49 protein-coding genes (2 of these 49 only partly in view) are annotated in these 56,702 nt (G+C 72.9%); 25 read left to right on the forward strand and 24 right to left on the reverse strand.

All coding sequences use genetic code 11. The features are described from left to right. The 4 genes from WME82_RS05935 to WME82_RS05950 form a co-directional block, all read left to right on the forward strand. On the forward strand, positions 1 to 1,876 hold the 3' portion of the coding sequence (locus WME82_RS05935; RefSeq protein WP_438042022.1) for a DUF4215 domain-containing protein. 218 nt of this gene lie to the left of the window's left edge; 1,876 of the gene's 2,094 nt are visible here — the last part of the coding sequence; its start codon lies beyond the left edge, outside the window; it ends in the stop codon at positions 1,874 to 1,876. Between the two features lie 174 nt (positions 1,877 to 2,050). Continuing rightward, positions 2,051 to 2,803: a ribonuclease HI gene (locus WME82_RS05940; protein ID WP_438042023.1), complete on the forward strand. Its 753-nt coding sequence runs from the start codon at positions 2,051 to 2,053 to the stop codon at positions 2,801 to 2,803. A 73-nt stretch (positions 2,804 to 2,876) separates the two neighbouring features. Then, the gene (locus WME82_RS05945; protein WP_438042024.1) at positions 2,877 to 3,893 is read left to right on the forward strand and encodes a peptidylprolyl isomerase; all 1,017 of its coding nucleotides are present in this window, start codon (positions 2,877 to 2,879) and stop codon (positions 3,891 to 3,893) included. Next, positions 3,845 to 4,351: a YkgJ family cysteine cluster protein gene (locus tag WME82_RS05950; RefSeq protein ID WP_438042025.1), complete on the forward strand. Its 507-nt coding sequence runs from the start codon at positions 3,845 to 3,847 to the stop codon at positions 4,349 to 4,351. Before WME82_RS05945 ends, WME82_RS05950 begins: the two co-directional genes overlap by 49 nt. A 20-nt stretch (positions 4,352 to 4,371) precedes the next feature. Here WME82_RS05950 and WME82_RS05955 read toward each other — a convergent pair whose 3' ends face one another. Both WME82_RS05955 and gpmI read right to left on the reverse strand, forming a co-directional pair. After that, positions 4,372 to 5,829 carry a serine/threonine protein kinase gene (locus WME82_RS05955; protein ID WP_438042026.1) on the reverse strand — a complete coding sequence of 486 codons (1,458 nt, stop codon included), beginning with the start codon at positions 5,827 to 5,829 and terminating at the stop codon, positions 4,372 to 4,374. Next, the gene (gpmI, locus tag WME82_RS05960) at positions 5,830 to 7,461 is read right to left on the reverse strand and encodes a 2,3-bisphosphoglycerate-independent phosphoglycerate mutase (RefSeq protein WP_438042027.1); all 1,632 of its coding nucleotides are present in this window, start codon (positions 7,459 to 7,461) and stop codon (positions 5,830 to 5,832) included. A 102-nt stretch (positions 7,462 to 7,563) separates the two neighbouring features. Between gpmI and WME82_RS05965 the strand changes: the two genes are divergently transcribed. From WME82_RS05965 to WME82_RS05980, 4 genes are all read left to right on the forward strand, one after another. After that, positions 7,564 to 8,130, forward strand: coding sequence for a Uma2 family endonuclease (locus WME82_RS05965; protein WP_437744540.1), 567 nt, complete (start codon positions 7,564 to 7,566; stop codon positions 8,128 to 8,130). A gap of 772 nt (positions 8,131 to 8,902) precedes the next feature. Next, positions 8,903 to 9,451: a hypothetical protein gene (locus WME82_RS05970; protein ID WP_437744542.1), complete on the forward strand. Its 549-nt coding sequence runs from the start codon at positions 8,903 to 8,905 to the stop codon at positions 9,449 to 9,451. Then, positions 9,448 to 10,410, forward strand: a complete 963-nt coding sequence (locus WME82_RS05975) for a hypothetical protein (RefSeq protein ID WP_438042028.1) — start codon at positions 9,448 to 9,450, stop codon at positions 10,408 to 10,410. The genes WME82_RS05970 and WME82_RS05975 overlap by 4 nt, the downstream gene beginning before the upstream one ends. Positions 10,411 to 10,469: 59 nt before the next feature. Next, complete coding sequence (locus tag WME82_RS05980; RefSeq protein WP_437744544.1) at positions 10,470 to 10,940, forward strand: NUDIX domain-containing protein; 471 nt, start codon at positions 10,470 to 10,472, stop codon at positions 10,938 to 10,940. A 52-nt stretch (positions 10,941 to 10,992) separates the two neighbouring features. On the opposite strand, the gene WME82_RS05985 is transcribed toward WME82_RS05980, so the two are convergent. Then, positions 10,993 to 11,466 (reverse strand): N-acetyltransferase family protein, encoded by a 474-nt coding sequence (locus WME82_RS05985; protein ID WP_437867586.1) that lies wholly within the window; start codon positions 11,464 to 11,466, stop codon positions 10,993 to 10,995. 288 nt (positions 11,467 to 11,754) lie between these two features. Here WME82_RS05985 and WME82_RS05990 point away from each other — a divergent pair, with 288 nt between their 5' ends. Next, positions 11,755 to 12,930, forward strand: a complete 1,176-nt coding sequence (locus WME82_RS05990) for a hypothetical protein (RefSeq protein ID WP_437744546.1) — start codon at positions 11,755 to 11,757, stop codon at positions 12,928 to 12,930. Between the two features lie 133 nt (positions 12,931 to 13,063). On the opposite strand, the gene mdh is transcribed toward WME82_RS05990, so the two are convergent. Further along, positions 13,064 to 14,005: a malate dehydrogenase gene (gene mdh / locus WME82_RS05995; protein ID WP_012233684.1), complete on the reverse strand. Its 942-nt coding sequence runs from the start codon at positions 14,003 to 14,005 to the stop codon at positions 13,064 to 13,066. 128 nt (positions 14,006 to 14,133) lie between these two features. Here mdh and WME82_RS06000 point away from each other — a divergent pair, with 128 nt between their 5' ends. Next, the gene (locus WME82_RS06000) at positions 14,134 to 15,096 is read left to right on the forward strand and encodes a phosphoribosylaminoimidazolesuccinocarboxamide synthase (RefSeq protein ID WP_437744547.1); all 963 of its coding nucleotides are present in this window, start codon (positions 14,134 to 14,136) and stop codon (positions 15,094 to 15,096) included. 87 nt (positions 15,097 to 15,183) lie between these two features. Next, positions 15,184 to 15,432: a phosphoribosylformylglycinamidine synthase subunit PurS gene (gene purS, locus WME82_RS06005; RefSeq protein WP_437532982.1), complete on the forward strand. Its 249-nt coding sequence runs from the start codon at positions 15,184 to 15,186 to the stop codon at positions 15,430 to 15,432. 29 nt (positions 15,433 to 15,461) lie between these two features. On the opposite strand, the gene WME82_RS06010 is transcribed toward purS, so the two are convergent. Next, positions 15,462 to 16,385, reverse strand: coding sequence for a hypothetical protein (locus tag WME82_RS06010; protein WP_438042029.1), 924 nt, complete (start codon positions 16,383 to 16,385; stop codon positions 15,462 to 15,464). A 140-nt stretch (positions 16,386 to 16,525) separates the two neighbouring features. After that, complete coding sequence (locus tag WME82_RS06015; RefSeq protein WP_437744549.1) at positions 16,526 to 17,440, reverse strand: hypothetical protein; 915 nt, start codon at positions 17,438 to 17,440, stop codon at positions 16,526 to 16,528. 307 nt (positions 17,441 to 17,747) lie between these two features. On the opposite strand from WME82_RS06015, the gene WME82_RS06020 reads away from it, so the two are divergent. The 3 genes from WME82_RS06020 to WME82_RS06030 all read left to right on the forward strand — a co-directional run bounded on the left by WME82_RS06020 (position 17,748) and on the right by WME82_RS06030 (position 22,807). Next, a complete protein-coding gene (locus WME82_RS06020) occupies positions 17,748 to 18,848 on the forward strand; it encodes a hypothetical protein (RefSeq protein WP_438042030.1) in 1,101 nt (366 codons plus the stop codon). Between the two features lie 139 nt (positions 18,849 to 18,987). Beyond that, positions 18,988 to 21,657, forward strand: a complete 2,670-nt coding sequence (locus WME82_RS06025; RefSeq protein WP_438042031.1) for a HEAT repeat domain-containing protein — start codon at positions 18,988 to 18,990, stop codon at positions 21,655 to 21,657. Between the two features lie 85 nt (positions 21,658 to 21,742). After that, positions 21,743 to 22,807: a HEAT repeat domain-containing protein gene (locus WME82_RS06030; protein ID WP_438042032.1), complete on the forward strand. Its 1,065-nt coding sequence runs from the start codon at positions 21,743 to 21,745 to the stop codon at positions 22,805 to 22,807. 42 nt (positions 22,808 to 22,849) lie between these two features. Here the strand turns inward: WME82_RS06030 and WME82_RS06035 are convergent, their stop codons facing one another. Together WME82_RS06035 and WME82_RS06040 are read right to left on the reverse strand one after the other, a co-directional pair. Beyond that, the gene (locus WME82_RS06035; protein ID WP_437867639.1) at positions 22,850 to 23,482 is read right to left on the reverse strand and encodes a hypothetical protein; all 633 of its coding nucleotides are present in this window, start codon (positions 23,480 to 23,482) and stop codon (positions 22,850 to 22,852) included. Next, on the reverse strand, positions 23,482 to 24,555 hold the full coding sequence (locus tag WME82_RS06040) for an AAA family ATPase (RefSeq protein ID WP_438042033.1): 1,074 nt from the start codon (positions 24,553 to 24,555) through the stop codon (positions 23,482 to 23,484). Before WME82_RS06040 ends, WME82_RS06035 begins: the two co-directional genes overlap by 1 nt. Before the next feature lie 43 nt (positions 24,556 to 24,598). On the opposite strand from WME82_RS06040, the gene WME82_RS06045 reads away from it, so the two are divergent. Next, positions 24,599 to 25,123, forward strand: a complete 525-nt coding sequence (locus WME82_RS06045) for a hypothetical protein (RefSeq protein ID WP_438042034.1) — start codon at positions 24,599 to 24,601, stop codon at positions 25,121 to 25,123. On the opposite strand, the gene boxB is transcribed toward WME82_RS06045, so the two are convergent. Next, the gene (gene boxB / locus WME82_RS06050) at positions 25,120 to 26,580 is read right to left on the reverse strand and encodes a benzoyl-CoA 2,3-epoxidase subunit BoxB (protein ID WP_438042035.1); all 1,461 of its coding nucleotides are present in this window, start codon (positions 26,578 to 26,580) and stop codon (positions 25,120 to 25,122) included. The genes WME82_RS06045 and boxB overlap by 4 nt on opposite strands. Next, positions 26,577 to 28,364 (reverse strand): 2,3-epoxybenzoyl-CoA dihydrolase, encoded by a 1,788-nt coding sequence (gene boxC, locus WME82_RS06055; protein ID WP_438042036.1) that lies wholly within the window; start codon positions 28,362 to 28,364, stop codon positions 26,577 to 26,579. Before boxC ends, boxB begins: the two co-directional genes overlap by 4 nt. Before the next feature lie 89 nt (positions 28,365 to 28,453). Here boxC and WME82_RS06060 point away from each other — a divergent pair, with 89 nt between their 5' ends. Together WME82_RS06060 and WME82_RS06065 are read left to right on the forward strand one after the other, a co-directional pair. Further along, positions 28,454 to 29,344: a helix-turn-helix transcriptional regulator gene (locus WME82_RS06060; protein WP_437744557.1), complete on the forward strand. Its 891-nt coding sequence runs from the start codon at positions 28,454 to 28,456 to the stop codon at positions 29,342 to 29,344. 33 nt (positions 29,345 to 29,377) lie between these two features. Further along, positions 29,378 to 31,075, forward strand: a complete 1,698-nt coding sequence (locus WME82_RS06065) for a glycogen synthase (RefSeq protein ID WP_438042037.1) — start codon at positions 29,378 to 29,380, stop codon at positions 31,073 to 31,075. A 91-nt stretch (positions 31,076 to 31,166) separates the two neighbouring features. Here WME82_RS06065 and WME82_RS06070 read toward each other — a convergent pair whose 3' ends face one another. Further along, positions 31,167 to 32,411, reverse strand: a complete 1,245-nt coding sequence (locus tag WME82_RS06070; protein WP_438042038.1) for a DUF3829 domain-containing protein — start codon at positions 32,409 to 32,411, stop codon at positions 31,167 to 31,169. 223 nt (positions 32,412 to 32,634) lie between these two features. On the opposite strand from WME82_RS06070, the gene WME82_RS06075 reads away from it, so the two are divergent. The 3 genes from WME82_RS06075 to recN all read left to right on the forward strand — a co-directional run bounded on the left by WME82_RS06075 (position 32,635) and on the right by recN (position 37,861). Further along, complete coding sequence (locus WME82_RS06075) at positions 32,635 to 33,447, forward strand: hypothetical protein (protein ID WP_438042039.1); 813 nt, start codon at positions 32,635 to 32,637, stop codon at positions 33,445 to 33,447. Between the two features lie 228 nt (positions 33,448 to 33,675). Next, positions 33,676 to 36,129: a hypothetical protein gene (locus WME82_RS06080; RefSeq protein WP_438042040.1), complete on the forward strand. Its 2,454-nt coding sequence runs from the start codon at positions 33,676 to 33,678 to the stop codon at positions 36,127 to 36,129. A gap of 34 nt (positions 36,130 to 36,163) precedes the next feature. Further along, positions 36,164 to 37,861 (forward strand): DNA repair protein RecN, encoded by a 1,698-nt coding sequence (gene recN / locus WME82_RS06085; protein WP_438042041.1) that lies wholly within the window; start codon positions 36,164 to 36,166, stop codon positions 37,859 to 37,861. Between the two features lie 177 nt (positions 37,862 to 38,038). On the opposite strand, the gene WME82_RS06090 is transcribed toward recN, so the two are convergent. The 3 genes from WME82_RS06090 to WME82_RS06100 all read right to left on the reverse strand — a co-directional run bounded on the left by WME82_RS06090 (position 38,039) and on the right by WME82_RS06100 (position 41,159). Next, entirely contained in the window at positions 38,039 to 39,571 is a 1,533-nt protein-coding gene (locus tag WME82_RS06090) for an FAD-dependent thymidylate synthase (protein WP_438042042.1), read from the reverse strand. Positions 39,572 to 39,750: 179 nt separating this feature from the next. Further along, on the reverse strand, positions 39,751 to 40,569 hold the full coding sequence (gene map / locus WME82_RS06095) for a type I methionyl aminopeptidase (protein WP_437744563.1): 819 nt from the start codon (positions 40,567 to 40,569) through the stop codon (positions 39,751 to 39,753). Continuing rightward, positions 40,566 to 41,159, reverse strand: coding sequence for a cobalamin ABC transporter substrate-binding protein (locus tag WME82_RS06100; protein ID WP_438042043.1), 594 nt, complete (start codon positions 41,157 to 41,159; stop codon positions 40,566 to 40,568). The genes map and WME82_RS06100 overlap by 4 nt, the downstream gene beginning before the upstream one ends. A 291-nt stretch (positions 41,160 to 41,450) precedes the next feature. Between WME82_RS06100 and WME82_RS06105 the strand changes: the two genes are divergently transcribed. Further along, on the forward strand, positions 41,451 to 42,305 hold the full coding sequence (locus WME82_RS06105) for a hypothetical protein (RefSeq protein ID WP_438042044.1): 855 nt from the start codon (positions 41,451 to 41,453) through the stop codon (positions 42,303 to 42,305). Between the two features lie 209 nt (positions 42,306 to 42,514). Here WME82_RS06105 and WME82_RS06110 read toward each other — a convergent pair whose 3' ends face one another. The 10 genes from WME82_RS06110 to WME82_RS06155 form a co-directional block, all read right to left on the reverse strand. Continuing rightward, entirely contained in the window at positions 42,515 to 42,778 is a 264-nt protein-coding gene (locus tag WME82_RS06110; protein ID WP_012233706.1) for a NifU family protein, read from the reverse strand. Positions 42,779 to 42,914: 136 nt separating this feature from the next. Continuing rightward, positions 42,915 to 43,751 (reverse strand): hypothetical protein, encoded by an 837-nt coding sequence (locus tag WME82_RS06115; RefSeq protein WP_438042045.1) that lies wholly within the window; start codon positions 43,749 to 43,751, stop codon positions 42,915 to 42,917. Between the two features lie 98 nt (positions 43,752 to 43,849). After that, positions 43,850 to 45,148, reverse strand: a complete 1,299-nt coding sequence (locus WME82_RS06120) for a hypothetical protein (protein ID WP_438042046.1) — start codon at positions 45,146 to 45,148, stop codon at positions 43,850 to 43,852. Then, a complete protein-coding gene (locus WME82_RS06125; protein WP_438042047.1) occupies positions 45,145 to 45,951 on the reverse strand; it encodes a hypothetical protein in 807 nt (268 codons plus the stop codon). Before WME82_RS06125 ends, WME82_RS06120 begins: the two co-directional genes overlap by 4 nt. Positions 45,952 to 46,040: 89 nt before the next feature. Beyond that, positions 46,041 to 46,523, reverse strand: coding sequence for a serine/threonine protein kinase (locus tag WME82_RS06130; RefSeq protein WP_437744569.1), 483 nt, complete (start codon positions 46,521 to 46,523; stop codon positions 46,041 to 46,043). Between the two features lie 14 nt (positions 46,524 to 46,537). Further along, on the reverse strand, positions 46,538 to 47,461 hold the full coding sequence (locus WME82_RS06135; protein ID WP_438042048.1) for a DUF4349 domain-containing protein: 924 nt from the start codon (positions 47,459 to 47,461) through the stop codon (positions 46,538 to 46,540). 84 nt (positions 47,462 to 47,545) lie between these two features. Then, positions 47,546 to 48,097, reverse strand: a complete 552-nt coding sequence (locus WME82_RS06140) for a CDP-alcohol phosphatidyltransferase family protein (RefSeq protein WP_437744571.1) — start codon at positions 48,095 to 48,097, stop codon at positions 47,546 to 47,548. A 157-nt stretch (positions 48,098 to 48,254) separates the two neighbouring features. Beyond that, entirely contained in the window at positions 48,255 to 48,689 is a 435-nt protein-coding gene (locus WME82_RS06145) for a universal stress protein (protein WP_437867782.1), read from the reverse strand. Positions 48,690 to 48,981: 292 nt separating this feature from the next. Further along, the gene (locus tag WME82_RS06150) at positions 48,982 to 49,431 is read right to left on the reverse strand and encodes a hypothetical protein (protein WP_438042049.1); all 450 of its coding nucleotides are present in this window, start codon (positions 49,429 to 49,431) and stop codon (positions 48,982 to 48,984) included. A gap of 7 nt (positions 49,432 to 49,438) precedes the next feature. Next, the gene (locus WME82_RS06155) at positions 49,439 to 49,795 is read right to left on the reverse strand and encodes a DUF4398 domain-containing protein (RefSeq protein ID WP_437867793.1); all 357 of its coding nucleotides are present in this window, start codon (positions 49,793 to 49,795) and stop codon (positions 49,439 to 49,441) included. Positions 49,796 to 50,794: 999 nt separating this feature from the next. On the opposite strand from WME82_RS06155, the gene WME82_RS06160 reads away from it, so the two are divergent. From WME82_RS06160 to WME82_RS06175, 4 genes are all read left to right on the forward strand, one after another. Continuing rightward, positions 50,795 to 51,676: a hypothetical protein gene (locus WME82_RS06160; protein WP_438042050.1), complete on the forward strand. Its 882-nt coding sequence runs from the start codon at positions 50,795 to 50,797 to the stop codon at positions 51,674 to 51,676. 208 nt (positions 51,677 to 51,884) lie between these two features. Then, entirely contained in the window at positions 51,885 to 53,678 is a 1,794-nt protein-coding gene (locus WME82_RS06165) for a serine/threonine protein kinase (protein WP_438042051.1), read from the forward strand. Positions 53,679 to 53,789: 111 nt separating this feature from the next. Then, entirely contained in the window at positions 53,790 to 54,782 is a 993-nt protein-coding gene (locus WME82_RS06170; RefSeq protein ID WP_437744578.1) for a DUF362 domain-containing protein, read from the forward strand. A gap of 5 nt (positions 54,783 to 54,787) precedes the next feature. After that, positions 54,788 to 56,702, forward strand: partial view of a 4Fe-4S binding protein gene (locus WME82_RS06175; protein WP_438042052.1) — the 5' portion only. The gene runs 17 nt beyond the window's last position; 1,915 of the gene's 1,932 nt are visible here — the first part of the coding sequence; its start codon is at positions 54,788 to 54,790; its stop codon lies beyond the right edge, outside the window.

Raw genomic sequence — 56,702 nt, forward strand, 5'->3', positions numbered from 1 at the left:
CGGGGTCGACGGCGCGTGTCAGCTGCGCACCTGCGAAGGCGGCCGGTGCGCCCTCGACGCCGCGCCGCGGGGAAAACCCGTGGGCGAGCAGGTGCTGGGCGACTGCAAGGCGCGCGTTTGCGATGGGCATGGCGCCGTGATCGAGCTCGACGACGACCAAGACGCCTTCTCCGACGGAGACCCGTGCTCGGCCGACGTGTGCGTCGCAGGGGCACCGAAGAACCTTCCGGCGCCGGCGACCACGGAGTGCGGCGGATCCGACGCGACCGGAGCGCGCTATTGTGATGGGAACGGCGCTTGTGTCGAGTGTCTCGTCGCAGGCGATTGCCTGAGCAACATCTGCGTCGAGAACAGCTGCGTCGCGCCCGATTGCGGCGATGGCGCGGTGAACGGCGCCGAGACCGGCGTCGACTGCGGCGGCTCGGATTGCGTGCGGTGCGCGGATCTCGAGGCCTGCCTCACCGGCGCGGACTGCCGGAGCGGGATCTGCGCGGACGGCAGGTGCCGCGCGTCGTCGTGCACCGACGGCGCGACGAACGGGGCGGAGACCGACGTCGACTGCGGCGGACCGGCGTGCTCGCCTTGCGCCACCGGCAAGGCGTGCGCCGCGGACGGCGACTGCCTGGGCGGCCGCTGTTCAGGGACGACGTGCCTCCCGTCGTGCACCGACATCGCCCGGAACGGGGCGGAGACCGATATCGACTGCGGCGGCCCCGCGTGCGTCGGGTGCGCCGCCGGAATGCGCTGCGCCGCCGGGCGCGATTGCCTGAGCCACGTGTGCAGCGCGGCAGGCACCTGCGCCGCGCCGGTCTGCGGCGACGGCGTGGTCAACGCCGCCGCCGAGGCGTGTGATGACGGCAATACGAGCACCACGGACGCGTGCCTCACCACGTGCGTCGCCGCCTCGTGCGGGGACGGGTTCGTCCGCGCCGGCGTCGAGGCGTGCGACGACGGAAACGCGAGCAACACCGACGCCTGCCCGACGAGCTGCGCGCGCGCGGTGTGCGGGGACGGGTTCGTCCATGCCGGCGTCGAGGCGTGTGACGACGGGAACCGGAACGCGGGCGACGGGTGCAGCCCAGGGTGCCTCCTCGACGGCTGCGGCGACGGCGCGATCCAGGCCGGCGAGGAGTGCGACGACGGCGACGCCGACAGCGCCGACGGCTGCCCGATCACCTGTCGCGCCGCGAGGTGCGGCGACGGCTTCGTGCGGGACGGCGTCGAGGGCTGCGACGACGCCAACACGTCGAGCGGCGACGGCTGCAGCGCGAGCTGCGTCGTGGAAGCGCGGTACACCTGCCGGGGCACGCCGAGCGTGTGCACGTACTCCAAGGAGCGCAACTGCGGCGACGCGGCGGACGATGACCTCGACGGCGAGGCGGACTGCGCCGACCCGGACTGCGCGCTCGGCTGCGACGATGCCGTCGGCGCGTGCTCGCCCGGGCAGGTGCTGTGGGTGCAGTCGTCCACGGACATCCCGAAGACCGTCACGGATCGCGCCGTCGCTGCCAGCGTCCTCCCTGTCGTCTCGAGGGGCGCGATCCGGCGCGTGACGCTCGAGCTCGACATCGCGCATTCGTTCGACGGAGATCTCGATATCTCGCTCACCTCTCCGGCTGGCGCGACGGTCGATGTGTCGAGCGACAACGGCGGCTCCGGCGACAACTACCGGAGGACCGTCTTCGACATGGGCTGCGCGACCGCGGTCACGGGAGCGATGGCGCCGTTCCGCGGCTGCTTCCGCCCGGAGTCGTCGTTCGCGGCCTTCCTCTCGGGGCCGGCGAACGGCGCGTGGACGCTCCGGGTCGGGGACGACGCCGGGTCCGACTCCGGTACGCTGACCGCGTGGTCCCTCGCGCTCTGCATCGACCCGTGATCGCAGGGCGGCGCGGCGCGCGCCGTCCGCCACGCTGTCCGCCGTGCGCGTCGCGAGGGCTGCAACCAGGGTAGGCGCGGGCAGTCGCGGCCGCGCCCGGCCGGCCCGATCGGCCGGGCTCGCCTGGCGTGGTCTCCCGTACCGGCGGCCTTCGATCCATGCCAGGGTGCGCTCGTGCCCTGGGTCCGCGCATCGCTTCGAGGTCAATCCGTCTATGCTCGCGCCGACGCCGCCGGCGCCCTGGTCGCGGAGGAGGGCGGCGGCGTCGAGATCCGCTACAAGCCGCACGACGGCCGCAGATACAAGGCGCGCGCCGACAACCTGACCGTGGTCGACCCGAAGGTGTTGCCCGACGACACCTGTGGGCCTGCGGAGGCGGTCGTGAAGGCGCGCGCCGGCGAGCAGCCCGAGGGGGGCGCGGCCGCCCCGGCGCCTGCCGGGCGCGCGCAGCGCAAGGCGCCGGCGCGGGGGGATGCCGGCGCGGCGCCCGTCCCGGAAGGGGCTGTCATCGTCTACGCGGACGGCGCGTGCTCGGGGAACCCGGGGCCCGCGGGGCTCGGCGTGGTGATCATCGACGGCGGCCGGCGGATCGAGCGCAGCGAGTTCCTCGGCACCGCGACCAACAACATCGCCGAGCTGACGGCCATCCTCCGCTCGCTCGAGGAGGTGGACGAGCCGGGGCGGCCCATCGTCATCCACACGGACAGCCAGTACTCGATCGGCGTGCTCCAGAAGGGGTGGAAGGCGAAGGCGAACGCCGAGCTCATCGCCTCGCTGCGAGGCGCGCTCGCCGCGCGGCCGCGCGCGCGCCTCGTGTATGTGCCGGGGCACGCCGGCGTGCTGCTCAACGAGCGCGCCGACGCGCTCGCGCGCGAGGCCGTCCGCGAGCGCGCCTCCCGTCGGACGGTGTACCCCGGCTCCGGCTGAGTCCGGGGCAACCCGGGCCGCGCGGGGCCGGAAACGCGTGGAACCGCCTGGGGCCCAGTGGTAGAGGCGCGCGATGCGTGTTCCGCTCCGCCTCGCCCTCGCCGGGCTCGTCGCCGCCGCCGCCTTCGCCTCGCCGCTCGCCCACGCGGTCGTGAGCGAGCGGATCGTCGCCGTCGTAGGCGATCGCGCCATCCTGCTCTCGGATCTGCGGCAGCGGGCTCGCCCCTTCCTGCTGCAGATCCAGGCCCGGGTCCCGCCGGGCGCGCAGCAGGCGGCGGCCGAGTCCCAGGTCTTCCGCGATCTCCTCCAGAAGATGGTGGACGAGGAGCTCGAGGGCCAGGCCGCCGAGAAGGCCAATATCCGCGTGACCTCCGAGGAGATCGAGAATGCCTTCCGGAACATCGCGGCCGCGGAGCAGATGACGGTCGAGGAGCTGTTCCGGACGGCGCGGGCGAGCTCGGGGCTCACCGAGCAGGAGTACCGCGACGAGATCCGCCGGCAGATCCTCGAGGGCAAGATGCTGCAGCTCCGGGTGAAGGGCCGCGTGCGCATCACCGAGCAGGACGTGCGGTCCGCCTTCGATCGGCTGGTGCGCGAGGAGCGCCGGCGGCGCGACTACCACCCGGCGTGGATCGTCCTGCGCGTCCTGCCCGGCTCGAGCGCCGAGGCGCTCGAGGAGCGCCGCGCGCTCGCCGCCGCGCTCGCGGAGCGCGCGCGCGGCGGGGAGGATTTCGCGGCGCTCGCGCGGCAGTTCTCGGACGACACCGCGACCCGCGAGGAGGGCGGCGACCTCGGCGTCCGCGCGCCGCAGGGGACGCAGGCCGCGGCGACCGGCCAGCGCGAGGTGATGGCCCCGGAGCTCGAGGCCGCGCTGATGGCGATCGAGCCGGGCGGCGTGACCGGGCCGATGCGCGCGGGCGACGCGTTCGTGGTCATGAAGCTCCTGAGCCGCCAGCCGTCCCGCTTCACGACGCTCGAGGCGGCTCGCCCGGAGGTCTTGCAGCGGCTGCAGGCGGAGATCATGACGAAGGCCAAGCAGAAGTGGCTCGACGACCTGAAGCGCGGGACGCACGTGGAGGTCCGGCTCTGACGCGCAAGGGCGAGCGGGGCGCGGCGCGCGCGGGCGGCGCGCGCGGCGAGGGGGATGCGGTCGTCCCCGAGTGCACCGCGTGCGGCACCTGCTGCTTCTCGGCCCTGCCGGAGTACGTCCGGGTCTTCGGCTGCGACCACGATCGCATGGACGATCGCGCGCGGGGGCTCACGCGCTTCATCGGCAACCGCTGCTACATGCGCATCGAGGACGGCCGCTGCGCCGCGCTCACGCTGGACGCGGAGCGCGGCCGTTTCCTGTGCTCGATCTACGAGGTGCGGCCCGACTGCTGCCGCGCGCTCGAGCGCGGCAGCGGCGCGTGCCTCGGCGAGCTGCACGAGAAGCGGGAGCGGCCGCTCCTCGCGCTCGAGGCGCTCCGCCGCCGCGCGGGCGGCGCGAGCGGCGAGGGAGACGCGGGGGGCGCAAACGGCGCGGGGGCGGGGGGCGGCGCCGTGTAGGTGGGCGGCCGGCGCCGCCGTCAGGGCGACGCGTCCCTGTCCTCCACCGGCGGCGCGCCTGCGTCGATCGCGCTGCGATCGATCCGCATGCTCACGTCGAGCGTGACCGTCTGCCCCTCGGAGACGGTGATCGTGCGCTTCTCCTCGGGCGCGTTCGGGTGCCGGAACGTGACGTAGTGCCGTCCGGCCTGGAGCGGGATCGCCCGCGCCATCGGCGTCACGTCGATGAGCTCCCCATCGATGACGACCTCCGCCCACGGCCTGGCGAGGACCTTCAGGTAGCCGCGCTCCTCCGAGCGCGCGCCGGGCTGCCTGACCTCGGCGCTGGGCGGCTCCGCGACGTCGTGCTGGCGGAGGCTGAGCTCGATGAGCGCGCCGCCCGCGACGACCAGCGCGAAGATGCCGACGAGCCGCCCCACGTCGGGCGCGAGCGACGGCGCGCTGCGCTGCTCGGCCGCGGGGCGCGCGGAGGGCGCCTGAGCGGGCGGCAGCTCGTCGCCGCCGAGCTTGGCCGCCGAGAGGGCCCTCGCGATGAGCGCGCGCGGCTGCGGATGGCCGCGCTCCGCGAGCTCCTCGGCCAGGGCGTCCGCGACGGCGCGGCCGCTCTCGTAGCGTTGCTCCGGCTCTTTCTCGAGGCACCGGAGCACCACGCGCTCCAGGCCGCGCGACACGTCGGGCACGAGCCCCCGCAGCGGCTGCGGCGGCGCGTTGCGGATCCGGTGGGCGACGGCCCTGCCCTCGGCCCACCGGTCCTCGTCGCGCCCGCGCGGCGCGCCGGGCGCGCCCGACGCGCGGTTCGACGTATGATTGGCATCCTCCGGCCCCGCCTTCGGCTCGTCGAACGGGCGCACGCCGGTGAGCATCTCGAACAGCACCACGCCGAGCGTGAAGACGTCCGCCTGAGGCCCGGGCTCTGCCCCGAGGATCTGCTCCGGCGCCATGTAGTCGGGCCGCGCGAACGTGTCGCTGCCCTCGAACGGCTCTGGCAGCGAGGGTTGCCGGCCGTCGGACGCCGCCGCGAACTCCAGGATCTTCACGCCGCCCGCGGGCGTGACGATGACGCGCTCGGGGCGCAGCTCGCGGTGCACGACGCCCCGCTCGTGCGCGTGCCCGAGGCCGCGCGCGATCTCCAGCGCGATGGCCGCCGCGGCACCCTCCTCGAGGCGGCCAGCGCGCGCGCACAGGGCCGCGAGCGTCGGCCCCGAGAGCGGCTCCAGCACGAGCCATATCCGGTCCTCGTCGCGCTGGAAGTCGTGGATGTCGATGATGTTGGGGTGCCGGATGCGCGCGAGGATCTTCGCCTCGCGCTCGAGGCCGGCCGCGAACGCGCTCGCGGCCGACACCGTGGGCTTGAGCGTCTTGATCAGCGCCGCCCGGCCGAGCCCGACGTGCTCGGCCCGGTACGTCACGGTGAGCGCCCGCGACGAGACGGCCTCGCGCAGGATGTACGGGCCGAGCTGCCTCTGGTCGGCGCCCACTTACCGCTGTCGGACGCGGAGCGTGCGCCCCGTCATCGCCGCGGGCTGCGGGAGGCCGAGGATCTCGAGCATCGTCGGCGCCACGTCGCAGATGCGGCCGCCGGACCGGAGCACGATGCCGGGGTCGTTCTTGTTCAGGTAGTAGAGCGGCACCGGGTTGAGCGTGTGGGCCGTGTGCGGGTTGCCGTGCTCGTCCTTCATCTGCTCGCAGTTGCCGTGGTCCGCGGTGATGATCAGCGCGCCGCCGGCCTCGCGCACGGCGTCCCCGATGGCGCCGAGCCCCTTGTCGACCGCCTCGTTGGCGTGGATGGCGGCCTCGAGGATGCCGGTGTGCCCGACCATGTCCGGGTTCGCGAAGTTCACCAGGATGAAGTCGTACTTGCCGCTCTTGATCGCGGCCACGACCTCGCTCGCGACGCCCGCCGCGCTCATCTCCGGCTTCTTGTCGTAGGTGGCGACGTCGCGCGGCGAGGGCACGAGCTTCCTGTCCTCGCCCGGGAACGTCTCCTCGCGGCCGCCGTTGAAGAAGTACGTGACGTGCGCGTACTTCTCGGTCTCCGCGCACCGGAGCTGCGTGAGCCCGGCGCGGGCGATCATCTCGGGGAACGACTCGGTCACCTCGTCCTTCGGGAACGCGACCGGCAGCTTCAGCGCCGCGTCGTACTCGGTCATGCCGCTGTAACAGTTCTCCTGGAAGGCGAAGACCGGCTTGCCCCGGTCCGAGAGGAGCTCCAGCACCTCGGCCGGCAGGTTCCGCCGCGTGAGCATCGCCGAGATCTCGCGCATGCGGTCGGGCCTGAAGTTGACGGAGAGGCCGACCTCCTCTCCCTGCCACTCCCAGCGGGGCTCCTTCGAGGCGAAGTCGGCCACGAAGTCGCCCTTGATGCCGTTATAGTCGCCGATGCGGACGGGCTCGACGAACTCGTCCGTCTTCCCGGCCGCGTACGACTGCTGGATCGCGTCGAACGCCGTGTCGGCCCGCGGCGCGTCGCCGCGCACGATCGCGGTGTAGGCCTTCATGACGCGGTCCCAGCGCTTGTCGCGGTCCATGGCGTAGTACCGGCCCGAGATGGTGCCGATGACGCCGATGCCCTGGAGCGCCTCCTCGATCTTCTCGACGTAGCCCCACGCGCTCTTCGGCGGCGTGTCGCGGCCGTCGAGGAACGCGTGCAGGACGAGGGGTACCTCGTGGAACTTCGCGAGCTTGATCAGCGCGAGGAAGTGGTCGAGCGACGAGTGGACGCCGCCGTCGGAGACGAGCCCGAAGAGGTGCACCCGGCACTTGCGGTCCTGCGCGATCCGGAACGTCCGGTCGATGATCTCGTTCGAGCCGAGCTTGTTCTCGGCGATCGCGACGTCGATGCGCGAGATGTCCATCAGCGCGATCCTCCCCGCGCCGAAGTTCAGGTGGCCGACCTCGCTGTTGCCCATCTGCCCCACCGGGAGCCCGACGTCCGGGCCGCTCGTTCCGATCAGCGTCCTCTCGGAGTCGCGCTTGATCGCGTCGAGGTTCGGCATCGCCGCGAGGGCGATCGCGTTCTGGTCCTTTTCTTCGCGCTCGCCGAATCCATCGAGGATGCAGAGGACGAGCGGACGGGGGCGTTGCGTGGGGGAGGGGGCTGCTTCGCTCATGGCGGCGGAATCTACAACGAACCCGCGGCGATCGGAGGGGGGCTGCTCACGGATTTTCGCCTGGCGAGCCGCCGCGCGCGGCGTGCATGCTAACATCCGACCATGTCCGATTGCGCCCGTCGCGCCACGTACCAGGATGTGCTTGACACGCCGCCGAATCAGGTGGCGGAGGTCCTGAACGGCGTCCTCCACGCGACGCCGCGGCCCTCCGTGTCCTCCCGCAACGTGACGTCGGTGCTCGCGGGCGAGCTTTACCTGCCATTTCGTCGGGGCATCAAGGGGCCTGGCCGGTGGGCGCTGCTGGTCGAGCCCGAGCTGCACCTCGGCACCGATCCGGACATCGTGATCCCTGACATCGCCGCGTGGCGCCGCGACCGGATGCCGCAGATCCCGATGCGGAACGCGGCGATCTTCCTCGCGCCCGACTGGGTGTGCGAGGTGATCTCGCCGTCCACCGAGGCGCTCGATCGCCGCGACAAGATGGAGATCTACGCGCGCGAGCTCGTGGCGCACTACTGGCTGATCGACCCGCGGCTCCGGCTCCTGGAGGTCTACCGCATCGACGGTGGGCGGTTCGCGCGCGTGGGCGCGTGGGAGGGTGACGTCACCGTGCGCGCGGCGCCGTTCGACGCCGTGGAGATCGAGCTCGGCGTTCTTTGGCAGGAATAGCGCAGGAATAGCGCAGGAATAGCGCAGGACCTGCCGTCGCCGGTCGGCGTCGAGCCGCGCGCCGGGCGAGGTGCGTGAGCTCCGCTTTATCGTGATTGTCACCCCGAGATCGGGGAAGCGACGACCGTCCGCCGGACGCAGCCGGGGCGTGCGGCTTGCATGGGTGTTGAGGACACTCGGCCATGTTCAGCGCTCGTCATGAGCAGCCGTCACACGGGGGGATGAACATGAAGCGCATCAACATCATCGGCCTGCTGGCCGCGCCGCTCGCATGCCTCGGGGCAGCGCAGCTCGCCTCGGCCGCACCCACGACGCCCGTCGAGGAGCTCGTCCTCATCGCGGAAACACGAGCTCCCGTCGCCGCGGATGCAGCCGACGCTCGTCCTGCACGCCAGCGGCCCTGGTACGGTCACTGGTACGCGTCCTGGTATGGTCATTGGTACAGGCCCTGGCATGGGTACTGGCACGGTCATTGGCATGGTCATGGTCATTGGCATGGTCATGGTCATTGGCATGGTCATGGTCATTGGCATGGTCACTGGCACGGTCATTGGCATGGTCTCTGGTACGGGCACTGGCGGTGACATGACCGGCGGCGGTCCGATGGGGGGCCTCGCCCCCTCGGCCGGCGGACGCCCGAGGGGGGGCAGGACGGATCGCTGAGGGCGCCGGCGCCGCGGCAGGAGAGCGGGACGGGCGGCCCTCTCCCCGTCTCGCTCTTGTCGGTCAGGTTCGCGGGCGCTCGCAGGCGGGCACACCCGGAGGGAGCTGCATGGAGGGAAAGCGGAACAGCCGGAGTCACGCCGCAGCCCTGGTCGCCGTCGTGGGCCATCTAGGCCTCGTCGTCATGGGGGCTCTCCAGATCCATCCCGAGGGAGACGGCTGGCTTGCGCGGGCGCTCGCGGTTTACGGCGCGCTCTCCGGGGCCGAGAGCGGCTATGCCTTCTTCGCGGACAGCATCACCCCGCTGCCCAGGGCCAGCTTTCACGTCTCGGATGCCGGCGGTGCGACCCTCACCGACGCCCTCGAGTCGGGCGCCAGCCGCGAGACGGAGATACGGATACTGAACCTCATCACGCCTTTCTTGAGCGTGGAGGACCCGACGATCCAGCGCTCGATCGCCGCCTCGTGGGCGGGCAAGGTGCTGGCGAGACACCCCGCGGCCGAGAGCATCCTCGTCCGACTGGAGACGTGCGATCTGCCGTCGATGCGGGAGTACCGGGAGGGGAAGCGGTCCAGCTGGAACCTGCAGTACGAGGCGAAGTTCATGATCCGCGCGAAGCTCCGGGCCTCTCGAGAGGCGAGCGGGGGTGCGCGGTGAAGGACCCTCCGATCGGCCTCCGCGGGGCGGCCGCAGGCGGCGAGCCCGCGCGCGTCCTCCGCGCGATCGAGCGCTTCGCGCTGGCGCCGGCCTCGGCGGCGCCGCTCGCGGCCCTCCGCATCGGGCTCGCGGCCGTGCTCTTGCTTCAAGCGGCGCTCGTCGCGCCCGCGCTCTTCGAGCTCTACGGCCGGTCCGGGATCCTCCAGGGGCCTCTGCGCGACGTGTTCGCGAGGACCGATCTGCCACGCATCGGCTGGGCGGTGGAGCTCCTTGCCCCGCTCGGGATCGGGGAGGATCCGGTCATCGTGGGCACGGGGGTGATCTACGTGGTTGCCCTCGCCGCGCTCCTGGCCGGTTGGTGCACCAGGGCCGCGGCCTCCCTGGCGTGGCTCACCCACCTGATGCTGGTGACGACGGCGAGCTCCACCGTCTATGGCGTGGACAGCTTCGCCAGCATCTTTCTCTTCTATCTCCTCTGGATGCCCTCGGAGGCCGCCTTCTCCATGGATCGCCGGCTCGGGCGCGTGCGGGGAGGGCCCACGCCGGCAGCCCGGCTCGGGTTGCGCGTGGCGCAGCTGCACCTCTCGTTCGCTTACCTCGTCAGCGGGCTGGGAAAAGCAGCGGGCGAGGCGTGGTGGGACGGCGAGGCGATCTGGCGTTCGGTCATGTTGCCGGAATACCGGCAGTTCGACCTCTCGTGGCTCGCCGGCGCCCCCTGGCTCGCGGCGGTCGCCGGGTGGACGGTGCTGCTCGTGGAGATCGGCTATGGCTTCCTGATCTGGCCGCGCCGCACGCGGCTGCCCTGGGTCGTCGCCACCGTGGCGCTGCACGCCGGGATCGCCTTGTTCATGGGGCTCCTCGTGTTCGGCGCCCTCATGGCGGTGCTCACCATCGCCGCGTTCGCGGTGCCGAGCGAGCCCCCCGGGCCTGCGGCTCCGGCTGGCGCGGCGCCAGGGTGATCCTCGCGTCCCCCCTTCTGGCGAACGGCGCCCCCGGATAAGCTGTCGCAGGTTCGATCATGTCGCGCACGGCCATCCCGACCTGGTGCTTCGCCGTGGTGCTGGTGAGGCACCGGAACCGGTTCCTCCTCGTGCACGAGCGCAAGCACGACCAGCTCTGGTATTTGCCGGCGGGCCGCGTCGAGCCCGGGGAGACGTTCGCGGACGCGGCGCGGCGCGAGGCGCTCGAGGAGACCGGCGTCCCGGTGGAGCTGGAGGGCATCCTGCGCATCGAGCACAGCCCGGGCCCCTGGCAGGCGCGCTTCCGGGTGATCTTCCTCGCGCGGCCTCGGGACGCCACGCCCCCGAAGAGCCAGCCGGACGAGCACTCGCTCGAGGCGCGCTGGGTCACGCTGGAGGAGCTCGCGGCCTTGCCGCTGCGCGGCCCCGACGTGGAGCTCTATTGCGGCGACGTGCTCGCCGGAGCGCAGGTCTTCCCGCTGTCGCTGCTCGGGGCCGAGGGGGAGCCGCTCCTCGTGAGCGGCCGCTGAGGCGGCTCCCCTCGTGCCGTGGCGGTCGTGCTGGCCGCGAGGCTGCTCGTGTCTACAGCTTCAGCTTCATCCCCTCGTGGCTCGCCACGAAGCCGAGCCGCTCGTAGAAGCGGTGCGCGCGCAGCCGCGCCTTGTTCGAGGTGAGCTGCACCCGGAAGCACCCGAGCCGCCGCGCCTCGTCGATGGCCCATCGCATCATCGCCTCGCCGATCCCGCGGCCCCGCAGGCTCGGGTCCACGATGACGTTCTCGATCTGCGCCACCCGTGCTCCGCGGTTCGCCACGTACTGGATGATGGTCAGGTGGAACGCGCCGGCGACGCGCCCCTCGACCTCCGCGACGAGCAGCGCGTTGTTCGGATCTTCCGCGATGGCGGCGAGCGCCTCGCGGTAGCGCGGATCGAGCGGCGGGCCGGGGTGGTCCGTCTTCGCGTTGCCCTCGTCCGGGATCGAGAAGAGATGGACGATCGCCGGCAGGTCTGCCTCGGCGGCGCGGCGGATGGCGGGTACGAGCTGCGGCTGGCTCATGCACGCATTCTGCCACAACACATGGCGGTCTCGCACGGAATCGCGGAATCACGGAATCACGGCAGGAGAGGGGCAGGGGAGCAGAGGAGCAGAGAAACAGACGAGCGGAAAAACAGATATACTGAGAAGCAGCGGCGCAGGGAGCGGGAAGCGTGAATGAAAAGAACCGCGGGAGTTCTTCCTTTTCAGGCCCGTGCGATTCGCCTTCATGCCCGAGTGTGATCTAGACACAGGCGATCAAGCCGTGCAGAGTCGACGCACCATCATGTCGACCCGGAGGACGTGTAGATGCGCGTAGTCAACACAGCCGACATCCTCGCGATCGAGTCTCTCAAGGCGGATGAGCGCACCCTGCTGGGGCTGTTCAAGGAGCTCCGGAAACATTCGGAGCTCTCGGCTTACCTGCCCGAAGTCTGCCACCTGTCCTTGCGATGGGTACGCCTCCTCGAAGGTCAGCCGCTCAGGCCTCGCGGGCTCCTCGGCAAAGGCATGATCGTCGTCACCGAAGGCTCGGGCGAGGTCATCGGGGACTCGCCCAGCAGCGTCCGGGCGGGAGACGTCGTGATGGTCCCTCCCGGCGGGCTGCAGGGGCTCGTGGGCGGCGCGCCGGACGGGCTCTCCGCGATATCCATCCATCTCGAGGAGCTCGACGAAAGCGAGCCTCGGTGGGACACGCCGTGTCTGTGCGCGGCGCTCGGGCGGGAGGACAGCGCGGACGAGGCGTCCCCGGATCGCGCCGTGTCCCCCGTGGATCTCCTCGTCGAGGAGAACGAGGTCCACGCGCGGGAGTTCGCGGGCAGCCCCTTGATGCAGCTCATCCGGTCCGAGCGCGCCCTCCGCGACGACGTGAAGCGGCGGATGCTCGGCGCGCTCCAGATCTGGTCGAACGCGTTCCAGAAGGTCCTGTGCGCCAGGGTCGTCTTCGAGTCGCACCCCGGGGCCATCGCGATCGCCGAGCGCCACCTGGCCGACGAGGTCGGGCACAACCGGAGGCTCTCCAGGATGCACGACCCGCGGAGCTCGCCGTCCTGGGACCGCGGCATCGCCGCGGCGTCGTCCTGGTTCATCGAGCGGATGGGCTCGGCGTCCACCGAGGAGCGGACGGTCCTCGTCCACTTCGTCATCGAGCGCTGCGCCGACATCCTCCTCACGGCGGCCCAGCAGGTCTTCCCCGACTCGGACTACTTCGCGACGCACGCCGAGGTGGACGCCGAGCACTTCAAGCTCGGGTACAGCCTTCTGAAGGGCTTCCCCGGCCTGGACCTCGGCCCGCTGCGGGGCGCGCTCACCGAGGGCTGGCAGATGATGAACCTGATCTGCCAGCGCATCAGCGACATCGCTGCAGGGGACGGCGACGCGGCCGCCGAGATGCCGGCGGGCGGCGCGAGCCCCGGCGAGCTCGCCCGCGATCCTCGGCGCGAGCTGACGGCCGTGCTGGATGGCCTCTACGGCGGTGTGATGTGAACCGCTGAAGCGCCGAGGGAGAGGGAGAGCCCTTCGCCCTCTCCTCTCCCTCCCGCTCCTGGCGCGCGTTTCGCTCCTGCCGCCCGTGCTCTTCGTGACGCGCGGCGCGCCAGCGCAGGCGGCGCGACCGGCGCTAGCTCGAGGCCTTCACCACGTCGGTGATGCCCTGCACGCTCTTCGCGCTCTTCGCGAGCATCTCCTTCTCTTCTGCGGTCAGCGGCAGCTCGACGATCTTCTCGATGCCCTTGCCGCCGAGGATGACCGGCACGCCCATGAAGATGTCCTTGTAGCCGTACTCGCCGTCCAGGTAGGCCGCGACGGGGAGCAGCCGCTTCTGGTCGAGCAGGTAGCTCTCGGCCATCGCGACGGCGCTCGAGGCGGGCGCGTAGTAGGCGCTCGTCCCCATGAGCTGGACGATCTCGCCGCCGCCCTTGCGGGTCCTCGCGATGAGCGCGTCGAGCTTCTCCTTGCTGATGAGCTCGGTCGCGCGCACGCCGTTGATCGTGCACGCCGACGGGATGGGCACCATGTCATCGCCGTGGCCGCCGAGGACCATCGCGCGCACGTCCTTCACGGACACATTCGCCTCGCGCGCCAGGAACAGCTGGAAGCGCGCGCTGTCGAGCACGCCCGCCATGCCGAGCACGCGCTCGCGCGGGAAGCCGGTGCGGCGCTTGAACTCGTAGACCATCGCGTCGATCGGGTTCGAGATGACGATCACCAGCGCGTTCGGGCAGTGCTCCTTCGCGCCGTCCGCCACGCTGCGGATGATCGGCAGGTTCGTCGCGACCAGGTCGTCACGGCTCTGGCCCGGCTTGCGCGGGATGCCGGCCGTGACGATGAGGACGTCGGCCCCTGCACAGTCCGCCCAGCTCGAGGTGCCCTTGATCGAGGCGTCGTAGCCCAGCACGGCGCCGTTCTGCTCGAGGTCGAGCGCCTTGCCCTTCGCGAAGTCCGTCTTCTGGGGGATGTCGAACAGAACGACGTCCCCGAGCTCCTTGCGCGCGATGAGGGCCGCGAGCTCCCCGCCGATGTTGCCGGCGCCGATAAGGGCGATCTTTCTTCGGTTTGCCATGGGCGGCCCTATTACCACCCCCCCGGCCGGAGACCAACGGGGCTCCAGGGCGGGCGCGGGGGAGGGAACTCGGCCGGCGTCTTCGAAACCTGTCGACTCGGCCCGCGAGCCCGGGTAAGCCGCGCCCCATGGTCACCGAGGACGATCTGCGCACCGCGCTCGGCAGGGTGCTCGAACGCACCTCGCTCGCGGGCCCCTTCGCCCGCTACGAGGGCAAGGTGCGGGACTGCTACACGACGCCGGACGGCCGCCGCCTGCTCGTCGTCACCGACCGCATCAGCGCCTTCGATCGCGTGCTCGGCACGCTGCCGCTGAAGGGCCAGGTGCTGAACCGGCTGTCCGCCTTCTGGTTCGAGCGCACGCGGAGCGTCGCGCCGAACCACATGATCTCCCAGCCCGACCCGAACGTCCTCGAGGCGATCGAGTGTGTGCCCCTGCCGGTCGAGATGGTGGTGCGCGCCTACGTGACGGGCGTGACCTCGACCAGCATCTGGACGCACTACGCGCGCGGCGAGCGCGTCTTCTGCGGCCACCGGCTCCCCGAGGGCCTCCGCAAGAACGAGCGCCTGCCGCGGCCCATCCTGACGCCGAGCACCAAGGCGCCGAAGGGCGGGCACGATCTCTCCGCCTCGCGCGAGGAGATCCTCGCCCTCGGCACGATCGCGCCGCGCGACTTCGACGCCGCCGCCGAGATGGCCCTCGCGCTCTTCGAGCACGGCGCCCGCGCGTGCGCGGAGCAGGGGCTCATCCTCGTCGACACCAAGTACGAGTTCGGCAAGGACCGGGACGGGAACATCGTCGTCATCGACGAGATCCACACCCCCGACTCGTCCCGCTTCTGGTTCGCCTCGTCCTACGGCGAGCGCTTCGCGGCCGGCGAGGACCCGGAGTCGTTCGACAAGGAGTACGTGCGCCGCTGGCTCGCCGCGCGCGGCTTCCAGGGCGACGGGCCGATCCCCTCGATCCCGGACGAGGTACGGATCGAGGCGTCCCGCCGCTACATCGAGGCGTTCGAGCGGATCACCGGGGCGGCGTTCGTCCCCGACCTCGAGGACCCGGCGGTGCGCATCCCGCGCAACCTGGGGGTGTGAGGCGGGCGCGGCCGCGCCCATGAATCGTCGCGGGGCGCAGGTGCGCACCGCCATCGCGTCGCGCGAAGAGCGCGTGGAGCAAAGCCAGTGAAAGCCGTCGTCAACGTCCGACTGAAGAAAGAGGTCCTCGATCCGCAGGGCGACGCCGTGAAGCGCGCCCTCACCTCGCTCGGGTTCCCCGGCGTGAAGGGCGTGCGCGTGGGCAAGCTCATCGAGATAGAGCTCGACCCCTCGCTCGGCAGCGCGCCCGACCTCGAGCAGCGGCTGAAGAAGATGGCGGACGAGATGCTCGCCAACACCGTCATCGAGGACTACGAGGTCACGATCGCGCCGTAGCCCTCGCCCCGGCCCGCGGGGCCGGCGGCTCAGGCCTCGGGCGCGACGAGCTTCTTCGCCCAGAGGATGGCGTCCTTGCGGGCGCGGCCGACGACGAGGTGCCGCGCCAGCACGGCCGAGCGGCGGAAGCCGTTCGCGAGGAGGGCGGCGCACAGCTCCTGGTCGTCCGCGGGGGCGAAGGTGAACGTGCTCACGGCCTTCTCCTCGACGAGGCGGTCGCAGAGCGCGCCGACGGCGGCCGTCGTGGCGAGCCGCTCCGCCTCGTGGCGCGGCGGGCACAGGATCTCCAGGAACGAGTTGCCGAAGCACGACTGCATCTCCCACGCGGCGTGCAGCGTGAAGCCGCCCCGCGCGGACAGCACGTAGCCCGTCCGCACCGCGTCGCGCCCGAACGGCTCGAAGCCCGTCAGCGCCCGCCCCGCCCGCTGCGCGGCCGCGACCGCGCGCCGCAGCTCGACGCCGCTCGCGGGCGCGATCTTGATCGCGGGCAGCGGCCGCCCCTCGGCCTCCCGGAGCAGCCGCCTCGCGCGGGCGATCGTGCGCTCCGCGAGCAGGACCGCCGGAGAGGCCGCGACGTCGTCTCCCTCGCCGCCCTCCTCGCCGTCTCCGCTCGCGCGCAGCCGCGACGTCATCTCGGACACGACCGCCCCGAGGATCCAGGCGTCGCTGCGCTTGTAAAAGCCGGGGATCGACCCCTCCCGCGTGAACCCGAGGCGGGTCCACGTCGGCACCTCGTCGCGCTCGACCAGCGTGAAGATCTTCTCGACCCCCTCGCGCTTGGCGGTCGACAGGACGAAGCTCCGCTTGGACGGCGTGGGTCCCGCTCGGAAGTCGACGATGCGGAGCGTCCGGTGCCGTCGATTGACCAGCAGACAGAGCGAGACGGAGTCGTTCCGGAACAGGAGCTCGTCGACACCGCTGCTCGCCGTCGAAGACAAGTTTGTCGCTGCCATACCCCCTCGCGCTCGGCGCAGACGTGACGCCTCGGATCAGATGTTCATTGCAGAATTGCAAATTGCAGATCTGCAATGCCCCCCTAGCAGTCGAGGCCCACAGCGTCAACGATGTCGGCGGGATCGCGGTGAGGACGGGCTCAGGGGGTCGCGGCGAGCCGGCTCGCGTCGGTCGCCTTGACCCCGAGGGCCACGAGCGCCTCCTGGAGCCGGGAGCGCTGGAGGGAGATGCGGGTCGGCATCCCTCCGGAGATCTTGAACGTCTCGAGGAAGTTCACCCCGCTGTCGAACCGGGCGGCGAAGGTGATGCTGTCGTTGTCGACGACGACGGAGATGGGCGCGCGCTCCTGCCCGATGAGGAGGAGCAGGGTCTTGTCGTAGGCCCCGCCCCGCTGGGAGGCGTCGACGAGGACGAGGCCCGGCTCGACGCGCTCGTAGCGGAGCGCGATCCGGCGGGTCTCGGCTTCCATGGTGGCGAGCTCGGCGCCGGCCTGGTCGATGGGAGTCCAGAGCGACGGGTCGGAGAGGCCTGACGCGAGGTGCCGGACGATGAGGCCGAAGAGGGCCTGATCGCGGGGGCGGGCGCGGAGCGCGCGGTCCATGCGGGTGGCGGCCGGGCCCGGGACGCCGATGCGGGTGTCGATGGCGCGGGCGTCGTCGTCGCAGCCGGGGTAGGGCTCGACGCCGCCGCGCATCCACTTCGCGCCGCTGGCGAGGCCGTCGAAGTCGACGTGGCAGACGAGGGTGTCGACGCGCCCGGCGCGGGCGACGAGCTCCGGCGTGATCATCTCGGGGCAGGCGCCGTGCTCGGCCTTGGTCGACAGGACGAAGCGCGGATCGCCGGCGAAGCGCGCGTGGTGGGCGCTGTCGTGGTGGTCGACCCAGGCGGCGAGCCGCGGCCCGAGGTCCTGGATGAAGGGCAGCGTGACCGTCTCGAAGCTCTTGCCCCCCGCCTCCGAGGCGAAGGCGATGTCGAGAACGGCGACGTTGCCGCGCAGATCGCGGGCGCGGGGGAGCTTGCGGGGGGAGGCGAAGGCGAGATCGAATCCGTGCATGGCGTGGCTTCCCGGGGAGGTAGGTACCGTCCAGCCGGGCGACCCGGCGCGTGCCGCGTCGGGCGCCCTGCTCCATACACCCGAAACGGTCGAAGCGCTGCGGTGGAGGACCTTTCTCGGGCGAGGCCTGAATGATCCGCTAGGATGATCCGACCAACGGCAGTGGCGGCTCGGCGTGCCGGGCGGCCCCGCAGCGAGTGCGCCGCCGCGCAGAGCAGGCCGGCGGTTCCAGGGAGACTCGACAGGTGGGGACCGCGCTCGGGCTCGCCGCGCGAGCGGGGCTGCTGGCCTGTGTCGGAGGAAGTGGATGAGAAGCGACGTTCTGGGACTCGGTCTTCTGGCTCTTGGGGGAGTGCTCTGCGCGGGGCTCCCGGGCACGCCGGCCGTCTCCGAGGCGAAGGCAGAGCCCGCCCAGGTGGTGGTGTCGGCCGCGCAGGTGACGGGGGCGGCCGCGCAGGCGACCGCGACGGTCGGCCAGGCGGTGTCGGGGCCGGCGTGCAAGCTGAAGGGGACGGCGCCGGTGCCCAAGGGCGCCCGGCTGCATGACGCGCCGAGCGGCGGCAGGACGGTCGCGAGCTTCACCGGCGCGCTGGTCCCGATGACGCTGAGCGCGATCCCGGCGGATCCGGCGGCGGGCCGCGCGCGGCTGAGCACGTCGGACAGCTCGCCTGCGCTGCGGATCGACGGCTACATCGCGCCCTCGGACGTCGCGGTGTTCACGACGCGCGACATCCCGGTCATCGCCGGGCACGTGTGGATCTCGAGCGCGCAGAAGGTGAAGCTCGTCGCGGCCACGGGCGACTCGCTGCGCGCGGAGCTCTCGATCTCCGGGTCTGAAAGGCAGACGGCGAAGGCCTCGGCCCCCTGCGACGCCTTCGCGCTGCAGCGCGGCGTCTCCACGAAGATGGAGATCCCCGGCAGCGCCCGCGGGTACCTGATGAAGACGTCGACGATCGAGCTCTTCGATCGCCCGGACGGCGACGTGATCTTCACGCTGAGGATGCTGGAGGGGACGGCCCAGCTCTTCTGGAGCACCGAGGCGAAGTCCGGCTTCGTTCACCTGATGTCGCGGGGCGACCTCACGATCGACGCCTGGGGCCGCCTCAAGGATCTCGAGCCGCTGAAGAAGGGCGAGATGATGGACCAGTACATCCCGCCGACGACCGCGGTGGCCGGCGCGCAGCTGGCGCTCGACAAGGCGCCGCCGATCGTGAAGGCGACGAGGGCGATCCCGGTCCGCGCGCGGCGCGACGAGAAGGAGAAGCCGATCGGCGAGATCGAGGCCGGCGCGGAGATCTACCTGCTCGAGACGGTGGCGGGCTGGACCAACGTGCTCCCGAAGGCGCTCGGGATGACGCCGCCGGACGAGGGCGGCTTCTGGATCCCCGCCGCGGAGACGCCGAAGTAGCGAGGGCGCGCGGGCCCGCCGTGCGCGGCGGGCCCGCCCGGACGACGCGCCGCAGCGCCGGTCCGGGTGGGAGCGGCGCTGTGCTCGAGGCGTCAACTCTCGAGGGGTCTCGCCGCGCCGGGCGATTAGGATGGCGCGCATGTCCAGATCGCCGTTTCGTTTCCGGCGGCCTCGCCTTGGCGCCGCGGCCGGGGTGATCGCAGCCTCCGCGGCCGTGGGTGGCAGCGCCGCCGCGCAGGCCGCGCCCGTGGTGCTCCCTCACGCGGCGGGCCAGCAGGCGCTCGCTGTCCGCATCGATCCGGGCGGGGTCACTGCCCGCGTCTGTCCCGCCGCGGCGGCGTGCGCGCCCGACGGCGGCAAGGTCCTCGCCGTGCCGTCCGAGGTGGCGCCGCTGCTCGGCGGCGCGCGCGTCGTGCCGGTCACCCTGGCGGACGGCAAGCGCCTCGCCAAGATCGAGGCGCCGGCCGGGGGAAAGCCGGCGGGCGCCGGCGCGCCGGAAGGCGCGAGCGGCAGCTGGGTGATGCTGCTCGCGGCGCCGCTCGCGGGGAAGGGGACGGAGCCGCTCGTGCTCTGGAGCGGCTGGACCGGCGTCGCGACCGGGGAGCACGGCGAGGGGCGGAGCGACGCCGTGGTCGTGGAGCCGCTCGGCGGCAGCGGCAGCCGTGTGCTCGTCGGGCAGCTGCGAGACGACGTGACCCTCTGCGGGCGGCCGGCGCTGGTCGGCGCGAGCGAGGTCGATCCCCGGACCATGACGCTCCTGAAGGGGGCCAGCTTCCAGAACCTCTCGGCGGAGGAGCGGCGCGGTGCAGGCAAGGTGGTCGCCGAGCGCCGTGAGGCCGACGCGGCGGCGGCTGCGTTCCGGCTGCTGCGCCCGACCGCCGCGTCGAGCGCGGTCGGCAAGCGCTTCGCGGAGATCGCCGACGGCGATCCGAAGACCGCGTGGTCCGAGGGCAAGGCGGGCGCGGGCCGGGGCGAGTTCGTGTCGTTCTCGTCGGCGGACGAGGTCGGGATCACGGGCCTGGGTCTGCGCATCAAGCCGCCCGACGGCGTCGAGGGCGGCGCCGCGCCGCGCACGCTCTTCGTGGCGACGCCCGACCGCCTCTTCCAGGTGAGCCTGCCCGAGGACGCGTGGCTCAAGGAGTCCGCCGGCTACGAGGTGAAGCTCCCCGAGGAGATCAAGGCCTCGTGCATCGCCGTCGTGCTCGACGACGCGTACGCGCCGGCGGGGGTCGGGGGTCGCGGCGCGCCCGCGGCGCCGGAGGCGCGGGTCACGATCGCCGAGATCACGGCGCGCACGGCGTTCGACGGGCAGGGCCCGGCGGCGCTCGTGGGCGCGCTCGCGGGCGGCGGCGAGCGATCCAGGGCGGCGGCGGCGCTGCTCGCGCGCGGCGGACCGGAGGCGGTCGAGGCGGCGATCGCCGGCTATGACAGGCTCGATCCCGCGGGCAGGCAGCTCGCACGGGGCGTGATCGACACGGCGCCCTGCGCGGTGCAGATCCCGTTCCTCACCGCGCGGCTGGTGTCCGGCGCGGCGTCGGCGGCGCAGCTCGCGCCCGGCGCGGCCTCCGCGGGGCGCGCGTCCGGGGTGGCATCGGCCGCGCCGGGGCGCGCCCCTCGCGCCGCGCCGCCCGAGCTCGATCCGGAGCTCCACCACGCGCGCGATCGCATCCGCCGCTGCGGACGCGCGGCCGCGCCGGCGCTCGCGGAGATCGTGAAGGCGGGCGCGGCCGCGGCCAGGGTGACGGCGGCCCGGGAGCTCGCGCTCGTCGCGCCGGCCGAGGCGATCCCGGCGCTGCTCGACGCCCTCGCCGGGGCGCGCGGCGCGGCGCGGAGGGAGCTCCGGGCCGCGCTCGCGCTGGCGGCGCGGAGCGAGCGGGCCGCTTCCGTGGTCGAGGAAGAGGTGCAGATCGAGCGGCTCCGCGCCCGGCCGGAGGACGCGCAGCTCGATCTGCTGCGCGCGCTCGGGCCGGCGCTCGGGCGGGTGAAGGGCGGCGGGGCGGCGTTCCAGGCGCTCGCTTCGGCGGGTAGCGCGCCCTTCGAGCGGCGTTACCTGCTGCAAGCGCCGGCCGCGGCGCTCGCGCGCGCGGGCGAGGCGCCAGCGGAGGCGTACCTCCGGGCGTCGCTCCGGAAGGACGCGGACGCGCACGTGCGCCTCCGCGCGGCCGAGGTCGCGGCGGACGTGCCGTCGCTCGCGCAGGACCTGCTCGCGGCGGCCTCCGATCCGGACGCGCGCGTGCGCGAGGCGGCGATCGTGGCGCTCGCGCGCGCCGCCTCTGCCGGCGCGAAGCTGCCCGCCGGCGCGGCCGAGGCGCTCGCGGCGCGGCTCACCTCGGACCCGTGGACGTTCATCCGGGGCGGCGCTGCGCTCGCGATCGGCGCGATGCCGGCGACGCCGGCGGGCGACCGGGCGCTCGTCGGGGCGCTCGCCGACAGCTCGCCCGAGGTGCGCCGGCACGCGCTCGACGGCCTCGGCGCGCACCGCGCGACAGCGCACATCGAGGCCGTGCGCGACCGGGCGGAGGACAAGGAGGAGGACCTCGAGGTGCGCGCGCGGGCGATCCTCGCGCTCGGGGCGATGTGCGACGCGAGCTCGGTCGACCTGTGGACGCGGCTCGCGCACCGGGCGAAGGCGCCGATCGGCGAGCACGATCAGCGGCTCGGCTCGGCGGCGCTCGCGGCGCTCGGGTCGGTGCACCCGGCGGATCTGCCCGCGCGCCTCAGGCCGCTCCTCGACAAGGACACGCCGCACGGCCTGCGCGAGGCGGCGAGGGCCGCGCTCTCCGCGGCGCCGCAGTGCCGCCGCCGCTGACTGAGAATTGAAGGCCGGCAGGGGGGCGGCAGGCCGCCAGCGATGCCCCTCGCTCTCCACTCTCCTTCATCGGCCAACGAAACGCATGCTCAACCTTCACAAGCTGGTTCGGGACGCGCTTCTGGACGACGCCACGCACTCCCCGACCCTGCGAGGTCGCCTCGAGCGGGACGGGGCGCGCGCCTTTCGCTACTTCGACCGGATCCTGCGCAGTCGTGAAGCCTACGCCAGGGTCGGTCTCGACCTCACCGAATTCTCTTCGCTGCTCCCCTTCGATATCTCCAGCCTGTCCACCCCGCTCCTGGTTTGCCTCGCCATGCAGCGCGACGGCTACCTGCGTCAGCGTGCCGTCTCCGCGCTCGCCGTCCGAGTGGAAGCCATCTCGCTGGCTGGCGTCGCGAACCGGATCGTCGACCCCGTTCCCCAGGTCGCTGAACAGGCGCGCGACGCCTGGGCCTGTCTGCTGGCAACCTCGAGCGTCCAGCACCTGGTTTGGTGCCTCCCGCTCATCGACATGGTCATCAAAACGCCACGGGGCGCGCGCTCCAGTGTTCTGCAAGACGTCGATGGCTTCATGTCCCGCTTCCCGGACCTGGCCGTCGCCGAGCTCGATCTCGCGACCCGTTCGCCAGACCAATACTTGCGCCTGAGCGCGTTCACTCACCTCGCTCGCTTGTTTCCGGACGAGCTCACTCCGCGCCTCGCTCGAGCCCTCGAAGACGCGAGCCCTCCCGTCCGACGATGGGCAGGACGGACCGCGCTCTCCGTCGTTCCACAACATGAGCTGGAACCTCTTCTTCGGCTGCTCGCAGACAATCGCAGCCCGTCGCTCCGGCTCCTGGCATTGCGTGAGTATCGTCGGCGCGCGGACGCCGATCGCATCGAGGTCGCATGCCTCGACGGCAACGCCAATGTGCGCTTCTACGCTCGGCGCTACCTCCGCAAGCTCCATAGGAGCGTCGACCACCGCGACCGCGCGCTCTCGATTCTCACGAGCTCCGCCGGCCAAACCGCGCAACTCATCGGCGCCCTCGCGGTACTCTCAGAGTTCGGCCGCGAACAGGATCGACCTCTCATCGAGACGTTCGTGAAGGACAAACGCGCGAGGGTCGCCGCCGAAGCAGCTCGCACGCTTCGACTTCTGGGATAGCCCCTACCGACCATGGCTGTTCCATCGTGAGGGCGTCAGCGCTCACCTCACGACGCGTCCTGCCCGCCGCGGCAGCACCGCGCGCGCGCGCGCGAGCCACTCGCCGAGCGACGTGGCGTCCGGGGGGACCGCGTCGAGGTCGGCGTCCTCCGCCACGCGCACCATGGCGGCGCCGTCGCCGGGCATCATGCCCTTTGCAGCGAGCATCGCCTGCGCCCTGAGGGGCGACATCTCCTCGGTCGCCTTCTCGCCGAGCAGCGCGAGGATCCAGGCTCCGAGCGCCGGCGCGGCCACGCCGCCGATCACGTCGGGCGGCGAGGACAGGGCCGACGAGACGCGCCGGATGCCCTCCGCGATCGCCTCGCGGCGCGCCGGATCGCGGTCGATGTCGCGGGCGAACGCGAGGATCTCGCACCCCGCCTCCTGCGCGTCGAGCGCCGCGCCGAGCACGTGGTGCGTGTCCTCGTGGGCCGCGCCGCGCGCCTGGTACTTCCGGATGCTCTTCCACTCGCGCGCGCCGCCGACGACCCACCCGCTCGGCTGGACGCGGGAGAGCAGCGTGAAGAGCACGCCCGGGTGCTTGTCCGACTGGTAGGCGGGCGCCCCGGCGCGGCTGCCGAGCTCGCTCTCGCCCTCGCCGACGAGGAAGACCCGGATCCGATCGGGCGCCTTCATCACGGCCGCGGCCCTCCCCCGAGGAGCGGCGCCTCGTCACCGCCGTTGGCGTAGCTCAGCCAGAGCTCCCCCAGCGCGTACACCCTCGCCCGATCCTCGAAGCCCGGCGTGTCCAGGATGCGCGTGGCCCTCATCCCCCGCTCGCCAGCGCGGGTGACGACCGTGACCTCCTCCGGCTGCAGCTCGTTGACCACGAGCGGGCTGTGCGTCGCGAGGAGGACCTGGGTCTTCTCGGAGACGAGGCGCAGCGCGCGCATCACGTCGGCGATGCGCGCGGGGTGCAGCCCGTGCTCGGGCTCCTCGACGAGGAGCAGGGGCGTCGGATCGAGGTGCGGCAGCGCCGCGAAGGCGAGGTAGTAGAGCATACCCTCGCTCATCAGCGACGCCGGCACGACGGCGCCGCCCTCGAGCTTCACGCCGATGGCCTTCGTCGTGGAGCTCGGGTTGGCGAGGTGGAGGCTCTTCACGCTGGGGAACAGGCGGGTGAGCTCCTCGTTCAGATCGACGTACGCCGACAGGTCGCGGCTGATGACGGCGTCGTAGACGGCCGGCAGGCCCGTGCCGCGCTCGTCGGCGAAGCAGAGCGGGTGCCCGTCGGGGATGAGCGGGTGCGGGGCCCTCAGCGCGTCGGGATCGAGGCGGAGCATCTGCGCCCCGCGCAGCGCCTGGACGATGTCCAGGGCAGGGCGCTCCGGGCTGGGCGCGCCGCCCGCGTCGTCCCCGTCTGCGTCGTCGAGCAGGGAAGGGGGCTCGAGGTCCCTGGGGAACGACATGGACCGGACCCGGCCCCCGGCGTCGAGCTCCACGCGCCACGTCGTGCTCGCCGCCGACACCTCGAACACGGCGCCGTCCGGGGCCTTGCTCGCGGGGCCGGCGCGCCCGAGCGTGTCCGGCGACGGCGCTCCGAGCGCCCGATCGAGGACGGAGGAGAGCGTGCGGAGCGCCCGCAGCACCGTGCTCTTGCCGCTGTCGTTGGGCCCGATGAGCGCATGCAGCGGCGTCAGCTCCAGGGTCGCGTCCTGAACGCAGCCGTAGCCCTGGATGCGGAGCTGCTCGACGTAGGGTCGGTCCATCGAGATCGACCCCAGCATAACCGCTCGCTCGGCAGCAAGGAACTTGGCCCGTCCTCGCCAGCCCCTCTACGCCGCGGTCATGCGCCGCCTCCCGTCGATCGCGCTCGTCGCCCTCATCGCGCTCGCCGTCCCCGTGGCGAGCGGCCTCGGCGAGCGGCACGCCAGCGCCAGCGTCGCCTATGAGTCGCCTTACACCTTCGAGCAGACCTTCGGCACGGCGCTGCGCCTCGTGCGCGTCGATCTCGGCTTCAAGATCGTCGAGAAGGACGTCTCCAATGGCTACCTGCTCTTCGAGTACCGGAGCCCGGAGAGCGGCGGCAGGGTGACGCAGGGGGCGATCGAGGTCGTGGACGGCCGCGCCGGGGTGCACGTCGCCGTGCAGCTCCCGGCGATGCCGCAGTACCACGAGCAGGTGCTCCTCGACGGGCTCGTGAAGAAGCTCGCCGACGAGCACGGCGACCCGCCGAAGAAGGCGCCCGCAGGCGCGGGCGGGGGCGCACCTCCCCCTGACGCGGGCGCGCCTCCGCCCGACGCGGGCGCGCCTCCGCCCGACGCGGGCGCGCCCTAGCCGCGCCGCACGTACTCGAAGTCGACGGGCTTGCCCTTGAGCCCCTTGGTCGGCGCAGCGATCCAGTTCGCCATCTGCTTCGGATCGAACACCGGCTTCTCCATCAGGCTCCGCACGTAGGCCTCGTCGCTCGCGGTCGGCAGCCACGCGTCGCGCCGGCGCTCCCACGCCTCCTTCGAGAGCGGGTTGCCGTCGACGTCGAAGTGGAGCCCCGCGTAGATCCCCGAGCTCCGGTGGAAGCGCCGGCTCGGCAGGCTCAGCTTGAACGACACGCCGGACGCCTCGATCGCCCGGTTCATCTTGTCGATCCCGCGCTGCGAGTCGGCCACGTACTCGTCGCGCAGCACCTCGTTCATCGCGTTCCTGAGCGGCACCTCCTCGCGCCGCCAGCCGGTCACCGCGCCGCCCCCGGCGGCGGGCACGTGCGGCACGTGCGGCACGTGCGGCACGTCAATTACGTACACGCCGTCGAGCGCCCGGTGGTCGTCGTACGACGCCTCCTTCGCGCGGCCCTTCACGCTCGAGGCGAAGAACGACGCCGCGTTCGACGAGATCTCCCCGCCGAAGAGGTCCAGCGACAGCGAGTACCAGAGGTTCAGGTATTTCTGCATCGTCGGCAGATCGATGCCGCCCTCGGCGCGCGCGTCCTCGTTCGCATTGCGCTTCATCAGCTCGCACGTGCGCTCGACGATGCGGAGCAGGCCCGTCTCGCCGACGAACATGTGGTGCGCCTCCTCGGTCAGCATGAACCGCGTCGTGCGCGACAGCGGATCGAAGCCGCTCTCCGCGAGCGCGAGCAGCTGGTACTTGCCGTCGCGATCCGTGAAGTAGGTGAACATGAAGAACGAGAGCCAGTTCGTGCACGGCTCGTTGAAGGCGCCCAGGATCCGCGGCTTGTCCGGGTCGCCGCTGCGCCGCTCCAGGAGCGCCTCCGCCTCCTCCCGGCCGTCGCGGCCGAAGTGGCTGTGCAGGAGGTACACCATCGCCCAGAGGTGCCGCCCCTCCTCGACGTTCACCTGGAACAGGTTCCGCAGATCGTAGACGCTCGGGCAGCTCTGGCCGAGCAGCCGCTGCTGCTCCACGCTCGCGGGCTCCGTGTCTCCCTGCGTCACCACCAGCCGCCGCAGCATGTTCCGGAGCTCCCCCGGCACCTCTTGCCACGCCGGCTCGCCCAGGTGGTCGCCGAAGCCGATCGTCCGGTCCGCCACCCGATCCGCGAGGAAGATGCCCCAGCGGTACTCCGGCATCTTCACGTAGTCGAAATGCGCCCACCCCTCGTGATCGACGCTGATCGCCGTGCGCAGGTAGATGTCGTCCGCCTGGAAGCCCTCGGGCCCCGCCTCCCGCCACCAGTCCAGGAACTTCGGCTGCCACGCCTCGAGGGCGCGCTGCAGCTTCCTGTCCGACGCGAGGTCGACGTTGTTCGGGATCCTCTCCGAGTTGACGACCGCGCTCATGTCCGCCTCCAGTCGAATTCGGGGCGCTCCGGCCGCCCGTACACCGTCAGCGCGCCCCGCTGGCCCACCGCGTTGGGGCGCTGGAAGATCCAGTTCTGCCAGGCCGACAGCCGCGAGAAGATCTTCGTCTCCATCGTCTCGGGCCCGCAGAAGCGCAGGCTCGCCTCCATCCCGGTGAGCGCGTCGGGCGACAGGCTCACCCGCTCCTCGATCGCGAGCCGCACCTCGTCGTCCCAGTCCATCGCGTCCGGCGCGAAGGTGCAGAGGCCCTCCTCCAGCGCCTCCTCGGCGGACAGGAGGCCCGTCTTCTCCTTCAGCGCGGCCACGCGCTCCGGCGCGCCGAGGAAGCGCGACGCGAGCCGCGTCAGGCCGTTCGACATGACGAGCGGACCGAAGTTCAGCGAGCTCAGCGCAATGGACGCGTGCGACGCGTGCGACGCGGGCGCCCCTGCCTGCCCCTCGTCCCCTCCGCCGTCCAGCATGTAGGAGCGGTCCGCCGCGAGGGCGAGCTCGAACAGGCTCCCCGCGAAGCAGGAGCCCGGCTCGATCAGCGCGAACACGCTGCGCGCCGTGAGGTCGAGCCGCTTGAGCACGCGCCGCATGTGGAGCAACACCTCCTTCACAAACCAGTCGTCGCGGCTCGCCCACAGCGCCTCGTCCGCGGCCCGCACCGCGGCGGGAGAGCCGGAAGTCCGCAGGAGCACGAGGCCCACCGTCGGGTGGTTGAAGCGGAGGTCGAGCAGCGCGTCGTCGAGCTCGCGGAACGCGCGGAGCGCCCACAGGTCCGCGCCCGCCCGGCGCATCCCGGCGGCGTCGGTCGGCATCTCGCGCGTCTCGCGCGTCTCGCGCCCTTCGCCGTCCGGCCCGAGCACGCGGATCTCCGCGGTCCTCGCGGCGCGGTCCACCTTCATCGACACGTGGCGGTAGTCGCTGGTGGACACGTCGCCCGCCGTGGCGCGCCGCGCCTCGAGCGGCGAGAGCCTCACCCCGGGCCCCGCCCTGTCCGGCGTCGCCGCCGCGAGCTCGGCGGCGCGCTGGGCCACCACCTGCTCGAAGCGGCTCTTCGGGATCGATCGATCGACGAGGCCCCACTGCTCCGCGCGCTTGCCGCGCACCCCCTCGGCCAGCGTCGAGAACACGTCCGCGAGATCGCGCCGCACCTTGCGCTTGTCCACGAGCCGCGTGAGCCCCCCGGTCCCCGGGAGCACGGCGAGCAGCGGCGTCTCCGGGAACGAGACGGCGCTGCTCCCGTCGTCGGCGAGGAGGATCTCCTCGCACGCGAGCGCGAGCTCGTAGCCGCCGCCCGAGGCGACGCCGTTCAGCGCCGCGAGGTAGCGCTGCCCGCTCTCGGAGCACGCCTCCTCGAGCGCGAGGCGCGTCTCGTTCGTGAACTTGCAGAAGTTGACCTTGAACGCGTGCGTCGACGACCCGAGCATGTAGATGTTCGCGCCGGCGCAGAAGATCCGCGGCTGCGCGCTCGTCACGACGACCGCCTTCACCTCGGGGTGCTCGAAGCGCAGCCGCTGCACGATGTCGGCGAGCTCGATGTCGACCGCGATGTCGTAGCTGTTGAGCTTCAGCTGGTAGCCGGGCCGCGCCGCCGCGTCCTCGTCGACGTCCATCGCCACGCGCGCGATCGCCCCCTCGAACGAGAGCTTCCAGTGCCTGTAGCGGCCTGGCTCCGTCTCGAAGCGGAGGGGCGCGTCCTCGCCGGACGCGCCGTCTTCCCGGGCCCTGGTCTGCGGCGCCGGCGCCGCGGAAGGAGGAGAGGTGGTCGCTTCCATACCCGACGAGCCCACCACCGCGCCGGGGTTCAGTCAAGCAGTATAGTTCTTGTTGGACCGGCTTTCATGAATTATAGTGCATCGACGAGATGGCGTCCCGTCAGACATCGCGCAGGGCGCGGGCAGGCCAGGGGCCGGAGGCCGGCGCGGGGGGCGTCGCGGACGGCGCGCCGCCGATCCTCGCGTACCTCGGCGGTCGGCTCCGGCAGCGGCGGACGGAGCTCGCGCTCACCTTGCGCGAGCTCGCCGAGCTCGCCGGCGTGAGCGAGCGCTTCCTGGTGCTGATCGAGAGCGGGCGGGCGAACGTCTCCGTGGTGCGGCTCGAGGACATCGGCCGCGCGCTGGGCACCTCGGCCGCCGCGCTGCTCTCGGCGGGCGAGCTCGGCGAGGAGGCGCCGCCGCGCGGCCGGTCGGCCGGCGAGGACGGGGAAGGGGCGGGCGAGCCCCTCGTCGCGCTGCTCGGCCTGCGCGGGGCCGGCAAGACCACGATCGGCGGCCGCGCCGCGGCGCGGCTCGGCGTGCCCTTCCTCGAGCTCGACGCCCTCGTGGCCGCGCGCGCGGGGATGAGCCTCGCCGCCCTGTTCGAGATCCATGGGAACGCCTACTACCGGCGGCTGGAGCGCGAGGAGCTCGCGCGGCTCGAGGGCGCGCGCGCCCACGGGATCGTGGCCACGGGGGGCGGCCTGGTGACCGATCCGGCGACCTTCGAGCGACTGAGGCGCTGCGCGGTGACGGTGTGGCTGCGGGCGACGCCCGAGGACCACTGGCGCCGCGTGGTCGAGCAGGGGGACGCGCGCCCCATGGCCAACCGGGCCGACGCCATGAAGGAGCTCAGGGCGCTCTTCCAGGCGCGGCGCGCGCTCTATGAGCAGGCCGACTTCGCGGTGGACACGTCGGCGCTCGGTCTCGCGCGCTCTGTCGATCGCGTGGTCAAGATCGCGCGTGAAGCTGGTAGAAGGAACGCGACGCGCTCGCCTTGAGTCGGGGGCGCGCTCCCCCTCCTCCCCATGTCCATGCCGCGCCTCAAAATTCTCTTCGTGGTGTCCGAGTGCGTCCCCTTCAGCAAGACGGGTGGTCTAGCCGACGTGGCGGGCGCGCTGCCGATCGCGCTCGCCGCGGCCGGTCACGACGTGCGCGTCGTGATGCCGGCGTACCGTGCCGCCAAGCGTTACCTTGCCCGCCAGATCGCGCTCGCCGAGCAGCGGCCCGCGGGCAGCGAGGCCGTCGCCGCGCCGGCCGTCGCCGCCGCCGCGGCCGCCGGCAACGGGCTCGCCGCCTCAGCGGCCGACGCGGCCCCGGCGGCTGGCGCAGCGCCGGCGGCTGGCGCGGCCCCGGCGGCCGACGCCGCCCCGGCGGCCGACGCGATCCAAGGCGGAGACGGCGAGCCTCCGGCGGAGCGCTTCGTGCCGCACCGGCTGCCGATCTCGCTCGGCGTGCCCCTTGGCGGCGGCGAGGCGTGGACCGCCGTCTGGGAGACGCGCCTCGATCCCGGGGCGCCCGGCACACCTGCGCCCCGCGTGTACCTGCTCGAGCACGACGTCCTCTACGATCGCGACGGCATCTACGGCGACGCGCACGGCGAGTTCGGCGACAACCTCGCCCGCTACGCGCTCCTGTCTCGCGGCGCGCTGCAGCTCTGCCACGCGCTCGAGTTCTGGCCGGACATCGTCCACGTCCACGACTGGCAGTCGGCGCTCGTCCCGCTCTACCTCAACGTCCTCGAGCACCGGTCGCCGCTCGCCCGCGCCGCGTCCGTGCTGACGATCCACAACCTCGGCTACCAGGGCTGGTTCAACAAGGGGCAGCTCCCCACGACCGGGCTCGGGTGGGATCAGTTCCACAGGTTCTGCCTGGAGGCGTACGACAGCATCAACCTGCTCAAGGGCGGCATCTACAACGCCACGCTCGTCTCCACGGTCTCCCCCAGGTACGCGCAGGAGATCCAGACGTGGGAGGGCGGCGAGGGGCTCGACGGCGTTCTGCGGGATCGCGGCACCGACGTGATCGGGATCCTCAACGGCATCGACGATTCCATCTGGAACCCCGCGACCGATCCCCACATCGCGGCGCCGTTCTCCGCCGAGGATCTTGGCGGCAAGCGCCTCTGCAAGGCGGCGCTCCAGCGAGAGATGGGGCTCGAGGAGCGCCCCGACGTCCCGCTCCTCGGGCTCATCAGCCGCCTGGCGACCCAGAAGGGGATCGACATCCTCGCGGGCGCGCTCGACCACATCCTCTCGCTCGACGTCCAGCTCATCGTCCTGGGCTCCGGCGAGCGCTGGGCCGAGGACCTCTTCTCGCGGATCTCCGGCGCGAGCGACCGCTTCCGCGTCTACGTCGGCATGAACGAGGGGCTCGCCCACCGCATCGAGGCGGGCGCCGATCTCTTCCTGATGCCGTCGCGCTACGAGCCCTGCGGGCTGAACCAGATGTACAGCCAGCGCTACGGGACGCTGCCGGTCGTGCGCGCCGTCGGCGGCCTCGACGACACGGTCGAGAACAACGTCACGGGCTTCAAGTTCGAGGAGATGTCGTCGAGCGCGCTCGGGAACACCGTCGCGTGGGCGGTGCACCTCTACCGCGCCGACCCGGCCTACTTCCGGTCGATGCAGCTGCGGGCGATGAAGAAGAACTTCGGCTGGGCGCAAGCCGCGCGGCAGTACGAGGCCCTCTACCGCCTCGCGATCGCCCGCCGCACCGGCCGCCCGTTCTGACCGCGCCCCCGGCGGAGGCGCGGCGCGATCGGCGCGTGCCTCCCTCGCGTGGGCGGGCGCGCCTCCCTCGCGGGGAGCGCGCCCGGGCGCGTCACTCCTTCTCGGGGGCGGCCGGCGCGGCCGGCGCGGCCGGCTGCGCGGTCCCGGCGGCCTCGCGCGTCGCCGCCTGGCTCTTCGCCATGAGCGAGCGGGAGAGCGCGCGGTGCTTCCCCTCGATCACCGACACGAAGCTCGTGACGACCGGCAGGAACAGGGCAGGGGAGGTGATCCCCTTGTCCGTCAGCTTGGGCTCGGCCGCCTTCACGTCGCGGATGAAGCCGGCGAGCGCGGGCTCCATGATCTTGGCCCACGGGTCGGTCTGGTGGGTCGAGCCGTACACCTTGAGCGCGGCCGCGGACGTCTCCAGCTTCTGGAGCGCGGTCTTCTCCGCCGCCGGATCGACGTTCTTGCTGGCGAGGATCAGCATGAGCGCCCGCGCGTCCTCGAGGGCCGTGATCGCCTCCTTCTGACCCTCGTCCGCCTTCGCGAGGTCGGGCAGGTGCGACGCGTGCCACGCGGACACCGCGAGGCCGAGCTTGTCGGAGTGCGCGTCGAGCTTCTGGAAGTCGGCGAGGAGCTTCGCGTGGAGCTCCTTGCCCTTCGCGAAGCTGTCCTTCTTGTACTCCTCGCGCTGGTAGTAGTTGGCCGCCGCGGCGATGTTCTTGGCCAGCTCGGTCGCGAACGGCGCGTACTCGGCGAGCGCGGCGTCGACGTCCGCCATGGCCGGCTCCTTGAGGCTGAGGGCGACGGTGCAGGCGCGCGCGTTGCGCTCGTGCGGCGCGCGCGCGCTGAAGTTGATCGGCCGGCGCTCGTCCGGCTTGCCAGGCGGGGTCGGCGCGCCCTTGGCGGCGGGGGCGCTGGTGCCGCCCGGCGCGGCGGCGGTGCCGGGCAGGCCGGTCGTCTTCGGCGCGGCGGCGGCGCCGGGCGCGGGCGGCTTCGCGGGGAGCGCGCCCTTCGCGGCGTCTCCGGCCTTCGCCTGATCGTCGTTGCCGAAGCTCGGGATCTTCTTCTCGCTGGGCTCATCCTTGCCGAGGCTCGCGAGGTACGCGTCGCGGGCCTGCTTCAGCGAGAGCGTCCCGAAGTAGCAGACGTCGACGCGGTACTCCTTCATCGACTGCGGGTCGACCTTCGCCATCGGCGACACGGGCGTCCGCAGGCTCGCCTTTCCCTTGTTCGTGTTCGCCGCCGCGGAGCTTGCCGGCTCCGGCTGGGGAGGGGGCGGGTCCTCCTTGCAGCCGGCGGCACCGCTGGCGACGAGCACGAGCGCGATAGAACAGAGAGACCTGACGGAAATCATTCGGTGTGCCTCCTCGGCTGGCGCAGGAACGGGCGCATCATGCCTAAGCCGGCGGCGCTTGCAACACCCGGCCAGGGGCGAGAACTTGCGGCCCTGGTCGGGAAAACCCCGCCCGCGGCCCAAAACACGCGACGCCGCTCGGTTCTTCCAGGCCTCCGCCGGGGCTATCCTCCCCCGGCCTCCGCTGTGGCTGACGAAACGTTCCGGGTCTAATGTCCGCCGCGTGAAGCTGCGAACCTTGACCCTGGACGAGCTGACCATCGACGACGAGCGCTCCTTCCGGCACGTCGCGCTCTACGACGATCTGAAGCAGGCACTCCGGCGCGACGGGTACCGCTTTCGCGTGCCCGAGGGCGAGGCGAGCTGGGATCGCGTCGTCTTCTTGAACCTGACGTTCTGGAGCCAGAGCGAGCAAGGCGACCTGATCGCCGGCGACCACCTCGCCGCCGACGTCGTCGCGCACGTCGCGTGGCACCACCTCGCCCACCGCGCGCTCACGGCGGCGGGCGCCGGCGCTCCGCCCAGCGCGGAGGCGCTCCTGCTCGCCGAGGCCATCGCCAGCGCGTTCGATCTGTACCTCGTCGGGCGCCTCCTTGGGCACGCCCCCGGCTCCGACTTCCTGGCCACGCAGGTGCCCGCGATGGCCGAGGCGGCCGAGGCGGCCGGCCTCTCCGACGCCGGGTTCGAGGCGCTCCTGGAGAGCGTGGCCGGGAACCCGGAGCGCGCCTTCGAGGACCTCCGCGCCCTGCTCTTCGACGTCACGACGGCGCTCGTGGGCTGCGATCGCCTGAGCCGCGCCGCGGACATCCTCGCCGGCTTCGACGCCCACCGGTTCGCGCCGCTCCTCCACCACTACGAGCTGTCGAACTGGATCCTGTCGACCCGCGCTTCCGGGTCAGCCCCCGCCCCCGATCCGGTCGCGCGGGCCGTCGACGCGGCGCTGCGGAGCGCGTCGGTCTCGCTGGACTGGTTGGAGCAACGCTGGGTGCGCCCGCCCGCGCCCCTGCCGGCGCCCGCCGGTGAGCCCTCCGCCTAGACGAATCCAGCGGGATCCGGCGGAATCCCGCGGCGCGGAGCCGGGCGGAGCGGGCGAGCCCGAGGACGACCGCCCTGGTCACCTGTGAAGAAGATTGCGCGTGCTGGCGAGCTGCGCGATTCTCTTCTCAAGGTGCAACTCGCCTGCTCTCTCTGCAGGACCTACGTGGAGATCGGTGTAGGACGCGAGATGCGTCCGTCCTTGCCGTTTGTCTGCAAGACGTGTCGCATGAAGAGCAAGCAATCCGCGTCCGAGAGGGGTGAGCCACGGTCTTCCCCCTCGGGCGTTCCGAGCTCCGCGAGCGGACGCGACCGGCGAGAGCCGTCGAGCGAGCCGGAGCGCGCGAAGCCGTCCTCCGGGCGCCGCTCGGAGAGGGGGGCCGGGCTCTCGAGCGATGTGCTGGACGCCGAGACGACGCTCCCGGGCGCTGGCATCCAGCACCGGCTGGAGCCCGCGGGCGAGACGGAGCGGCGCGCGGCGCCGGAGGCGGCCGGGCGCAGGCGAGGGCTCACGCTCGCGGAGCGGATCGCGCAGCAGGAGCTGGACGTCGCGCCTGAGTCCAGCCCGAGGGCGCTGGATGCGTTCTACGCGGCGGCCGAGGCCTCGCTCGAGCACGCCGTCGTGACGCCGGACGGCGGGCTGGGGCGGCGTGAGGTCCCGGCGCGGCATCGCACGTTCGCCGGCCTCTCCTGGGACGACACGCCCCGCGGCGGCGCGGCGCCGACCGGCAGGAGCCCGTCCGCGCTCCCTCCCGCCGACTCGGATCCCGTCTCGATCCAGGACCTCGCGCAGATGCTCTCCCCGGGCGTCGAGCCGCCCTCGCTCTCGTTCGGCGCGCACGCCCTCGAGGAGGAGCGCGCGAGCCAGCCCGCGCCCGCGCCCGAACCCGCTGCCGTGCCCCGCGCGACCCCGCGCACGCCGGTCCCGGCGCGACCGCCGGCGCGGCGCGAGCAGCGCACAACGTCGCCGGTGGCGCGGCCGCGGACCGCTGCTGTCCCGCGCGCCGGCGGCTCCGCGCGGCCCATCGCGCCGCCGTCGGAGATGCCGCCGGCGCCGCTCTCCGAGATACCGTCGGCGCCGCTGTCCATCGACGAGGGCCGGCCGTCGTCGCACCGCTCGTCGCCCGAGCTCCGGCTCCAGGACGTGCAGGCGATGGCGGCGCTCGCCCCTCAGCCCATGCCGTCCGCGCGGCGCGCCCGGTCCGGTCCGAGCGCCGCGCAGCCCGCCGACGCCTCTCCGGCGGACCTCGCCTTGCTGGGTTCGCTCGCCCCGTCGCCGGCCGCGGGCCCGCCGCGCGCCGCCGAGGAGCAGCGGCGAGATCGCGCCAGGTCCAAGGCGGCCGAGGCGCAGGGCGCCGCGGGAGGGCCGCGGGATCAGGGGAGCGACGAGCGGCCGTCGCACGAGCCGATCGCGCTCACGAACCTCTCCCCGCGGTCGACCGCCCACGCGGCGGGCGACTGGCCCAGCCAGAACGAGCCTCGCGGGCGCGCCGAGCGCAAGGAGACCTCGGGCCTGATCGACCTGCGCAGCATGGCGCCGCCGCCCGGCGAGGAGGGCGAGGCGCGCCGCAACGAGGACCGGGCCGATCACGAGATCCTGAGCATCAACAGCGGGCTGTTCGATGACGCCGCCGATGGGCGGAGCTCGGACTCCTCGTTCCCCTCGCAGCCCGTCGAGCCCGAGCTCCTGGCCGTCGAGGGACACACGTCCTCCGGGGAAGAGACGCCGGTGCGCACCTCGATCACGGCCGGCTCCCTCGTGTCCGAGAAGCTGCGCTCCTTCTCGACGCCGGCATCGCGCCAGAACATGGCGCTCGCCGGCTGGGTGACCGTCGTCTTCATCGTGTTCGGCGCTGCGCTCTACCTCGCGCAGGCTCACGGCCGCTCGTCCAGCGCCGTGGCGACCCAGGGCGCGCCCGCGGGCAGCGGCGCGCTCGTTGCGGCGCCGCCCGAGGTGCCGCCTCCGTCGTCCGCCGCGGCGGCTCCCGCTGGCCAGACCGCCGACCGGGAGCCGTCCCTGGACGACGAGCCGGTCGCGGAGTCGCCGGCCGCCGCTCCCGGCCCTGCGGAGCAGGCGCTGGCCGCCTCCGCCGGCCCTGCCGGCGAGCCAGCTGCACCGCCGCAGCCCGTGCAGGCAGGGGCTGCTCCCGGGGCGGCACCCGAGCCGACCGCCGCGCCGGCGGCGAGCGCTGCGCCAGCTGCGACCGCCGCGCCGGCGGTGAACCCCGCGCCAGCGGCGACCGCTGCGCCGGCGGCGACCGCTGCGCCGGCGGCGACCGCCGCGCCGCAGGCCAGCGAGAAGCCTGATGTACCCGAGCGCCCTGCCCGGGCCGCGGCGCCGAGCGAGCCCGAGCGCGCCAAGCCGGCGGGCAAGCAGCCGCCGCCGGCGCCGCTGCTTCCGGCGAAGGACGAGCCAGCGCGCTTCGATCAGAGCGCGGCGTCCAGCGTCCTCGCGTCCGCGGCGGCGGCCGCCGCCGGGTGCACCGGCGAGGGCCTCACCGGCACGGCCCGCGTGGCCGTCACCTTCGCGCCCACGGGGAAGGCCATGTCGGCGCGCGTGGAGGGGGGCGACCTGGTCGGGACCGCCACCGCCGGGTGCATCGCCGCTGCATTCCGCGACGTCGCGGTGCCGCCTTTCGAAGGAATTCCGGTCACCGTCATGAAGCAGGTGAAGATCCGCTGACGACGGGTCGAAAGCTTTCTATCCTCCCGCCGCTGTGCTGGTCGCGCTTCGGGTCAAGAACTTCATCCTGATGGACGCCCTCGAGCTCCGGCTCGAGCCCGGGTTCAACGTGCTCACCGGCGAGACGGGCGCGGGCAAGTCCATCGTCGTGGGCGCGCTCTCGCTGGTCCTCGGCGGCCGCGCGAGCGCCGAGCAGGTCCGCCCCGGCGCGGACGAGGCCGAGATCGAGGCGCTCTTCGACGTGCGCGGCTCCGATCGCGCGATGGCGATGCTCGACGCCGCCGGCATCGCGAGCGAGGGCGAGCTCGTGGTCCGCCGCGTGGTCCAGGCGACCGGCCGCTCGCGCGCCTACCTGAACGGCCGTCTCTGCACCGCGGGCGAGCTCCAGGCGCTCGCCCCGGAGCTCGCCGACGTCGCCTCGCAGCACGAGAGCGTCGCGCTGACCGATCCGTCGACGCACCTCGGCTACCTCGATCGCTTCGGCCGCCTCGTGCCTGCGCGCAGCGAGCTCGCGGCGGACGTCAGCGCGCTCGAGGCGCTCACCGCCGAGCTCAGGGCCGCCCGCGAGCTCGAGCGCGGCCGCGGCGAGCGCGAGGCGTTCCTCTCCTTCCAGCTCCAGGCCATCGACGCGCTGTCGCCGCGCCCCGGCGAGCTCGCCGATCTCGCGGCCGAGCGCAACCGGCTCCGCCACGCGGGCCGCCTGCACGACATCACGCGGCGCGCCGCGTCCCGCCTCGATCAAGGGGACGACGCGATGTGCGACGAGCTCGCGCGCCTCGCCTCGGAGCTCCGGGCGGCGGCGGAGATCGATCCAGCGCTCGACGATGTCGCCCGCGCGGTCGACGGCTGCTGGACGGAGCTCAGCGAGGCGGCCCGCCAGATCGCCCGTTACGCCGAGCGCGCGGAGGCCGACCCGGATCGCCTCTCCGAGATCGAGGATCGCATGTACCGCCTCGAGGGCCTGCTGCGGCAGCACGGCCCCACGCTCGACGACGTGCTCGCCGCGCGGGCGCGCCTCGCGGCCGAGCTGGAGCGCCTCTCGGGGGTCGAGAGCCACGTCGCGGAGCTCGAGCGGCGGCGCGACGTCTTGCTCGCCGTCGCCGCCGAGCGCGCCCGCAAGCTCTCGGCGAAGCGGCGGAAGGCCGGCGAGAAGCTCGGCGCCGCGATCTCCTCGGAGCTCGCCGATCTCGGCATGGGCGGGGCGCGGGTCGTCGTGGACATCGAGCCGCACGGCGGCGACCGCGCCGAGCTGGTCGTCGACGGCGCCCGCCTCGGCCAGGACGGGATCGACCGCGTCGAGTTCCTCATCTCGCCCAACAAGGGGATCGAGCCTCGCCCCCTGCGCCGCATCGCCTCGGGCGGCGAGCTCTCGCGCGCCCTGCTCGCCCTGAAGCGGGTGCTCGCGGAGTGCGGGCCCGCTGGGCTCTACGTCTTCGACGAGGTCGATAGCGGCGTCGGCGGCGCCGTCGCCGACAAGATCGGGCGCGCGATCGGCGACGTGGCGCGCCACCACCAGGTGCTCTGCATCACCCACCTCGCGCCCATCGCGGCGTTCGCCGGCGCTCACTTCGTCGTCGCCAAGGAGAACGCGGGCGGCATCGCCAAGAGCTCGGTCACGCGCGTCGACAAGAAGGACCGCATCGCCGAGGTGGCGCGGATGCTGTCGGGGGCGAAGGTCACCGGCGCGTCGATCAGGGCCGCGACGGAGCTCATCGAAGCAGCCCGCCTTTGAGCGGCGGTCACCCGCTTCGGATACGGGCCCATCTCGACGTTTTCGGTGCTCAGCGCACCGGAGTGCGCTTGCGCGCCGAAAACGCCGATCTGGACCCGTCTCCTGTGCGGGTGACCGCCGCTCTGCGACGGCGTATCCAGGGCGACGGCGTACCCGAGGCGGGGTGCGAGGAGCGGATCAGCTCCGCGCGAGCGCGTAGTCGTTCAGATCGACGCGGATCAGGTCCTTGAGCCAGGGGTGCACCGTGATCGCGGTGCGGTAGAGCCCCTGGGCCATGCGCCGGTAGCTCGTGTGCCCCTGCTTCGCCGAGCGGAGCTCGATGACGTGGAAGAGCTCGCGCAGGTTCAGCGTCCAGAGGGTCCTCACGCGGAAGCCGAGCGGCACCGCGTACTGCGACTCGAGGGGGTAGCGCTCCTCCATCGCGTTCCACGCGTCGCGCGCGGCGAGCATCGCGTCCTGGTAGGCCTCGGCGTGGCCGAGATCCGAGAGCGCCTGCGGCGTCTCGAAGCCGAGCCGGCAGGTGAGCCGCTGCGTCGCCGGCGTCAGCATCCTGTGGCGCTGCAGGTCGCGGTACGCGCCGTAGTCGAGCATCAGCTCGAAGGTCATCGTCGACGCCTCGAACGCGCGCGGCGGCGCGTCGTACGGGCCGCGCTTCTCGCACGCGGCCTTCGCGATCCCGATGAGCTCCGGCAGCGTCGCGCGGTGGAGCGCGTCGCCCAGGTTGTAGGCGTGCACGCCCGGATCGCTCCCGTCGTACGCGAGCGCGAGCGCGACGCGCTCCAGCGCGTCCTTGTCGTAGCGCACCAGCCGGACAGGCTGGTTGATCACCATCGTCGCGCTCACGCCCTCGTCCGGCGGCGTGTAGACCCGCTTCATCGCCGCGGCGACGCTGGCCTGCAGCGTCTGCCGGAGCTCGTTCGGCGCGGCGTACTTCACGAGCGTCGGGGTCACGGCGAGCGCCGCCGTGTGCATGTCGCGGGCGACCCTGCGCACCTCCTCGAGCGGGTGCGACAGCATCTTCGTGAGCAGGACCTCGAGCGCCCTCGCGTTCGCGGTGAGGCCGATGTTCGTCCGCGTCCCCGCCGGCAGGAGGCCGCGCAGGAGATCGCACGCCTGCGCGCGCAGCGCCCCCTTGTAGGCGGCGTCCGACATCTTCTCGGGCTTCGGCGAGCGCGCGCCGAGCCGCTCGGTCACCCTGGGGACGAGGTCGAGGTAGGTCGCGAAGAGCCGCTCGCTCGAGGCGTTGTATTTCGCGGCGTGCTCGGCGTCGAGCTCAGGCAGGTCGATGAACGAGTGCTGATCGAAGACCACGTAGCGCGTGCTCTTCTCCGTGTACGAGCCGAGCCGCAGGTCCTCGATCACCTTGGAGGCGACGATGCTGACGTTCTCGATCGCGAGGTGCACCACGGCGTGCTCGGCGACCGACGCGTGGCCGTAGCCCACGACCCATTTCTCGTGGAAGCTCCGCGCCTTGTCCGACGCGAACGCGAGGCCCCGGCGCGGCCGGCCGTCGGCCTCCGGGGCGACGTCGAGCTCCTCGTCGCCGAGCAGGCGCGCCAGGTTGGTGCGCAGATCGTCTCGGCTGCGCGAGTAGTACGCGAACAGGACGGCGATGACTTCTTCCGGCAGACCCGACAGCGAGAAGACGTCGGCCGTCGGGCTCGACACATACGGCGCGATTCGGGCACGCGACGCTTCGTCCAAGGCCATGCACCTGCTTCTACTCCCAATCGCAGGCCGGACGGTCGACAAAACTGGGTTTCCGATCGACAGATCCGGGCCACGTCGACGCACCGCCGCGCAGGCCCTCGTCGCCGGGGCTGGCCGGCGCGCGCGGTCCGGGCGCGGCGCGCGTTCGGCGTTGTGCGCGTCGTCGAGCGCGCTCTGCGTCAGAGCGCTCGCGCCGCGGAGACGGCGAACGGATCGGGGAAGATCTCGCTGTTCGCGAGCGGCCGGCTGCGACGGGTCAGCACCTCGCAGCCGTTCCTCGTCACGACGATGGTGTGCTCGAACTGCGCCGACAGCGAGCGATCGGCCGTCAGCGCGGTCCACTTGTCTTCCTGGATCTCGACCTCGTAGGTGCCGAGGTTGATCATCGGCTCGATCGTGAAGCACATGCCGGCGCGGAGGCGGGCGCCGCTGCCGTACTTGCCGACGTGCGAGACCTGCGGCGCCTCGTGGAAGCGCCGCCCGATGCCGTGCCCGACGAAGGCCCGCACCACCGAGCAGCCCTCGCCCTCGGCGAATTCTTGGATGGCGGCCCCGATGTCGCCAAGGCGCGCCCCGTCCCGGACCTGGGCGATGCCGAGCTGCAGGCTGCGCCGGGACACCTCGGTCACGTGCTTCGCCTCGGCCGAGGGCTTGCCGATGTAGAAGGTCGCGGACGTGTCGCCGTAGAAGCCGTTGTAGATCGTGGTGACGTCCACGTTGATGATGTCGCCCGGAACGAGGACGCGATCGCACGGGATGCCGTGGCAGACCACCTCGTTGATCGAGGTGCAGACGCTCTTCGGGAACCCGTGGTAGTTGAGCGGCGCGGGGTAGCCGCCGCGGCGGATCGTGTCCTCGTGGACGAAGGTGTTGATGTCCTCGGTGGTGATGCCGGCGCGGATCATCTCGCCGACGCCGAGGAGCGTCTCCGCAGCCATCTGTGAGGCCGTGCGGAGGGCGTCGACTTCTTTGACCGTCTTGATGCTCACGTTGCTCACGGCGCAGACAGCTCCCCGAGGACGACGGCCTCTTTGACGGCCGCGGCGACCTCCGCTGTATCAGGTGAAAGGTGCCAGTGGATCTCCGGCTCGCCGGCCTCGCCGGCGAAGCGCCGGATGAAGGCGATGAAGGTGAGCCCGCGGAGCCGCGCGTCGATCGCCTTCGCGACGCCGAACGCGCGGCTCTGCGGCCGGATGTGGAGCTCGAACGCCCGGTCCGGCGCCCGGGGTGTGGCCAGCGGAGGGTAGCCGACCTGGATCCCGAGGTGGTAGGTGCTCTGTTCGCCGATCGAGTCGACGGTCACCGTGTTGACGCGGACCCGCGCGACCACGTCTCCCGTCTGCGCCCTCTCGCGGAGGAACAGGTCGGATCTTGGCGAGGGGCCGTCCAGCGAGAAGCCCACGGCGGCAGGCTCGATGTTGTCGTCGAAGACCTCGCGTGCGCGCCCCTCCCATGGGGGCAGGCCGGCCTGCGGATCGACGGACGCCGCGGGGCGCTCGTGATCGGCGACGCAGCCGCCGGCGGGGCCAACGGTCGCCAGCGCGGCGAGCGCAAGGCGCAAAGGTGCAGCACCGGCGGCAGGGATCATCCTTGGGGCCAGAGCTCGTAGCACGTCGGCCGGTCCCTGTCAGGACCCGGCACACACCGGCCACAGGCGCTGTCGAGGCTGTTTTGCCCTCGTCGCGATCCGCCTCGCGCTCGCTCTCCATCGATCCGGCCGAGCGATCGTCCAACGGCGGTCGACCCCGCTCGGTGCGGAGAACCTATTCTCCTGTCCTACCGCAGGTGCTAGCGTTCTCCGGCTTGCCGGGCTGGGTTTCCTGGCTTTTGCGATTGCACAGAGCGCAGGGACAGGGCCTGCGCCGGCTGGAGGAGGAACATGAAAGCGAAGAGGCTCCTGGGAGCGGCGCTGGCTCTGGGGCTGGGCCTTGCGGCGATCACGAGTGCGACCGTGGCGGCTGCCCAGCAGAAGCGGGGGACGAGCGGGGCGCCTGCCGCGGCCCCTGCCAAGCCTGCCGATACGCCGGTGACGAAGAAGACGATCGCGCTGACGCCTTCGGGCATCGCCTGGGGGATGACCACCAAGCAGGTGGCGGCGGTCATCGACAAGATGCTCGATGAGGCGTACGTGCCGCGTTACAAGGTGATCTCGCCCGGCGTGAAGATGAGGGCGCTCGACGCGGAGCTCGCCGAGGAGAAGAGCGCGTTCCGCCGCAGCCGCATCGACTTCGGCGGGTTGCCGACCGGCATCGACGCGACGCCGCTCAAGGGCGAGTACACCTACCTCAACAAGGAATCGATGATGACGCTGACCCGCGAGAGCGGGAAGCGGTACTTCTTCTTCATCCAGGACAAGCTCTGGAAGATCATCGACGAGCACCCGCTGGGCGAGAAGGCCGCCCGCGGGAAGGACTATGCGTCCGCCGTGGTCAAGCTCGCGACGGCGTTCGGGGTGCCTGGCCGCGTGACGCCGCCTGCTCCGGACAAGGGCCGCTACGTCAACGAGGTCGACTGGAAGGACGCGGCCACGCACTTCCGTGCGATCGAGCGGAACGACTCCGAGATCGCGTTCGCCTACGAGGACCTGGTCACGCTGGGCAGCCTCGATTCGCTCCGCCCCAACAAGCCGGTCGACGCGAACGCCATCGACCCCGCCGTCGCCTCCGCCGTCCGCAAGGAAGAGCCCCCTCCCGCCCCGCCCCCCTCCGCCGACAAGCCCGGCAAAAAGAAGTAGCCCCACGACCCGCCGCGCCCCCGTCCGGCCCTCGTGTTAGCTCATCGCACCCTTTTTTCTTCTCTCCCCGTTCGTCCCAGTAGCCCGCCTGAGGCGGTCACCCGCACAGGCGACGGGTCCAGATCGGCGTTTTCGGCGCGGAAGCGCACTCCAGTGCGCTGAGCACCGAAAACGTCGAGATGGGCCCGTCTCCGCAGCGGGTGCCCGCCTCAGGCCAGGGAGGCGCCGTCGGGGACACGCATGCCGTTCGTCACGATGACCCGCGCGGACGGCGCGACGGCGAGCACCGCTGGCTCGATCACCGCGCGCGCGGTGAGCATGGCCCCGGGGCAGCCCGAGCACGCGCCGGCCAGGTGGAGCGTCAGGTGATCGGGCTCGACGGCCACGATGTAGAGCTCACCGCCGTCGGCTCGGACGAGCGGCGCGATCACCTCGCGGCAAACCTTGAGAAGCTGATCGATGGAAGCCGGCATGGGGGTGAGCTCGGCAGCGCGAGCCCGTCGCGACAGCCTAGCACGGTAGCGCTCGATAAGGAGATCTCCCCCAGGCCCGCCGCCGGCCGTGACAGCACCCGGGCCGTAGCCAGGGGGACCGCCCCGGAGGGCGCGCTCAGAGCGTCGAGACGAGCGCGGCGACGCCGGCGTCCGCGGCGAGCTCCGGAACGCGCTGCGCCGCAGCGCCGAAGGTGCGGCCGGCGATCTCCACCGTGCCGCTCCAGGGGCCCGAGGCCGTCTTCACCGGCAAGTCCAGCTTCTCGAGCGCCTCGGTGTTGACGTCGGGCGTCACCGGTCCGCCGTACGCCTTCGCGCCCTTCCACGCGAAGACGTAGAGCAGCGGCGTCGACTTCAGCCCGTCCCGCTTGGCGATCTCGGCGATGTCGCGCTTGGCCGCCTCCTGCAGCCGGTACGCGTAGGCGCGGAACGACCAGCCCGTGACGAAGAGGCCCTGGAGCTCGCCGCCGCTCCGTGTGACCGGGTGCACGGCGACCCACTGGAGATCGGGGCCGTTCCTGACCCCACGCATCTCCTGCATCTCCCCGAACGCCTCGACGACGCCGCTGCCCGGGGCCAGCACCTTCCTGAGCTCGGGGAACGAGGCCAGGACGGACCTGTTGGCGAGCATGTCCGGATCGGCCTCGCTGCGCAGCACCGTGCCGCTCGGATCGGCGAAAGAGAAGAAGGTGCTCTTCGCGAACTCGAGGTTCTTCACCGAGGCGCGCGCTCCCGCGATCGCCTTCTGGAGCCCGAGCAGGTTCGCGCCCGGGTCGGTGTCCACCAGCGCAGCGAGCTTCTGCGAGCCCGCGGGGAGGCCCGTCCGCACCTGGCCGACGTCCTCCGCGACGACCGGCGCGAGCTTGGCGCAGAGCTCCGCGGCGTGCTTCTGGGAGGTCTTGCCGTCCTCCTGACACGCGCTCCCGAGGGCGGCGGCCAGCGCACAGGCGAGCACGGCAGGCTTGCTTTCGCTTCGGGCGAAGGTGGAAGAGCGCATCATCGAGAACGACTCTCCGAGGCGAGCGGAGTTCCGGCGGCCGGGACCATCACGCCTCACAGGGTTTCCGGGGTTACAAAGATGATCTCGACCCGGGCGTTGCGGGCGCGCTCGCTGCCCCCCGGATCGACGACCGGGGACGCGGATCCCGCGAGGAACGGCGCGATGGACGGGCCCGCGGGCGCCCCCGCGGCGGTCGCACCTTGCGCCGGACCGAGGGCGCGGACGACGGCATCGGCCCGCGCCGCCCACGCGGGCTCTTCCCTGGCGCGGATCTCCCGGTCCGTGTGCACGACCACGGCCACGGGAAAGGAGGGGTGCGCCGTGGCGACCAGCGCGAGGTCGCGGAGGCGCGCCTCGCCGGCCTTCGTGAGGGCGTTGCCGGCGAACAGCCCGCGAAGCGTGACAACGATGCCGCGATCGTCGCGGACGGGCGACCAGGTGCCTGCGGCCGAGAGCTCTGCGAGGAGCGCGTCACCAGCGCCAGGCGCGCGGGTCACCGGCGTGGCGGCGCGGCGCGCGGCCGTCAGCGCGGCGAGGCAGCCCGCCCTGGCGCGGGAAGCCTGGTCGATGGGCGCCGGGAGGGCGCGGGTGGAGCTGCTCGCCTCGGCGAGCTCCGCGTCGAGCTTCTTGATCGCGGCGGTCGCCCCCTCGAGCTGCGTCGCGAGCTCGGCGCTGCCAGGCTGGGCGCTGCCGGGCTGGGGTCCGGCGGGGCTTGCGGCCGAGGGCTGCGCGCCGGCGGGGCTCGCGCCTGCGGGCTGGGGTCCGGCGGGGCTTGCGCTTGCGGGCTGCGAGCTGTCCTGCGGCGCCGGTGCGATCAGGAGGCGCGCCGCGCCGCACAGCAAGCGGGCCTGGAGCGCGAGTGAGCGCGCGGCGGCGAGGCGCGCCTTCTCGCGATCCGCATCGGCCTTGCCCGACGGGACCACGGGCTGCGCGTCCCGGGCGACCTTGGTCCGCATGTCGAGCGCGTCGACCTCGGCCGCGACGCGCGACTGCTCGGCCTCGAGGCCCGCGAGCGACGCCTCGCCCGCGGAGCGCTGCGCCTTCGCCTCGGTCTCGGCCGCCTCGGCCCGAGCCACCCGCGAGAGCGCGTGCGCGTGCGCGTGCGCCGCGATGGCCTGCTCGCCCAGGATCTGCGCCCCGGATCGATCCTCGCTCTCGAGCGCGGCGAGCGCGTCGCCGCGCAGCTTCTCCGCCCGCGCGAACGCGCCCGGCGCGTGCCGCTTCGACTCGGCGGCGGCCGCCCCCGCGCGGACGTGATCGAGCTCATCGAGCACCGCTGGCCGCGGGATCGGCGCGCACGCGCCGAGGAGCACCCCCGCGACGGCGATCCCTGCGAGGCGACGCGCGCTCAAGGCGTGCCCTCCTGGCCCACCGGAGCCGTCGCCTTGCCGGCGCCGCCCTTGGGCCCGGCGCCTGGCGCCGCGGTGGGTGCTTGTTCGGCCCCTCGCGCCCCCCGCGTCGCGGGCGTCGCCTCCCTGGGCGCCGCCCCTCTCTCCCCTCTCTTGCCAGCTTCGATCCGCTGCGCTTCGACGTTCGCCGCTGCCCTGGTCGCCTCGCGCGCCTCGGCCTCGATCCGCTCGAGCTCCGCCGCGGCGCGGCCTCGCCGCGCCTGCGTCTCTTCGAGCAGCGCGCGCGCCCGCTCGAGCTTCGTCTCGACCTCGCGCGCGCGCTTCGCGGCCTCCACGGCCGCCGCCTCCGCCGCGGCGGCGCGCAGCAGCGTCCTCGCCGCCTCCGCCCACTCGAGGGCCACCGCGTCGAGCCGCCGCGCGTTCGTCGCGTCGCCCGCCGCGCGCGCGCCGTGCGCGCGCTGGAGCGCGCGCTTCGCGTGCGCCATCGGCTCGGCCACGACCTTCGCGGCGCTCGGCGAAGGCCCGCTCGCCGCGCTCGGCGCCCCGCCAGCGGTCTCCTCGCCGCCGGCGGCCTTCTCGCCGGCGACGGCTGCGGGCGGGGGCGCGACGCGGCCCTCGATCTCGCGGAGGATCTGCGCCGCCTTGGCGCCGTCGCCGGGGGGCGGCGCGGGCACCGTGGCGAGCGGCTTCTCTCCTCCGCCGTGCGCCAGGGCGTCGGCGCTGCCGAGCGTGGCCGCGAGGGCGAGGAGCAGCGCCTGGCTCCACCGGCGCTGCCGCGCGTCACAGGGAATGGGGCGGGAACGCACGTCCGCCAGGTAGCAAACAGGGCTTCCGCGAGCAAGCGCAGCGGCGCTGCGGCTGTAGGGGCGCGCGCGGCCGACGCGGGCAGCGCGCGTCACTCCGGCAGGAAGTTGCGGATGGCCCAGTCGATCTGCTGCTGATGCCGCTCGACCAGCGCCTTCGCTCCGCCTGCCTCGTGGAGGAAGACGCGATCGTCGTTGACGAAGACGGTGAGGTAATAAAGGTGCGCTTCCTTCCCCTCGTCGTGCCCGAAGCGCAGCTGGACGCCCGGCAGGCCGTTCCGGGCCTTCACGTCGGTCTTGCCGAGCAGCGCGTAGCCGCCGCCCTCGCGCAGCCGCTTCTCGATCACCCGGGACCAGAAGGCGAGGTCGCCCTTCGGATCGTTCTCGAACGCACGGATCCCGATCACCAGCCCCTCGGCGGTGGTCGCGCGGTACTCGTCGTCGCCGTAGCGATCGTCGAGATCGACGAACCCTGGCGGGGTCGCGGGGACGAAGGGCCGGCCGCAGGCGAGCAGCGCCGCCGCGCCGGTGAGCGTGGCGACGAGGGCGAAGGCGTGGCGAAGGGAGTGGTTCATCGGAGGCGCCCGGTTCACAGGTTGAGGAGCCGCGAGAGGCCGAGCTCGTTGAGCCAGTCGATGGGGAGCCGCGGTCCCGACGGGGCGAGGGTCTCCGTCGAGCGCGGCTGGAAGGTCACGGTGAGGGTCGAGAACGCGACCCGATCGCGCAGGAACTTGAGCCGCCCCTCGAGGCGCTCGAGCTCGCTGGAGACGCGCGCGAGCTCGCGCTCCAGCTGGATCGACTCCTCGACCTTGGCGGCCTTCTCGAGGAGCTTCTCCAGGCGATCGCGCACGGCCCGCGCGTTCCGGATGCGAATGGCGAGATCGAAGAACTCCTCGGTCACGTCCTCGGCGACCACGTTGCGCTGGAGGATGTCGCCGAGCCCCTCCAGGCGCTTCAGCGCCTCGTCGAACCGGGCGGCGGGGACGCGGATCGTGATCGTCCGATCGTCGCGGCGGGCGAGGAAGCCGCCGAGATCCCGCGCGAGCGCCTCGACCTTGCCGAGCGACGCGCCCACCTCGAACACCGCCATCCCGATCTCCGCCGTGTAGACGAGGAGGGGCGCGCGCGCCGCGCTCACCTCGCCGGCGGCCTGGGGCGCGGCCTGCGGTGCGGCGCCGGACGAGGTCGGCGCCGGCTGCGGCGTGGCGGCGGTCGGCGCCGGCCTCGCCATCGGGGGCTGAGCGCCGCCGCCGGGGGCCGGCGGCGGCGCAGCCTTGGCGAAATCCGCCGCCACCGACACCTCGGCATCGTACGACTCCTCGCGCAACGACCCCGAGCGCGTCGACTCGCCGGTCGTCTGCAGGGCTCCAGGAGGCATCCCTGCCATCGGGGCCGGCGCCGCTCCGTACGCCGGCGAGCTGGAGGCGTCGCGCGCCGCCGAAGGGGCGGAGCTGCAGGCGGCAGGGCCGGCGAGCGAGGCAAGGAGAGCCCAGACGGGCAGCGTTCTTCGCATGGTTCCTCGGAGCATGGAGCCGGTGGCAGACGCTCAACGCGCCGCCTGGGCCGACCTTACACCAGGAGCGCCTCCAGGCGGCACCTACGCCGCCCCGGGCACGCGGCGGAGCTGGCGCGCCCAGTACGAGACGCCCGCGGCCGCGCCCGCGATCGCCGACGCGGCGAGCATCGCGGGCAGCGCCGACGGGAGCGCGATCGCGGTGAAGACCGCCGCGAACTGCACCACCGTCGCGAGCTTGCCAGGGATGTTGGCGCTCGCCGCGGACAGGCGCGCGCCCTGGAAACGGCGGCTCACCGCGATCCAGAGCGCGAGCGGCAGCTCGAGGAGCTCGCGGGCCAGAAGCGCCGGGATGCCCCAGAGGGGGAGCGCGCCGCTCTCGAGGAGCGTGCCAACCACCGCGAGCGCGAACACCTTGTCCGCGATCGGGTCGACGATCGCCCCGGTGGGCGTCACCTGACCGGAGCGGCGGGCCAGCCAGCCGTCGAGCACGTCCGTCAGGCCTGCGCAGCAGAGGACGGCGAGGGCGAGCGCGGGCCGCGTGGCCACGATCGGGAACAGGGCCGCCAGCGGCAGCCGGGCCAGGCTCACGAGGTTCGGCGGAAGCGCGAGATCGCGCGGACACAGGGGCGACATGCGAGGAACTCCACGCGCCGCATGCGACGCAGAAGCCGGGGCCCTGACCCACGTCGAGCGCGGCCGAGCCCGCCCTAACCCAGTCGAGCGCGGCCCTGCCCGCCGCGCCCCGGCCGGCAGCCGCGCCGGCCCGCCCACCGCGAGGCGCCGCGGACGATCAGCTGGCCACGCGCACCGTGAGCACGGGGACGTTGCTCTTCCGGATCACCTGCTCGGCGACGCTCCCGAGGAAGAGGTGCGAGATCCCCCGGCGGCCGTGCGTGCCCATGACGATCATCGCCGCCGCCTGCTCGTCGGCGGCGGCGAGGATCTCGGTCGCAGGGTCGCCCTCGCGCAGCGCCGTCGAGAGTCCCCCTGTCTGCGCCGAGAGCTGCTGGACCGCGCGCGACGCGGCGGCGCTCACCTCGGCGTGGAACCCGGGCATCAGCGCCGGCTCGAGACCGGGGTACGTGTAGACCGGGAGCTGGTAGACGTGCAGCAGCACGACCCGGTGCCCGAGCCTCGCGCCGAGATCCTTCGCGAGCTCGATCGCCTTCATCGAGGCCGCCTCGAAGTCGACGGGCACCAGTATCACGTTCGCGCCTTCCTTCATCGCGCTCTCCTCGCACGCGGGACCGGGTGTCCCGTCGAACTTCGAACTTCGACCGACGCTGACCTCCGGGACGCCTTCGATGCCGGAGGAGGCGCGTCGCGCGCATCTTGGATCCAAAAATCGGCCACTCCCAGGAGAAACTGTTCGATGGAAGCCGCGCCGACGCCCTGGGCGGTACGCGGCGCGCGGGGGCGCTCGGGCCGATCCGCCCGGATCCCGGCGGCAAATCAGGCTTCGCGCGGGCGCGCAGCGATGAGCGCGACGGCGCGGCAGCGCAGGAGCGCGGCCGCGATCACCTGGCGGACTGCTGGGGCCGCGTGCGCGCGCCGTCGAGCGCGACGCCGCGACCGACATCGTCGGCAGGGTCGGGCGCCGCGGGCTCAGGCTCGCCGCCGGGGCGCGCGCGCTGCGTCGCGGCGCGCTGGCTCTGCCGCGCGCGCACGAGCGCGCTCTGGTTCGCGCGCACGAGCGAGGACAGCAGCGAGCACTGCGCCCTCCGCCGCGCGACGTAGGCCGCGTCGCGCGCGACCGTCGAGCGCGGGCGCTCGCGCTCCACGCGCTCGGCGATCGCGAGCGCCTCCTCCGCCTGCCTCAGCTCGGCGATCGCGAGCGGCGAGAGCGGGTTGTCCTGCGCCTGCACGACGGCGGCGCGCGCCGTCAGCAGCTCGGGCGGCGGCGCGGCAGCGCGCGTCGCGCAGCCCGCGAGCGCGAGCGCCATGGCGAGCGGGGCTCCGGCGCGCACGCGGGCCCTACTCCTTCCCCTCGGCGAGCGTGCTCGCCTGGTCCAGCGTGCGGCCCGCGGCGTCGCGCAGCCCCGCTTCCCTCACGAGCAGCGCCGCGAGCTCCGCGTCGACCTCGGCCCGCCGCAGCAGCCAGCGCGCGCCCTCCACGTCGCCCACCGAGATCCGCCGCCGCGCCCGCGCGAGCTCGCTCCTCGCCAGCGCGAGGTGCATGGCCGCGCGCCGGTCGGCGCTCGCGCCCTCCCGCTCGGCCGCGCGGATCGCCGCCCGGGAGCGGGCGAGCTCGGGCGGCGACGCCGGCGGCCTGAACGCGGCGCAGCCGGCGAGCTCCAGACAGGCGATCACGAGCGCGGTTCTGGCGAGCATTTGCGTGGATTCCCGATCTCGCGGCGCCGGTGGCACCGTCGCTCCCGGCGGCGCGCCTGGGCTCGCGCTGTGCATCGGGCAGGCCAGCCTGGCCGGCGCGATCCGTGCGCGCGAGCTGCTCGCTGCCCGCGGACGAGCCGGGCTGATCTGGCCCATGGCCCCGAGCGCCGTGCTCCTCGCCGATGGCAGGGTCCTGGTCGTCCGCTGCTGGTCCGATCCTCGGCGCGATGCCTCTGCCGTTCAGCTCCACGAGCCGGGGAGCGACGCGTGGTCGCTGGTGCCGTCCCTCGAGGAGGGGCCCGGAGCCGCCGGCGGCGGCGCCGCCGGAGCATCGCCGGCTTCTTGCTCTTCCGGGGCACGCGACCGCTGCGACGACCTCTCCTGTCGCCTCTGCCCATTGCGCAATGGATTGCGCTGTTGCGCATCCGATGACGGCGCCTGAGCCCCCCGCGTGTGACCTCTTGTCGCGGGCGACGCCCCGGAATCGACAGCCCTCGTTGCAATGATCCACAAGGACCATCCGAGCGAATCGGCAGCGATGGTCATGCCGCTGTTCGTCGAGCGGCGCCAGGGACATGGAAATGAGGGGCAGGGACAGGGAACCGGCCGACAGGGACAAGCGGCAGCGTCGACCTCGACCGGCGGTGTTCTCGCCAGGGACACGGAGATCGTCGCCAGGGACACGTCGTGAAGCGCCAGGGACACGGAGATCGTCGCCAGAGACACGTCGTGAAGCGCCAGGGACACCCCGGAGCGTCTTCGCGTGTCCCTGGCGCCGTGTCGTCCAGGCACGGGACGTGGATCCCTGTCGCCCTGCCGCGAAGCTCCCGCATCTCGCGCGCTTCATGACCCGCTCTCGGCGGCTCGTGGTGCGAGAGGGCGGGAGTCTCGGGCTCAGGTCCTTGTGGAGGGGAGTCCGAGCCAGGGCTCTCCGGAATGGATGCCCGGGATTGCCGCTCCGGACGGGGTGTCCGGCGCCGCAACCCAGGGGAGGTCGAGATGGCGAAGAAGACGAGCGATATCGAGCGGTGGTCGGACGTCGTCCAGCAGATGAGCGCCGGCAATCTCCCGGCGATCACGGTGCCCTTGCACGTGCTCTTCGGGGAGGCGGTCGACGTGGCGAGGTTCTGCGACAAGTACTGGAAGACACAGGTCGATGCCCAGAAGCGGGTGACCCGCCTGGGCCTCGAGTCGGCGGTCCCGAAGGACGGCAAGAAGGGGGACGCCGCGCGCCTCGGGCCGAGGACGGCAGAAGAGATCCTCTCGCTGCAGCGCGCCACGCAGGAGGCGCAGACGCGGTATCTCCTGACCGTCGAGAGGAACGAGAGCCCCCGCGAGCGCGGGAAGTTCTTGCTGGGGGAGATCTCGGCGACGCTGCGCTTCTACTTCGACGACGGCGTGGACGACGCGAAGGACGAGATGCTCGCCCGCATCGACGCGGCGCACGCGGAGGATCCCGACACGGCCGACGCCCTGGCGAGCGCGCTCGACGACTACGCGCTGCTCGGGGAGAAGCACCGCGACGCGCTCGACGGGCTCGGCGGCTTCGACGCGGCCCACCTCGACGAGGCGCGCGCCGTGGCGGCCGAGCTGCGGAGCCGGCCGGCGCAGGCGGAGGCGATCTCCAGGCAGGCGCAGGACGCGCTGCTGCTCCGCAACAAACTGGCGACGCTGCTCGTCGAGCGCATGGGCCTCGTGCGGAACGCGGCGCGCTTCGTGTTCCGTGGCCAGCCCGAGATCGTGCGCGAGGTGACGAGCGCGTACGAGCGCCGCAAGCGCGCGGCGGCCCGGCGGGCCAAGGCGACGGCGGCCCCCTCGCCGGCAACACCAGCGCCGGCGGCGCCTTCGCCGGCGGCGCCGGAGATGCCGCTGGAGGGCTGAGCGGCAGGCGAGGGGCTCGCCTCGCCGCGGCAAGCGATCCAGAGCGCGAGGCCGGGGCACAGTCCACACACCGGCGGCGCAACGGCGCGAACGGGTGAGCTCCCCGGCGCCTCCGCCAGTCCCCTCGAATAAACGCCCCGCGCCGGCCGTCTTCCGTCCGCCGGCTTCTTTCTCAGCGCTCGCTGCTTCCGCTACTCTGGCAATCGCTGTGCCGCCCGTCGACCCCAACCTCCGCACCACGATCGTCCACGCGTTCGCCGTCACGGTGGCGGATCCGTCCAGCCTGGTGCGCACCACGTCGCGCGGCGGGAGCGACGACCCCGCGAGGAGCAGCAGCCGCGGCCCCTCGATCCTCCCCGAGGTCGGCCAGATCGTCGGCGGGCTCTACCGCCTGGGGCGCCTCCTTGGGCAGGGCATGTTCGGCAAGGTGTACGTCGCCCAGCGGATCGACGTCCCCGAGCACCAGGTCGCCCTCAAGCTCATGCCCCGCTCGCTGTACGCGATGCGGAACGTCGAGCGAGAGCTCGTCATGCTCGCGACCGTCGGGCACCCGCACGTCGTCCAGCTGAAGGACCACGGCATGAACGCCGACTACGTGTGGCTCACCATGCCGGTCTACGAGGGCGAGACCCTCGCCCAGCGCCTCGAGCGCAGCCCCCTCGCCCAGCGCGAGGCGCACGACATCTTCCTCGCCGTCGCGCGCGGGCTCGAGGCGCTCCACGCCGCCGGGCTCCGGCACCAGGACGTCAAGCCCGACAACATCTTCCTCGCCAGGTTCGCCGGCCGCGTCCACCCCATCCTGCTCGACCTGGGCGTGGCCGCGGAGCGAGAGGCCTCCTTCTGCGCCGGCACCGCGCTCTACGCCTCGCCCGAGCAGCTCCGGGCGCTGAACGGGTTCCCCGGCGCCGTGCCGCTCTCCGAGAAGATGGACACGTACGGGCTCGCCACGACCCTGCTCTACTCGCTCGTGAACCCCAGGGACTTCCCGGGCGAGTCCGCGCAGAGCCGCACCGAGCTCGCCGAGGCGCACGACGTCCGCGCCGACAAGCCGCTCGCCGACAACGCGCTGCCAGACCTCACCGGGCGCCCGCGCGAGATGTTCCAGGCCGCGCTCAGGCGATGGCTCGCGATCGATCCGAACGAGCGCCCGTCGATGACCCAGCTCGCCGAGGAGCTCGACGTGCTGCTCGAGCCGGAGCGCGAGGCGGATCGCGAGGCGGAGCGGCTGCGGATCAGGCAGAAGACGTCCTACCTGCGCGCGCGGATCGCGGCCGGCGCGATGACCCTCGTGGGCTGCGCGGTCGTGCTGCTCGGCTTCTCGAAGCGCGAGACCCTGCGGCTCGCGAACGAGCTCGAGCAGGCCCGCCAGCGGGGCGCCGAGTCGTTCGACAAGCTCGACACCTGCGTCGCCAGCCACCAGATCGCCCAGTCCGAGGCGATCGCGTGCCGCGGCGCCCGCGATCAGGATCGCGCGGATTTCAACGCGACGCTGGCCACCCTCCAGAAGAGCGGCTCCACGTCGGAAGCGGAGCACGCCCGCGAGATTCAGGTGCTGCACGCCACCCAGGCGGCGCGCCTCAAGACCTGCGAGGACAGCGCGGCGGCCGCGCAGAAGGCGGCCATGGACGAGCGAGAGCGGCTCGCCGAGGTCGAGAAGGCGCGCGCCGCCGTCACCGCCGAGCGCGACGAGGCCAGGGCGCTCGCCGACCAGCGCTCGGCGGAGCTCGCCAGCGCGGCGCAGCTGCGGGCCGCGTGCGACGCGGAGCGCGCCAGCTGTTTTGCAGAGCGCGATCGCCTGAAGGCCGACCCGTACGAGCCGGACGAGCCCGCCGCCCCGCCGCCCTCGCCGCCTGCGCACGCGCCGCCCGCCGCGAGCGTCGCGCCGCCGCAAGCGCCGCAGCCGGCGAGCACGGGTGCTTCCCCCGCCGCAGGCGCTCCGGCGACGCCGGCGGCCCCGGCGGCCCCGGCGGCCCCGGCGACGTCCGCCGCGGCTCCTCCTTGATCGCCGTTGCTGGAAGCGCCGGGAGGCGGCGCCCATCGCTGCCGCCAGGCCACCTCTGCTTGTGGCGACCGCCCGGGGAGGCTATCCGTAGGTCCAGGGAAGGCGAGGGCCATGGGTGACATTTCTCGACGTGAAATGCTGCGTCGGCTGAGTGCGGCGGGCCTCGTCCTCGGGGGCGCGGGGGGGCTCGCGGCGGCCCGGTGGGACCGCGGCGGCAGCGCCGCCGTCGCCGCCGAGCGCCAGCAGACGCGGGACTACCGGCTCCGCGACGCGCCCGCAGGGGTGCCGGAGCTCGTCGTCGCCCGCGCCGGCGCCGAGGCGCTCGCCGCGGGCGCCCCGGACCCGGCCGCCCTGGTCCGGAAGGCGGTCGACGCGCTCGGCGGGATGCGCCGCTTCATCTCGCGCGGCGACGTCGTGGTCGTGAAGCCGAACATCGGCTGGGATCGCACGCCGATCCACGCGGCCAACACGAACCCCAAGGTCGTGGCCGAGGTGGTGCGCCTCGCCTACGACGCCGGCGCCAAGACCGTCATCGTGACGGACGCCTCGTGCAACGAGCCGAACCGCTGCTTCCAGCGCTCCGGCATCTGGAAGGCCGCCTACGACGTCGGCGGGGAGGTCGTCATCCCCGCGGCGCACCGCTTCCGCGGCATGCGCCTGAAGGGCGAGGTGCTCGACGACTGGCCCGTCTACACGCCGCTCGTCAACGCGGACAAGGTCATCAACGTCCCCATCGCGAAGCACCACAACCTGTCCAGGTACACCGGCGCGATGAAGAACTGGTACGGGGCGCTCGGCGGCCGGCGCAACCGCCTCCACCAGAACATCGACGTGTCGATCGCCGATCTCGCGACGTTCATCCAGCCGACGCTCACGATCGTGGACGCCGTCCGCGTCCTCATGCGCAACGGGCCGCAGGGCGGGAACGTCGCCGACGCGAAGGACATGCACACCGTGATCGCGACGACCGATCAGGTCGCCGCCGACGCGTACGGCTGCCAGCTCATCGGCCGCAAGCCGGAGGAGATCCCGTACCTGAAGATGGGCCACGACCGGGGCCTGGGCACGATGCACTGGCAGAACCTGCGGCTCGCCGAGGTGTAGTAGTCATGGCAAACCTCGATCCGACACCGGCCGCGCCGGCGCACCGTGAACCGGCGGCAGGAGCGGCCGTGGCGCCCGCGAAGGCGAGCGCGCGGCCGCCCGCCGCGCCGAGCGCGGCGCCGCCCGCCGCGCCGAGCGCGGCGCCGCCCGCCGCGCCCGCGAAGGAGGCCCGCTGGGGGGCGCTGCTGCGCAAGGCCGGCGCCATCGTCCGGCCCGCCCCGAAGCGCCGGGCCGGCTCGGGGCTGCCGGCGCGCAAGGTGATCCAGGTGCTCGTCTGGGCGCGCCGCGCCGTGCAGGCCGGCTGCCTCGGGCTGTTCCTCTACTTCCTGTTCCAGACGGGCTTCCGCGGCTCGTTCGCCTCCGCCGAGGCGCGCGTGCGCCTGCCGCTCCCCGTCGAGGGCTTCCTCCTCGCCGACCCGTTCGTCGGCGCGATGACCCTGCTCTCGACGCACACCGTCTACCGCGGCCTGCTCTGGTCGCTCGGGATCCTCGCGCTGACGCTCGTCTTCGGGCGCGTGTTCTGCGGCTGGATCTGCCCCTTCGGCACCCTCCACCATTTCTTCGGGTGGATCTTCCCGTCGCGCTACGGCAAGGGCGGCAAGCGCGTCGAGGCGAACAAGACGTACACGCGGCAGCGGGTGAAGTACTACCTGATGTACGCCTTCCTCGCGGCGAGCGCGACCGGCAGCGTGATCGGCGGGCTGTTCGATCCGATCTGCGTGGCGGTCCGGGCCATCGGCCTCGCCGTCATCCCGGCCGCGCAGTACGTCGCCGCCGTGGTGACCGGCTCCGCGGCCACGACCGGGAGCCGGCCGGTGCAGCTCGCCGCGGATCACGCGCAGGATTTCCTGGCCGCGAGCGTGTGGCAGACGAAGCAGTTCTACTTCCACCACACGTGGTTCGTCGGGATCCTGTTCGTCGCGATCCTCTTCATGAACCGGTTCATCCCGCGGTTCTGGTGCCGCGTGCTCTGCCCGCTCGGCGCGTTCCTCGGCGTGTTCGCGCGCTTCGCGCTCTTCGGGATGCAGAAGGATCACGCGAAGTGCACCGACTGCAACCTGTGCCTCGTGCACTGCCAGGGCGCCGACTCGCCCCAGGGCGGGGTGAAGTGGCGGCAGGACGAGTGCCACATGTGCCTCAACTGCGAGAGCGCCTGCCCCGAGGACGTCATCAAGTTCCGCTTCCTGCCGAACCGGAAGAGCGCCCTCGTGACCCCCGACACGGGCCGCCGCACCGCCCTCGCGACCGCCGCGGCCGGCGCGGTGATCATCCCGACGGCGCGCATCGCCGACGTGCTCGACGCGAACTATGACCACCGCGTGATCCGGCCGCCGGGCTCGGTCGAGGAGCGCGAGTTCCTGGAGCGCTGCATCCGGTGCGCGGAGTGCATGAAGGTCTGCCCCAACAACGCGATCCACCCCGCGTTCTTCGAGGCGGGCATCGAGGGGCTCTGGACGCCGATCGTCATCCCGCGCATCGGGTACTGCGAGCACTCCTGCGTCCTCTGCGGCGACGTCTGCCCGACCGGAGCGATCCAGAAGATCACCGAGGAGCAGAAGATGGGCATCGGCCAGAAGCCGATCTCGATCGGCACCGCGTTCTACGATCAGGGGCGCTGCCTGCCGTGGTCGATGAGCGTGCCGTGCATCGTCTGCGAGGAGTTCTGCCCGACGTCGCCCAAGGCGATCTGGGTCGAGGAGGTCGACATCCCGAAGCGCGAGCCGGTGGCGGCCGAGCACGGCAAGGAGCCGCCGATGAAGATGGTCCACGTGCAGCGTCCGCACGTCGATCCGTCGCTGTGCATCGGCTGCGGCGCGTGCGAGAAGGTGTGTCCGGTGCAGGACAAGCCCGCGGTCTACGTGACCAGCGTCGGCGAGACCCGCTCGAAGACGAACGTCATCCTTCTCGAGGACACGGACT

It is taken from the genome of Sorangium sp. So ce128 (genome assembly GCF_051525245.1).
GTDB classification, from domain to species: domain Bacteria; phylum Myxococcota_A; class Polyangia; order Polyangiales; family Polyangiaceae; genus Sorangium; species Sorangium cellulosum_B.

Coding starts and splice junctions, on each gene's coding strand:
- WME82_RS05945 (WP_438042024.1), top strand. CDS start 2,877: ATGCGTGTTCCGCTCCGCCTCGCCCTCGCCGGGCTCGTCGCCGCCGCC.
- gpmI (WP_438042027.1), bottom strand. CDS start 7,461: ATGAGCGAAGCAGCCCCCTCCCCCACGCAACGCCCCCGTCCGCTCGTC.
- WME82_RS05965 (WP_437744540.1), top strand. CDS start 7,564: ATGTCCGATTGCGCCCGTCGCGCCACGTACCAGGATGTGCTTGACACG.
- WME82_RS05970 (WP_437744542.1), top strand. CDS start 8,903: ATGGAGGGAAAGCGGAACAGCCGGAGTCACGCCGCAGCCCTGGTCGCC.
- WME82_RS05980 (WP_437744544.1), top strand. CDS start 10,470: ATGTCGCGCACGGCCATCCCGACCTGGTGCTTCGCCGTGGTGCTGGTG.
- WME82_RS05985 (WP_437867586.1), bottom strand. CDS start 11,466: ATGAGCCAGCCGCAGCTCGTACCCGCCATCCGCCGCGCCGCCGAGGCA.
- WME82_RS05990 (WP_437744546.1), top strand. CDS start 11,755: ATGCGCGTAGTCAACACAGCCGACATCCTCGCGATCGAGTCTCTCAAG.
- mdh (WP_012233684.1), bottom strand. CDS start 14,005: ATGGCAAACCGAAGAAAGATCGCCCTTATCGGCGCCGGCAACATCGGC.
- WME82_RS06000 (WP_437744547.1), top strand. CDS start 14,134: ATGGTCACCGAGGACGATCTGCGCACCGCGCTCGGCAGGGTGCTCGAA.
- WME82_RS06010 (WP_438042029.1), bottom strand. CDS start 16,385: ATGGCAGCGACAAACTTGTCTTCGACGGCGAGCAGCGGTGTCGACGAG.
- WME82_RS06015 (WP_437744549.1), bottom strand. CDS start 17,440: ATGCACGGATTCGATCTCGCCTTCGCCTCCCCCCGCAAGCTCCCCCGC.
- WME82_RS06020 (WP_438042030.1), top strand. CDS start 17,748: ATGAGAAGCGACGTTCTGGGACTCGGTCTTCTGGCTCTTGGGGGAGTG.
- WME82_RS06025 (WP_438042031.1), top strand. CDS start 18,988: ATGTCCAGATCGCCGTTTCGTTTCCGGCGGCCTCGCCTTGGCGCCGCG.
- WME82_RS06030 (WP_438042032.1), top strand. CDS start 21,743: ATGCTCAACCTTCACAAGCTGGTTCGGGACGCGCTTCTGGACGACGCC.
- WME82_RS06035 (WP_437867639.1), bottom strand. CDS start 23,482: ATGAAGGCGCCCGATCGGATCCGGGTCTTCCTCGTCGGCGAGGGCGAG.
- WME82_RS06040 (WP_438042033.1), bottom strand. CDS start 24,555: ATGGACCGACCCTACGTCGAGCAGCTCCGCATCCAGGGCTACGGCTGC.
- boxB (WP_438042035.1), bottom strand. CDS start 26,580: ATGAGCGCGGTCGTCAACTCGGAGAGGATCCCGAACAACGTCGACCTC.
- boxC (WP_438042036.1), bottom strand. CDS start 28,364: ATGGAAGCGACCACCTCTCCTCCTTCCGCGGCGCCGGCGCCGCAGACC.
- WME82_RS06060 (WP_437744557.1), top strand. CDS start 28,454: ATGGCGTCCCGTCAGACATCGCGCAGGGCGCGGGCAGGCCAGGGGCCG.
- WME82_RS06065 (WP_438042037.1), top strand. CDS start 29,378: ATGCCGCGCCTCAAAATTCTCTTCGTGGTGTCCGAGTGCGTCCCCTTC.
- WME82_RS06070 (WP_438042038.1), bottom strand. CDS start 32,411: ATGATTTCCGTCAGGTCTCTCTGTTCTATCGCGCTCGTGCTCGTCGCC.
- WME82_RS06080 (WP_438042040.1), top strand. CDS start 33,676: ATGAAGAGCAAGCAATCCGCGTCCGAGAGGGGTGAGCCACGGTCTTCC.
- WME82_RS06090 (WP_438042042.1), bottom strand. CDS start 39,571: ATGGCCTTGGACGAAGCGTCGCGTGCCCGAATCGCGCCGTATGTGTCG.
- WME82_RS06100 (WP_438042043.1), bottom strand. CDS start 41,159: ATGATCCCTGCCGCCGGTGCTGCACCTTTGCGCCTTGCGCTCGCCGCG.
- WME82_RS06105 (WP_438042044.1), top strand. CDS start 41,451: ATGAAAGCGAAGAGGCTCCTGGGAGCGGCGCTGGCTCTGGGGCTGGGC.
- WME82_RS06110 (WP_012233706.1), bottom strand. CDS start 42,778: ATGCCGGCTTCCATCGATCAGCTTCTCAAGGTTTGCCGCGAGGTGATC.
- WME82_RS06130 (WP_437744569.1), bottom strand. CDS start 46,523: ATGAACCACTCCCTTCGCCACGCCTTCGCCCTCGTCGCCACGCTCACC.
- WME82_RS06135 (WP_438042048.1), bottom strand. CDS start 47,461: ATGCGAAGAACGCTGCCCGTCTGGGCTCTCCTTGCCTCGCTCGCCGGC.
- WME82_RS06140 (WP_437744571.1), bottom strand. CDS start 48,097: ATGTCGCCCCTGTGTCCGCGCGATCTCGCGCTTCCGCCGAACCTCGTG.
- WME82_RS06145 (WP_437867782.1), bottom strand. CDS start 48,689: ATGAAGGAAGGCGCGAACGTGATACTGGTGCCCGTCGACTTCGAGGCG.
- WME82_RS06155 (WP_437867793.1), bottom strand. CDS start 49,795: ATGCTCGCCAGAACCGCGCTCGTGATCGCCTGTCTGGAGCTCGCCGGC.
- WME82_RS06160 (WP_438042050.1), top strand. CDS start 50,795: ATGGCGAAGAAGACGAGCGATATCGAGCGGTGGTCGGACGTCGTCCAG.
- WME82_RS06170 (WP_437744578.1), top strand. CDS start 53,790: ATGGGTGACATTTCTCGACGTGAAATGCTGCGTCGGCTGAGTGCGGCG.